Below are 57,671 nucleotides of genomic sequence, written 5' to 3' on the forward strand. Positions count from 1 at the left end.
TTTTTTCATCAGCCAGTTGTCGCTCAAGTCTTTTTATGATTTGGGCTGGGGTTTCTTTGTGTGGCATTCTTAGGCTCTTTGGCGGTGTATTCCAGTCTAATGTACCATGTTTCCTAAGCCAAGTTAGGACGGTACTACGTCCTTGTATGCCATAGTGCTTTTGGGCTTGTTTGTAGGTCATGTCGCCTTTTTCTACTTGCCCTACCACAGCTAATTTAAAGCCGAGTGTGTAATCTTTCTGTGTTCGTTTAATCCTTGATCTTTCTGCTTTGTCCATTTATAAGCTTCCTTTTCGTAAACTTATTTTAGGACGGGACAATATGTAATAAAAAGCACCTGATTAAATCAGGTGCTTTTTATTAAGCTCAATTTAGATGAGCGCCTGTAAAAATCATTCGTAGTCAATAAACCGAATATAAAGGGCTTATTGTCCTGCTAAATTTTGATATTAACACCTAAAACTCATATCCAATAAAGAGCTTAGGGAAGATTAATAAGTAAGATTATGGCATAATATGGACACATGATAATTACATTGCGGTGTTATACAAGGCGGTATAGATATGAGTCGAATGGTCAAACAGAACGGTTATGTAAAGCTTTATTTTCTTGGTGCGCTACTTGCCAGCTCATTGTTAGGCTGTCAGATATTGCCAAACTCTAATGCCAAACCTGCCGATCAGCAGCCGCTTACGCAAACCAAGATGGACAAGAAGGCCGCGACTAAGATTGCCGGTCTGTATATCAACCCAAGCCATCAGGTCATGAATAATGAATATCAGGGCGTGGTGATTGAGGTATCGACTCATGGCTTGTTGGTACCAGCCAAAGACATTACCATTACTATCGGCACTCAAGGTAACACCACCCCCAATTGCCAATATCAAGCCACTGCCAGTTTAATGGGTCATGATGCCTTACACGGTGTTGTTTATACTACGCCGGTCACTGCGCCGGTCAACAAGAACGCTACTTCACAAAGCGAAGAAGATGGTTTGGTATTCTTCCGCTTTAAAGACCACCTTCTATCTATAGACAGTAATAACCCACAGGCATTAACTCAGTATTGCACGCAAGATGCCTCATTAAAAGGCGATTATCGTCGACTTAAATAGCCAATTTAAACCATCGAACCACTGTCTTGTTTCTGCCTTTGGCATGGAGGGTGTTTATGGGATATAGATTTAGAAAGAGCGTCAATAAGACTAATAGCTAGGACAAACGACTTTCTTGGCAGACTTGTTGATACATACCGTCTTATCATTTATCGTCGCCACCTCAGCAATCCCATCATTAAATACAAAGTAATTAGCACCCATATAGTTCACACTATAACGCTCTACATTCTTATCAGAATACTGGAAAGGAATGATGGTTTTATTTGCACCATTAATAAAGCCCCATTTGCCATTTTTTAGCGCGCCAGCAAGACCTTCACTAAAAGATCTGATTTCATCGTATACAAACGGAACAGCTACTTTACCTGTCTTAGTAATAAAGCCCCATTTCTTACCGTCATACACGCCTGCTAGGCCTTGTCTAAACCCATATACACCACCAAAATCTCCGTCAATACCTTCGTACTTAGGCGGTATTACTTCTTTACCGTCCTTGTTTAAGAAGCCCCATTTGCCAGACTTAGACATAATAGGCGCCATACCCTCAGTCATGCCTTCAATGCTGCTATATTTGCTAGTAAATGGTAGCACTATCCTATTTGAGGTATTAATAATGCCATATTTACCATTTTTAGCCACCACAATACGACCTTCTGACACGTCATTGGCCCAAGATTCATCGTATTTGTCATTAGGATCAATTAAGTTGTCATAGATGGTGGGTACGACCAATTTACCTTGTGTATTCATATAGCCGACTTTACCGTTTTTCTCTACCGCAAAGACGCCCTCACTAATCGTCCAACTGACGTAATCATATCCTTTTAGGTTTGCGACCGCCTTACCCTGTTTATTTAATAAAGCTTGGCGATTATAGTTTTTATCAGAACCAATAAAGTAGTTTTTGTCAGACGTACAGTCTATTTGTGCATACTTGGCTTTGGGTGGTTTACACTCTTCATAAGCCTGAGCAGGCAATGCGATAAACATACCGCTTAATATAGCAGCTAAAGGGATGAGCTTAATAAAGGAAGAGGACGTTGCTGGCATGGGACAAACTCCTTTTGGAGGTGAGAGCATGAGGGAAATATGATTAGATTTATTAATATTATAATAAAAAGTTTATTAACCGTGGTTTAATTAAACAAAGTTTTTTGATAATCGTCAATAATAAAACCACCAAAGGGCAATTCATCTTCTAATTGGTATATAGATACTCTAAAAGCTATAGAACCGGCCCCATGGTTGCCACAATGTTGTTCCAAATTCGGTAATATAACGGCCAGTCTCTGACCTGTGCACTGCTGACCTCGTCAGAGTCTTCAATATATTGATATTGACGTTTGACGATTTCAGCGGTTAGGCCTTGATCATAAAAAAGCATGTTATTTTCATAATTCAAATCAAAACTGCGTAAGTCTAAATTGGTCGAGCCGATGAGACTAATCTGACCGTCAACTGTAAGTGTCTTAGCGTGTAATAGTCCAGGCTTATATTCATAGACTTTTACGCCAGCTTCTAGCAACTGATAGTAATAACTGTGACTGGTGGCGGCGACAATAAAGGAGTCATTCTTTTTGGGGAATATCATCGTCACCTCTACCCCACGATAGGCAGCAGCGCATATCATGTTAATCAGGGTATGGTCAGGCACAAAATAAGGGGTTGAGATAATGAGACTGTGCTGAGCTTGACTCATCAAGGTACTTAAAAACTGCGGCGTTGTGCCTTGACGCTGACTGGGACCATCGGCGAATACTTGTGCCGGATAGCCATATTGCTTCGGATTAATGATATAAGGGAAGCTATCAAGAGGTGTCTCTGGATTCTCCATTAGCCAATCTCTGGCAAATAACATCTGATTTTGAGCAACCACTGGGCCTTCTACCCTTAGCATAATATCGACCCAAGGCGCGTAATTTGGCTTAACCCGAAACTCAGGGTCGGCGCTATTACGGCTACCCACATAACCAATCTTGCCATCGATAACAGTAATCTTGCGGTGATTACGCAAATCAATACGGCTAAATAAGATAACCTTTATGATATTACTAATCGGTAGAGCAACACTCATCTCAACCCCAGCATCTTTCATACGCTGCCAAAGATTAGAGCGTATTAAGTGGCGTGACCCCATTCCATCTGCCATCGCTCGGCATTTGACTCCACGCGTTGCAGCACGAATCAAGGCTTCGGCAACCGCTGTACCCATACCATCCTCTAACCAGATGTAGTACATTACATGGATATGATCGGTAGCGGCATCAAAGTCGGCAATCATTCGTTCTTGCGTTGCCTTTGCATCTGCCATTAACTCTGCCTTGTTACCTAAGGTGGTCTTAAATCCTGTCACTGCAGAGGCATAGGCCAAGGCAGGTTGATGTTCTCGTTTCACTACCTCTTTTAGAGTACTGTCGTTGCCAAAAATATCCGGAAAATTGTCATATAGCTGCTGTTTAATATGATCGTTGCGATAATTAAAGTTAAGCCCTAAATGCACCTCACCGAACATCCAATATACAATCACGCCTGCATAGGGCAAGATAAACAGAACCACCATCCAAGCAAGGCGCGCCGGTGATGATAAGTCATGACGGGCCAGTACCCGTAATGAGATAACTAGCCAAAGCAGAAAATGTAAGGTTAATAGGAGGTTTAGTAACATAAATAACGCCTAAGTAAAAGTAAACAAAGTTTTTTATACCTATTATAGGATATTCATAGGCTTAAGAAGCCTCTTATTATTAACCTATGCCTACTTTGTATATGTATATGTCAGATATGAATTTATAAAAGACCTGAAGCATAGGTACTATAAGGCCATGATTTTTATTTATCTAAAGGCATATTAATTATGTACAAATACACTCATGCGGACCAAGCCATGGTTGACGAGCGAGTTGAGCAATTTCGCGATCAAACTCGTCGTTTCCTAGCGGGAGAATTACCCGAAGAGCAATATTTGCCACTGCGCCTGCAAAATGGCCTATATATCCAGCGTCATGCGCCCATGTTACGTATCGCCGTACCTTATGGCCTTATGGCAAGCTACCAAATTCGTAAGCTTGCAGAGATTACTCGTAAATATGACCGTGGTTATGGACACTTTACCACACGTACTAACTTACAATTAAACTGGCCGAAGCTTGAAGAAGTGCCTGATATCCTAGCTGAATTGGCTTCGGTACAGATGCATGCGATTCAAACATCTGGTAACTGTATCCGAAATACGACTACTGATCCTTATGCAGGCGTTAATGCCAACGAGATTGAAGACCCCCGTCCTTATTGCGAAATTATCCGTCAGTGGTCAACTTTCCATCCTGAATTTGCCTTCCTACCGCGTAAGTTCAAAATTGCGGTGATTGGTACTTATGAGGACCGTGCAGCCACTCAGGTCCATGATATCGGTTTACACGTGATAAAAAATGAAGAAGGTGAGATCGGCTTTGAGGTGATTGTTGGTGGTGGTCTAGGTCGTACCCCCATTATCGGTAAAACCATCCGTGAATTTTTGCCGCGTCAGCATCTATTAAGCTATTTAGATGCCATCTTACGTGTGTATAACTTACATGGACGTCGTGATAATAAATATAAAGCCCGTATCAAAATCCTAGTAGACAGTATGGGCGCTAGGGAATTTGGCAAATTAGTCGAAAAAGAGTGGGAAACCTTCACCAAAGATGGGCCTTTGACGCTGACCGAAGACAACTTTGACACTGCCAAAAGCTACTTCCCAGAATTTGATTATGACAATATTGATGAGCTAGCGAGCAAAACTGAGCTTAACAAGCATTTGCAAGAAAAGGCCTTTGCTGACTGGTATTCTCGTAATACGGTCGCTCATAAAGTGGCAGGCTATCGGGCAGTCATAGTGTCCTTAAAGGCAGGACTGGTAGACGGTAAATATGTACCGGCAGGTGATGTCACGGAGTATCAACTTGATCGCATTGCCGATCTTGCTGATAGCTATAGCTTCGGTGAAATTAGAGCAACCCATCAACAAAACTTAGTTTTTGCTGATGTAAAAGAGACCGATCTATATGCACTATGGGAGGCATTAACTGAAATCAATCTTGCGCGTCCAAATATTGGTACTTTAACCGATATGATTGTTTGTCCAGGTTTTGATTTGTGCTCGCTGGCGAACGCCACCACTTACAACATCGCTGAGCAAATCGAGAAGCACTTTGATAACTTAGATTATCTGTATGACTTAGGTGATATTCAGCTCAATATGTCTGGCTGTATGAATGCCTGCGCTCATCACCATGTTGGCGATATCGGTATCTTGGGTGTCGATAAAAAAGGCGAACATTGGTATCAAATCAGCCTAGGTGGTAGCTCGAAGAAGGACACCCGTCTTGGCAACATCCTTGGTCGCTCAGTTGCGACAGAAGAGGTCGCGCCAACACTTGAGAAAATCTTAAACGTCTATACCGATCAGCGTCATGTCGAGGGCGATAGCACCGAGCCTTTTGCTGACTTCGTACAACGTGTGGGTATCAAACCCTTCAAGGAGGCAGTATATGGGTAATTATCATGTCTTAAATAATGACGCTGTCAACATAACCTCTGACGACAGCTGGTATGCCATCGAGACGCCTGAGTTTCCAGAGTCTGTGGCGATCAAAAGCATCCATCTCAGTGAGCTACTTCATAAAGAAGAGCGCTTAGATGTGATACTGCCTTTTAATGAAGTGGTTGGGTCACGAGAAAATGCTAAATCAGCTAGCTCAAGTATGCCGACAGGCTTATTAAGTGAGCTATTAGCTTTAATTGCAACGCGCTCAAGTCGTATAGGTTTATGGGCGGATACTGATGTCAGTACTGAGCAGCTTGATGATTTACTACAAGCTTGCAAAGACGCGGACCGCACACTGCTTAATAATCTTGACTTAATTGTCTTATATCAACCCTCTTTTGTTGATGGACGAAGCTTTAGTCAGGCCCGCCATTTACGTCAGCAAGGTTTTACAGGTGAAATTCGTATCACTGGCGACTTTGGCCTTGATCAAATCGCCTATTTAAAGCGTGCTGGCGTGGATACTTTTGTCATTGCTGATGATAAGCTGACAGAGAATATTGAGTTCCTATTTAGCGCTCTCCCCTCCTCATACGACGGTAGCGTAGCCAGTCAATTACCCATGTTTAGATAAGCGTTTGGTTTGAATAAGCGCTTGTCTTTTACCATACAGCACTAAACATTTAAATTTGTCCATATTAAGGGACTACTATGTCACAGCCTACATTGACTCAAAGCTTGGATATTGATGATTATAATCATCAGTTGCAAGGCAAAACACCCACTCAGATTGTAGAGTGGGTAGCAGAGCATGCAGAGAATCCAATATTGACGACTAACTTTCGTCCCCATACCGCTGCTATTTTGCATTTGGTTACTCAAGTTATTCCCGATATTCCTGTGCTATGGGTAGATACGGGATATAACGTAGACCCTACTTTGGAATATGCACAAAGAGTTACAGATTTATTAAAGCTGAATCTGCATGTGCGTCATCCAGAAGAAACTGAGCGATTACAGCAGTTTCGCCGTGAAGGTATTCCGACACCTAACGATGATAATCATGAGCTATTTACTAAGCTGGTAAAAATTGATCCTTTCCAAAAAGCATTGGATGAGTTCAAACCAGATACTTGGATAACCGGTATTCGAGGTGATCAAACCGATTTTCGTAAATCGCTTGATATCTTAAGTCGCAGTTCTCAAGGTATCCTAAAGGTGGCGCCTATCTATCATTGGTCAAAACAAGATCAGTTGGATTATATTGCCAAACATGGTTTGCCGGATGAAAAGCGTTATTTTGATCCGACCAAAGTAGAAGAGAACCGTGAGTGTGGTCTACATACTCAGCTGTAATTTCTTTTACTGTGCTATAACCTCTCTTACTGTATTGTATAAAAAGCTGCTTAACCCAAGTTAAGCGGCTTTTTTGATCTATAAATTCATAAAATAGCTTAGTTAATAGCCTGTTATGACAATCTTGAATTAAGTAATATCAAATCCTTCCATACTTGTTGGCGGCTAATACGCCATAATGAGGGCATCTTATAATAAACAGTATACCGATTATGAATACCTTTCCTTTGTTTTTCAAACTAACAGATCAGCCCGTATTAATTGTGGGTGGCGGCGAAGTCGCTCAACGTAAAGCAGACCTGCTGTCACGTGCCGGCGCGCATATAACTATTGTTGCGCCAGAGATTAGCCATGAGATTCGTGAGCTACTTAATGATGACAAGCACCAGCTCATTACTGCCGAATACGATAAGCAGTATCTAACCGGCAAGCGTATTGTCATAGCGGGTACAGACGATGAGGCCTTAAATCACCAAGTACATGCCGATTGTAAGGCGCTAAACATACCTGTTAACGTGGTCGATACACCGCCACTATGTGACTTTATCTTCCCAGCCATTGTTGATAGAAGTCCAATTGTGATTGGGATATCGTCTAACGGTAAAGCGCCAGTACTTGCTCGCCTAACCCGCGCCCGCTTAGAGACCTTAATTCCACAAGGCTATGGAAAGCTGGCTAAACTCGCTGGTGATATGCGCGATGAGGTAAAGTCTAAGATTCCGACGCTTACTGGTCGTCGTCAGTTTTGGGAAAAAGCATTTGAAGGTAAAGTCAGCGAGCTTATGTTTGCCGGTCGTACTTCGGATGCAGAGCAAGCACTAAAGCAACAGCTAGAGCAAACCCATCAGCAGTTATCAAATAAGCAAGACGATGACAAGCAGACTAAAGCGCAGCCTGTGGGTGAAGTGTACATCGTTGGTGCAGGTCCTGGTGATCCTGAGCTTTTGACCTTCAAAGCTTTACGCTTAATGCAACAAGCCGATATCGTTTATTATGATGCGTTGGTATCCGCTGAGGTGCTTGATTTATGCCGACGTGATGCTGATAAAGTCTTTGTTGGTAAAAAACGCAGCAATCATGCGGTGGCTCAACAAGGCATTAATCAACTCATGATCAATGCAGCGCAATCTGGTAAGCGTGTGGTGCGCCTAAAAGGAGGCGACCCTTTTGTATTTGGACGTGGCGGTGAAGAAATACAAGCGCTACGTGCAGCAAATATTCCCTATCAAGTCGTACCTGGTATTACCGCAGCCGGCGCCGCCGCTTGCTATACTGGTATACCGCTTACCCACCGTGATCACTCACAATCGGTGCGTTTTGTCACAGGTTTCTTAAAATCTGGCGAGCCTAATAATGGCTTTGACTCATTGACTAATCCCAATGAGACAATAGTGTTTTATATGGGGCTACATTCAATCGAGCGCTTAACAAAAGGATTAATGGATGCAGGACGAGATGCTGATACCCCTATCGCCATCATATCCCAAGCCAGCCTTCCGACACAGCAAGTCGTGACGGGCACACTTCAAGACATCGTTGCCAAACATGACGCCAATCCCCTACCTACCCCTGCTCTGCTAATCGTCGGTGAAGTGGCAAAACTGCATGATGAGTTGGCGTGGTATGGTGAGCACATTGCGGATACGGATCAGCAGGCACATGCGCTTAATATGGTTTAAAGTCTTAGCTATACTGCTAAAACAAGAAACGCCTTTTAATTTAAATTAGAAGGCGTTCCATAATATGTTTTTCTTAATTTCAAAATTAAGTTTTATCTGTATTTTCAATCAAAAGTTTAGACATATTTTTAAGGCATTAAATTAATGAATTGATAATGCACCTTCTACTTATTAACGCAATACGACTGTCTTGGAAACACAAAACCACCAATTATAAAACTACTAATACCACCTATACCAGCCATCGCCAATGCAATAAAGATTAGATCTGAAAAACCTTCCAGTAAAGGAATCGCATTCAAATAGCTTGATACAATTATTAAAATCACTGAATACAGAGCGCAAACTACAGCACCAATGATAAAGAGTTCAATCCATTTAGAAGGATGATTAAGAATGGTTTTGCGCTTAAGCAGTATCATCGCAGTGATAAGTGAAGGAATAAAGCCAATCACTGATCCACCAATGAATGCAAACGGTAGCACTGCAAACCAAGGGTACATGGCTATTAATGAAATAACTAAGCATAGCACCAGCCCACCTACTCCACCACCTAATAGCGCATAACAACTAATAATGCGCGAGCTTTCACTGATTGTATTATAATTAAATATTTCAACTGATCTTATGTTAGAGGGTGTTTTATCCACACTGGTTTTAAGTAGGTTAATAGTTCTTGCTGACCCATCGATAGAATTTCTATTTTCGACAGATTTATCCTTAAGCGTTGATTTCTTGGTTGTAGCGGATGACATCGTTATTCCTCAGTATTAAATGATTGCTTCTATCATTAGATGATGTTTTTATACTAACTGTCTAATTTGAATTAATCATGGAAATACGAAGAAAATATACTACAATTAGGTTTAAACAAATTAAAATTAAACCAAACACCATAACGAAGTAACTTCTTTATTGCGTGCTACATATAGCGGATCATTTTCATCTTGGCTTTTACTATGCGTCGGCTGAGTATCTAGTCGATATTTTACTGTCAATCCAGCCTCTTCAAACCAACCTAATAACTCTTCACGCGTTCGTAATTTAAGGTGCTCTGCTAAATCAGACAGAACCAACCAAATCTCGCCATTCTCAGCCAAATGTTGCTTCACCCCTTTTAAGAATCCTCGTAGCATGGTACTGTTCGCATCATAAATAGCATACTCTAATGGTGAGCTTGGCTTAGCCGGTATCCAAGGTGGGTTACAGACGATTAAGTCGGCAGCAGGCGCATCTGTTGGGAATAAGTCCGCCTGTTGCAATTGCACGTTCGTTAACTCTAAACGATTCAAATTATCCTGAGCGCAGTCCAACGCTCGAGGGCTTAAGTCCGTCGCTATGATCTGATTAAAGCCACGTTTGGCAAGTACAATAGCCAGTAAGCCTGTGCCAGTACCAATGTCATAAGCAATATTACGACTGTCAGGTAGCGGTGCATTAAGCAGCAATTGCACATATTCTTGGCGAGTCGGCGCAAATACACCGTAATGTGGGTAAATTGATAATCCTAATGCCTTAATCGGGACCCCTTTTTCACGCCACTGAGCCGCCCCTAATGCCCCTTGTAACTCACGTAGAGACAATACGCACGATTCATTCAGTTCACCAAAAGCAGCAGTACATGCCGCACTCACATCAGGCGCGCGGCGTAATTGACTAATATATCCAGCATCCAACTGCAAAAGCAGACGGCTTAATATTCGAGAGCGTTGACTTTGAGCCAAACGATTTTTATGAAATAGATTCGATAAAGCCTTTGAATCTGAAGTTTGATTTGAACCACTTTCATTTTGAGCCGCTTTTTTGGCTGCTTTCTCACTTTTGCGCAGCTCATTACGCTCAATACGTCTTTGTAGCGCTTGAATAAGCTGTTTAGCGTTTTGAAAATCACCTCTCCATAGCATAGACGTGCCAGCATTCGCTAAGCGATAAGCCTCACCTGCTGTTGTCGTATCATCAATAATTACCATACATTTTGGTGCATCATAGCCGCTTTGCGATAGCCAGCGTGCTTGATGCTCTGATCCGTTCTCTTGCCACTTTACATACTGCTTTGTTGGTTCTAACACTTATTATGCCTTTCACTTATTAATTTGATGGGCATATCATACACTATTGACGAGCCAACTTCGCAACACCAGAAGGTAAGTATTCAAAATTGTTAGCAACCTTCTTATAAAGATGTTAAGAAATAGCATATCAACTTCTTAAAGCTGCTTATAAGCCTGCTTAAAACTATTTATGGTATGATTATTTCATCCTAAATCTTTTGTTGATTAAGTCATCCTCTAAACTAGTTAAGCGTTGTAATATCTTATATGTCAAAGTCCACCGAACCATCTACCCCTTCAAAACCTTTAACCATACTGCATACCTCGGACTGGCATCTAGGTCGTCGATTATACGGTCAAATGCGATATGAAGAATTTGAGGCTTTTTTAGCATGGTTACAAGCCGCCATTAACCGCTATCAAGTCGATGTTCTTATTGTCGCAGGTGATATTTTCGATACTATGACGCCTAGCAATAGAGCGCAGGCGTTATATTATGAATTTTTGGGACGGGTTGCGCATTCAATCTGTCAGCATATCGTCATCGTTGCCGGCAATCACGATTCCCCTACCTTTCTTGATGCGCCCAGCAATATTTTAAAGTTCTTAAATGTGCATGTAATCGGAACAGCTTGTGAGGATTTAGAAGCCGAGGTGTTGACCCTCAAAGATAGCGAAGGCACTCCTTGTTGTATCATAACTGCTGTCCCTTATTTGCGTGATCGTGATGTTCGCAGTAGTCGAGCGGGCGAGTCTGATAGTGATAAAGACAGCAAAGTCATAGAAGGTATCAAAGCACATTACGATGGTGTGGCAGAAATTGCCAAATCCCAACAAGATAAGCTTACTGAACAATACCAACGTCATATTCCGATTATTGCTACCGGTCATTTATTTGCGTCGGGTGGACGTACCACAGATGATGATGGGGTACGCAATTTATACGTTGGCTCATTGGGTAAAATATCGGCTGATATGTTTGCAGACTGTTTTGATTATGTGGCGCTTGGTCATTTGCATGTACCACAACGTGTCGGTGCACGTGAGCACATTCGATATAGTGGTTCGCCGATTCCGATGGGTTTTGGGGAGGCTCGCCAGCAAAAGCAAGTTTTGTTGATTCGGTTTGGCGACTCGATAGATGAGCGTTTAGATCATAGCCAACAGTTAACACCTAATTCAAATGAAACCTTTATAACCCCAACCTTACAAACATCTACGTCAGAAACGTCTACTTCTGAAACACCCTCAAAACCATCGGTTAAGCCTAAACTTAAAAATAAAGACAGTCTATTTATAGATGATCTGTTTGCGGGTATCGATGATGCGACTAGTGAAGATAATAGCGAGGAAGATAAAATAGATAAATCGTCTGAAGAACTCCCGAGTAATACTATTTCAACTGATCCAGCTAATGTAGATAGTTTTTATATAGATAGCTTTGATACAAATGGCATCGACTCGCCTATTCCTGTTTATCACGATCACGATAAGCAGATGCTGATTACCTCTATACCCATCCCTACCTTTCAAAAGTTAATGCAGATTAAAGGAGATATGACACATATTGAGCAGTTCATAAATACACTTCCTAAAGATGAGGTTATTTGGTTGGAAGTTATCTATGAAGGTAATGAAATCGTGAGTAATCTCAATGAGGAAATACAGACGTTACTTGAAGATACCCCATTTAAAGCGTTAAAGATAAAGAACACGAATAATTATAATAAGGTATTAACGTCTGAGAATAGTACTGAGACGCTACAGGACCTGAATGTGATGGAAGTTTTTGAGCGCTGTATGACGGTGCATGATATCTCTGAGTCACAAAAGGATGAGCTTCGGGATGCTTATCAGCAGATATTGCATGAAGCGACTCATGAGGATGTTAATTCGGGTGAGGTTTGAATTGAGTATGACGTATTTTAACAGTCAAATCTTCAAGAAAACTAATTAACGCTTATCAACACCGCATCTAGTCGTCTTAAATACTCTTAACTCGTAAATAACACCCTGATGGTTTATCCTATAAAGCCCCAACCAATATAAACATACATACAGGTTGTAAAATTTGGATATGCTATGAAACCGCCCTTTACCCTCACCAATACCATGCTAAATCAAATCGTGCTAATCTCACAACAGATAGGACGATTAGAAGTAGCCTATGAAAGGCAACTGCACCTAAGAAAAGACAATCGTCTGCGTTCTATTCAGTCGTCATTAGCCATAGAAAATAACTCATTAACACTAACGCAAATGACTGATATTATCAACGGTAAATGGGTGCTTGGCAACCCTAAAGAAATTCAAGAGGTTAAAAACGCCTATGATGCATATGAGCAAATCTTAAACTTTGACCCTTATAGCATTAATGATTTTTTAACCGCACATGGGATGATGACAAAGGGCTTGGCAGATTATTCAGGGGAATGGCGACAAAGCGATATTGGCATCTATGACAGTTCAGGCAACCTTATCCATATGGGAGCACGCCCACAGTTTGTCCCTAAGCTCATGACGGATTTATTTAACTGGGCAAAAACCGAGGACACGCCTATTTTGATAAAAAGTGCGGTGATGCACTATGAAATTGAAGTCATACATCCCTTTAGTGATGGAAATGGACGCATGGGTAGGTTGTGGCAAACCGTATTATTAAGTCTTCAAAACCCTGTGTTTGCATGGTTGCCAGTAGAGACGATTGTCTATGAAAACCAAGCACAATATTATAGAGTACTAGGGCTCGCAGATAAAGCCAATAACTGCACTGTGTTTATTGAGTTTATGCTTGATGCTATTTTGAATATGGTCAATGCCTACACTAATGAGGGTACTGATAAAGACGTTAGCTATAATCCTGATAACGCCAAAACCACTGATGTGAGCGATAAATCGGTAGAAATGAGCGATAAGAATGATGATTTGAGCGATAAAGATAGCGAAATGGGCGATAAAGTTGATATAGTGAGCGATAAATACAGTAAACTGACTGACAACGAAAAACAAGCTTATTTGTTGATTAGCGAATTCTTACAGACAAATTCGAGTATTAGTAATAGTGACGCTCAAATCTTGATACGCAAATCCGCCTCTACCGTCAGACGCTACCTAAACGCTTTAGTCCAACAAGATTTATTAATCGCCAGTGGCGAGCGCAAAGCCAGAAAATATCGTTTGCCCCATCAGATTTAATGTACCCAGTACCCAGCACATAGTATGAAGAAGTGTTTTAGCGATGCATGTATCGCTGAATCACAGAAGGACGAGCTACAGGATGCTTATCAGCAGATATTGCATGAGGCAACTCATGAAGATGTTAATTCGGGTGAGGTTTGAATTAAGTAAGATTAGAAGTTTGCGTAGTGTTGTTCACTCTATATAAATCTAAGCATTAAAAAAATCGAATACTCATACATAATTATCAGAAGTATGAACTCTAAATAAATTTAGTACATCCTATCACTTTTATATCAGTACTGATATAATACAATAAGTAATTAAAAGGATTCTATGAAAGATATTGAGTTTTTGGGGACTTCATTAGATGAAGTTCGTTCATTTCCTGAGAACATAAAGCAAGATACAGGATATCAACTTCATAAAGTCCAAATAGGCGATATGCCAGATGATTTTAAACCCATGCAAAGTATAGGCAGTGGTGTTATCGAAATTCGACTTAAAGATGCTAATGGTATTTATCGAGTCATTTACACTGCTAAATTCGCTGATGTTATCTATGTTTTACACGCCTTTACTAAAAAGACTCAAAAAACACCTCAATCAGATATTACGCTTGCTAAATCAAGGCTAAATAAACTTATAAAGGAGTTACAGGATGACTAGATATACGTCTGTATTCGATGCCATATGTGATACGCCCGTTCAAAGTGCTAACTTAAAAATGCGTGCTGAGTTAATGCACTATATTATCGATATGATTAAGCACATGTCAGGCACTCAAAGTGAAATTGCTAAACGTTGTGGAATTACTCAACCTCGGCTAAATGATTTGTTGCACGGAAAAATTAGCAAATTCAGCTTAGATGCTCTCGTCAATATTAATGCAAATTTGGGTGTCGATATTAGTTTAGATTTTACTCAAAGAAAGTCAGAAAGTGATTTAGTAGATGTTGATTAAGATTGATTAATTTCCAGTAGGCAATAGTAATTTTATGGGATTAAAGCTCTGCCTAAGTTTGCTATATTTTATTTCTACCTAACCAAGACATATCCGCCTTGAGATTGAATATTCCTTCAATTTTATTAGTGACAATATCAATAGTACTAATTAGTCTTGCATCTATATCACTACATTTAATACCTCCACTTAGAATTTCTATAGCCTCTACCCGAGTAAAATTTATTGGCATCTTTCTTAATTGTTTACTATCTAGAAAATAATGGGTTAAAAAATTTCGAAGTTGTCCTTGGCTTAGGAGCCACTTAACATCATTGCAAGCAAATATAGATTTGAAAAAGATTTTTTCTGTAGGAGTTGGATCATTTTGCATAATCAAAGATTGTATTTTTCTTAAAGAGCTTAAAGTATGATATACATTTACAAACCTTAATCTTAATAGACATAGACTTCCTTCTTGGAAAAACTGCGAAGTAATGTATCTTGTATAATTAAGCCGTACCAATAATAATGATAAAGCAGGTGCGAAATTTTTATTACTATTCTGAAAATTAATACGTGAATATAGTTTTTTACTTTTTATATCCTTTGTCTCATATTGACGAATATTTGATTTATATTTTGTTAACTCGATATCTTCATTAACATCAACATCAAATTCATTTATAACAGTCTGAAGATAAACACCAATACTTTGCCCTAATTCAAATGCATACTTTTCATCAAATTTAAAATTTGGTCCAAAGTCATAAATGGTTGAATGAGTAGTTGTAATAAATCTACCATTAAATTGGGTAATACCCATATCATCAATTAGGAAAGGAAGTATAGAACCTATATTATTAGAATTAAGCTCTTTATACCTTTTGATTTCGTTTTCATCAATAGTTTTTAGGATAGACAAGACTTCATAGAAGTCTTTTTTTGAGTCAAATAACTTAGCTCGATGACGACTGAGTCTTAGTTTATCTATTGCATCATTATCGAACAATTGTTTCATTTCGGGATTTATTCTTGTAATTACATCATAGCTTTCAATTGTAAACATTGCTATTTCAGTCATAAAACCATTAAGCAGTAGACCTACTTCAGGTAAGCTATGAATTTGCATGTACATATTTTTAAAAGCTATAGTATCGTCGATACAGGCTTTTAAAGCTTGTTTTTCATTCAATGACTCAATGCTCATATTGCCATCAAAACCCCAAATTTTGAAAGATTCTACTAAAAGCTATAATGTAAAAGTTAAATTGATACAATTAGTTCGAACGTTGCGTTAAATTATGATACTAAATAATTATTTAAAATTAGTTTTACTACTCTACGTCAACCTACCAGTTTACCTACTTTTTTAAATTGAAATCTATACAATTTTTTTATTTGATACACTAACCTTGCATCAGAGGAGCGGTTTAGCCTCGATTTTAGTGGATATCCTTGTCATCTTACAGGGTGCGAGCACTTAGCTAGAAGCGTTATCGCTGAGTCAGGAACGACTCTGGATTTAGTGCTCGCCCCTGTAAGATGACAAGATAGTAGCGAGATTAGCTATCAATCCTGATTAACTTCAAAGTACCCTTTTAACTTCTAATTTCCAATATTAACTCTAAGATGACATCATGCGCTTAATCGAACTACGACTCAAAAACTTAAACTCACTTAAAGGCGAATGGCATGTCGACTTTAGCGATTCGGCGTTTGTAAATGAAGGGATTTTTGCCATTACCGGGCAGACGGGTGCGGGTAAGACCACGATTTTGGATGCCATTTGTTTAGCGCTGTATGGGGCGACCCCTCGCCTTGGTGAGATTACCTCAACCAATGATGTGATGACACGGCAAACGGGTGAATGTTATGCCGAAGTAGTGATTGAGCTGAACGGGTCACAGTACCGATGTCGTTGGGGTCAACGCCGAGCGTATGGCAAGTCTGATGGGAATTTGCAGAGTGCGACCCATGAGATCGCCGAAGTAAATATCGATAATCCGAGTGCGGGCGATAAAGTATTAGAGGAAAAATCGTCGCTGACTAAGAAGAAAATTATTGAACTGACGTCGATGGATTTTTCGCAGTTTACCCGCTCTATTTTGCTGGCGCAGGGCAGTTTTTCGGCATTTTTAAAAGCAAAAGCAGATGAACGCGCCGATATTTTGGAGAAGATTACCGGTACACAGATTTATGCCGATATCTCTAAGAACGTGCATGAGAAGTTCCGTATCGAGAAGGAAGAGCTTGAGCAAATGCAAGCGGTGGCAGATAGTTTGTCGCTTTTGGATGCTGATACCGAAGCAGAATATCAACAGATGATTGGCACTTTGAGTAGTGAGCTTGATACTAAGAAAGCCACGCAGGCAGGATTTGAGGCGCAGATTAAGTGGCTAGATGCGGTTGCCGATTTGCAAGGTAAGCAAAATCAGTATCAGCAAGATGTACAGGATGCTGAGCAGGCGAAGTTAGAATTTACTGCGGATGCCGAGCGTTTGGATAAGGCAAATAAGGCGCTTGAAATTAGCAATGACTTTAATCAACTGGTGATCTATCGCCAACAATTGGATAGCGTAAAATCAGATCAGAATCAATGTAAGCAGGATCTGACAGAGGCTGAAGGTCAGTTTACCCAAAATAAGGTTGATTTAGACCATGCCCTATCAGCTGAGCAAAAGGCGTCTGATCAGTATGAAAAAGCGCAACCCCTTATAGGTGATATAAGGGAGCTCAATGGTCAAATCTTGCAGTTTCAACAGCGTTTGGATGACCAACAGACTCGTTATAACTCGCTGACCACCAATATTGATGGGTTAAACACTTCTTTAAAGACGTCTAAAATTGATCAAGCGCAATTGCAGACTCAGCTGGATCAAGCAACCGATTATCTTGCTACTCACTCGCATCATGAGCAACTTGTCAGCCATATTGAGTCATTTCATCAGCTTGGGAAGCAGATTAAAAGCTTGTTAAGCAATAATGCGGATAAGGCGTTACATAGAAGTCAGGCGTTGAGTAAATTGGCGCAGTTAACCCAGAAACTTGAAACGCTCAAGAGTAGCCAGCAACAAGCGGATGCTCAAATTGAAAGTAAAAAACAAGAGGTTGAATCTTTAAAGTCACAGCATCGTAACTTACTGCAAGGGCAAACTCTACAATCGCTACGTCATCAACTAAACCATATCGACCAAAGTAGCAAACAGCTTAGTGATATGCGGGCGCAATTTTGTCAGATAGGTGAGCTTACCTCACAAGTACAGGCGTCTCTTTCTTTACTACCCAGTAGTCAAGTTAACATTGATAAGTTTCAGCACCGTATTGAGGAGAATGAACAGACGCTAGATAGAGTGAATACCGAGTATGAAGATAAAAAGACCAATTTAGAGCTATTGCAACAGGTCGCTAAGCTTGAGGATTTTGTACATCTGTTGCAAGACGATGAGCCTTGCCCGCTGTGTGGGTCGCTTGAGCATCCTTATGCAGGCAATCATCCGTCGTTAGAGAACATGTCACAAGATGGTTTAGATAAGCCCTCACCCACAGCTGAACTTAAAAACCGTTTAGGTGAATTGTCGATTGAAATTAAAAATATCGAGAGGCTTATTGCTGAAGATAAAATTAATTTGGCAACTTCGAAAAATGAGCTGAACGGTTATCAAAAGCAGTTAAGTGAGCAGTTAGCTCAAGCATCAAAATTAGTCGTTGATAATCACTCACAGATAGCGACCTTTAAACAACTATTAAATAACGTTAGCCCTAAGCTTGTAGAGAGTTTTGATAAATATTCATTAGTGACGAAACTCAATGATTCTCAAATGACTTTGGAAGCTCATTTAAATAAGCCTGATTTTGATAAACCTGCTAGTGATATCTCTAACGAAGCGCTAATAAATGCAAAAGCGACAGCCGATGATTTAATATCACTATTGCAAAACGTTATACAGGATTTAGCATCGCAAAAGGACGCGCTTAACACGGTGCTTGATGATCACGATCAGTTAATGCACGATATTAACCAAAGCGAAACGGCACTTAAAGCTCTGCAAGATAATGCCCACTCTGCTTTGCAAGCAATATATGATATCGAAACAGAGATTAAACTGAGTCAACAACAAGTTGCCAGTGATGACGCTTATATTGAGAGTAATTTTACAGAGATTGAGCGCTTGGTTCAGTCTATCCGTCATCTAGCCAGTCCCTATAAGGATGATGATCAGGATAAGCGGACAATCCTTGCTACTAAATTGAATGAATTAAGTGACTCTATAACCAATAAACAGGTTCTAACCATACCTGAGTCTGAAACGTATATTGAAACTCTGCGCACCTATTGTAGAGAAATGCAACAACTGCAAAAGGACTATAACCAACAGCGAGAACTTAGCCAATCGCTTATTAATGAAATCAGTAATTTAACTACCAAAATTGTGGGTTTAAAGGGTCAGCTAGAACAATTGCAAAGTGAACGAGATTCTTTATCTACTGCAATTAATGATTTGCAAGCTAAGCTAACAACACTACAAGGCAACAGACAAACGCACTATCAGAAGATGGTTAGTGAGCTTAATATTAAGGTGCCCAGTGTTGAGAATGTTGATATTGATGTTGAGGATAAAGCCAGCAACGAAGAAGCTCCTGCTTATGAAGTTGCAGATATAGACGCCATTGATAAACGCCTGCGTTTGGCGATGGATAGTGCCAGATTAACGTTATCTAAGGTGAGAGAATCATTTAATAATAACCAACAGCGCATCGAACAACTTAAGCAACAAGGGTTAAAACTGGATAAAGTAATAGCAGAAACCAGTGAAAAGTTAGACCAGCAACAAACTGTGTTCGCTGGCTTGTTAAAAGATAATAACTTTGATGATGAAAGTGAGTTTAAAGAGGCCATGTTGGAGCGTGAGACTCGTGAGGCATTAGCCAGACAACAACAGCAGATAGACAGTGATTTAAAAATTGCGCAACATAGACTTGAGGATAGTAAACAACAACTAGAAGAAAAACTGGCTAATCCGTTGGTTGAGGACGATGCTACTGATAATACTACGCTCACAACCAAACTGTCAGCAATAGAAGGTGAGATATCAGAGCTTAATAAACAAATCGGTGCACTTGAACAAAAACTTAAAGACAATGAAGCCAATAAAGCCAATCAACAGGCACAGCTTGAGGCAATTAAAGCGCAACAACAATCATTTGCAGTTTGGCGTAATTTACGCGAGCTCATTGGGTCGGCTGATGGCAAAAAATATCGCACCTTTGCGCAAGGTTTGACCTTCCAAATCATGGTCAGCAATGCCAATACCCAGCTTAAAAAGATGAGTGACCGTTACCTGCTGACCCGTGATGAGGAAAATCCACTAGAGCTAAACGTCATTGATGACTATCAAGGTGGCGAGATTCGTAGCACCAAGAATTTGTCGGGCGGTGAAGGGTTTATTATTAGTTTAGCGTTGGCGCTTGGGTTGTCCAAAATGGCAAGTCAAAATATCAGCGTTGATTCTCTATTTTTGGATGAAGGATTTGGCACACTTGATGAGGATTCGCTCGATATTGCCCTTGATACTTTGACTAACCTGCAAGCTGAGGGGAAATTAATTGGGGTCATCTCACATGTTCAGAGCTTAAAAGAGCGAATACTCACTCAAATTAAGGTAGAAAAGATATCGGGTGGGCACAGTCAGATTAGCGGTGCAGGGTGCTCTATGATTAAAGATTAATTCTCTTTAGAGATAATCCTAAAGAAATTGGGGCAGGTGAATACTTTGATTGTTATAACAAACAAAAGCCACGCTATTAGCGTGGCTTTTGCATATATGAGTTTGCATCTTAAAGGGTTATTCACCAGAGTGGTATTAAACCCTAATCTACTGACTGCTACTAACAGTGACCATTTGGCTATTATTAGTCGATTGATTAGTCATTGCTTGGTTTGGTTTGGTTGAGTTAAACGACTTTGGTCAATCTGATCAGAGCGCAGTTCATTAGCAACAACGTAGTCCGTATCCATGTTTTCGACTTTATCACCAACATCGCTATCATTGTAAACTAGGCCAAAACCAAGAATACCCAACATACCGAAGGCAAAAATAACCGCAAATTTTTCTTTAGCTTTCAATTTTTGCATTATGAATCCTTTAACTGACGTGAATTATTCAGAAATCAGCTTGTTAATCTCGCTAATCATCACTGATAACGCTGATAAACCAACTTCTGTACCATTGAGCTTAGACATCTGATTGGCCATATCTTGAATAGATTGCTGATGCGCTTGTTGCCATTGCTCAAGTGCAGCAGCTGGCTTTTCTTGCGACAACAGTTTATTCATCATCTGACGCAGGCTACGTGTCAGCTCATTTAGCAGCGCATAGCGAGCACGTCTGTCCCAGTGGTCTTGCTGCGGTAGATGCTCAACTTGCAGCATTAACCAGTCAATATGCAAGTTCTGATACACCTCAAAATACAGCTCCGCAATCTCATCCACCGGACGATCATACTGCTCAGCTAATAAAGCTGTATCAAGGGCATCGATAGCGTATGGCAGTATAGCAAAGCTTTGTGCTTGCGTCTTCTCTAGACCTAAATCGGTTAGCTCTGATACATCTTCTTTTAAATGCGCTTCAAACTGCTGCGCAATAATACCTTGCGACTGGGTTAATTCAGAGACGCCATTTTTGAAGCGATCAATAGTTGATGCCACTTGCAAGTCACTACCAAAGGCATTGACTAGCCATACGATACCTTGCTCTAACACCGCCCGGATGCGCATCTCTAACTGTAGTAAAGTGACCGCATCAACTTCATTATCCAGCGATTCAAGCGTCTTCCAACTGTCGGTTACTTGAAAAATATCGCGTACAATCGCATAAGCGCGGATTAAAGTGGCTACACCTTGATTGGTCTCTTCAAACAGACGGAAGATAGCTTCAATACCAAGGCGATTAACCACACTGTTGGTCAAATAAGTACTGATAATTTCACGGTGTAAACGGTGACGAGTCATCTCATCAAAGAAGCGACTTGCCAGCTCATCTGGGAAATACTTGCGCAGCTCATTCACAAAGTACGAATCGTCAGGTAAGTCTGACTCTAATAGCTGCTCATACACCCACATTTTGCCATAAGCCAAGATAACCGCAAGCTCAGGACGGCTCATGCCTGTACCCGCTTTCATGCGCTGCTCAATAACCTCATCGCTAGGCAGGAACTCAATCGCTCTATCAAGACGACCTTGCGCCTCTAGATAATCAATAATACGCTTATGATCGGTTAGATTATCTGCACCATCTATATGGCTAAGCTCTAGCGCTTGTGGCTGCAAGTAGTTTTGACGTAGTACCAGTTGCGCCACTTCATCGGTCATACTCTTTAACAAGTCGTTGCGCTGTTTAGTGGTCATATCACCCTGCTCGACCACTTTGCCAAGTAAGATTTTGATATTAACTTCATGGTCCGAACAGTTTACGCCGCCTGAGTTATCGATAGCATCAGTATATAAATGACCACCCTTACCATCAGGGCCACCGTGTAAAGCATATTCAATACGGCCTTGCTGCGTGCAGCCTAAGTTACCCCCCTCACCAAATACTTTAGAGCGCACATCTTCACCGTTAACGCGCACCGCATCATTAGCACGGTCGCCCACATCGGCATGACTCTCTTCACGGCTCTTCACATAAGTACCGATACCACCATTCCAAATCAAATCAACCGGTGCAGTTAATAGACGGCTAATCAGCTCGTTCGGTGTTAGGCTGTCTTCCTCGATATCAAACGCTTCTTTCATCTCATCGGTAATGCTAATGGACTTATCCGAGCGAGAGAATACGCCGCCACCTTGGCTAATCAATGACTTGTTATAATCATCCCACGTTGAGCGCGGTAGATTAAACAGACGCTCACGTTCTTCGTATGACGCCTGAGTGTCGGGATTCGGATCAATAAAGATATGCAGATGGTTAAAGGCGGCTTGTAGTTTGATATGCTTTGATAACAGCATGCCGTTACCGAACACGTCACCACTCATATCGCCGATACCGACCACGGTAAAGTCATCTTTATTTTGGATATCAAGGCCAAGCATTCTAAAGTGACGTTTGACCGACTCCCAAGCACCGCGGGCAGTGATACCCATCGCTTTGTGGTCATAACCGACCGAACCGCCTGAGGCAAACGCATCATCAAGCCAGAAGCCATATTCTGCCGCCACGCCGTTAGCAATGTCTGAGAAGCTAGCGGTGCCTTTATCGGCTGCCACAACTAGATATGGATCATCTTCATCGTGACGCACAGTGTTGTCTGGGTGTACGACCTCACCATCGACTAAGTTATCAGTCACATCAAGCATACCGCGTAAGAAGGTTTGATAACATTCAATACCCTCTTTTTGGAACCCTTCTCGGCCATCAGCAGGACTTTTTTGCTTAACAATAAAGCCACCTTTTGAACCTACTGGCACAATGACCGCATTTTTGACCATTTGTGCTTTCACTAGACCCAATACTTCGGTGCGGAAGTCTTCCATACGATCTGACCAACGCAGGCCGCCACGTGCCACTTTACCGCCGCGTAAATGAATGGCTTCAACACGTGGTGAGTAGACAAAGATTTCAAACATAGGTTTCGGCTTAGGAAGGTTTGGTATCTTATCGGCTGCAAACTTAAAGGACAGTCTATCTTTACGATTGCCCTCATTATCACGTTGATAAAAGTTGGTACGCAACATGGCGTTAATTAAATCTAAGTACCATCGCAAAATTCTATCTTCATCTAAGCTCTCTACCTTGGCCAGCGCCGATTTTAATTGCTCTTGGCAGGCTTGCGACTTGTCGGCTCGCACGTCCTCTGAGTACTCAGGGTTCATACGTGCATCAAATAAGTCCGCAATCATCACTGCGATGTCGCCATTTTTCACCAAAGTCTGCTGAATATATTGACTTGAGAATGGTGCTTTGGCTTGTCGTATATAGCGCATTAATGCACGCAGTACCACCACTTCAAAAGTCCCCAAACGAGTCGCTAACACAAGCTCATTTAGTGAGTCACTCTCTACTCGCCCTGCCCAAATTTGCGCCAAGCTATCTTCAAATTGCTCACGCACTACAGCTAAATCAATGGTTTTTGCATTGTGCAGTGTCAGCTCATACTCTTGTAGCCACATTGGCTGCTCAGGAACATCAAACTCGTAGGTTTGCGCAGAAACCACCAGCACACCGAAGTTCTCTAAAATTGGCAGGATATTAGACAAGATTGTCGGCTGATTAAGACCATATAGTTTAAGATGCAGCTGATTACTGTCATCGCCGGTTGACTGATACAGCTTCCAAATCATTGGATTGCTGTCACTTAATGAGGCCAGACGCTTGGTATCTGCCACACCAGTGCGCACATCAAAGCGCTCTTTATAAGCAGCAGGAATGGTATTCAAATAACGTTTTAGTAGGCTATTGGCTTTTTGCTCACCTAAGGCTGCTACCATCACTTGTTGATACTGATCGCTCCAATCTTCCATTAAGCCATTGAGCTCATCTTCTAACTGTTCTAAATCGACCTCATTGACTTGACCTGGCTCAGTACGCACATGCACGTGCACGCGGGCATGGTACGATTCATCAAATTCCGTAGTAAATCCAGAAGAGGTCCCATTAAAGGCATCCACCAATGCTTGCTGTACCTTCAAGCGCATGTTGGTGTTGAATTTATCACGTGGAATATAAACGAGACAGGATACAAAGCGCTGATAATGATCGACACGACTAAACAGACGTAAACGCTTTTTGTCTTTTAACTGGGCAATGCCTGAAACAATCGGATACAGCTCATCAATACTTGCCTGGAATAAGTCATCACGTGGCAAGGTATTAATGATGTGCATGTACTTGTGATAGTTATAGCCATTTTTAGGGAAATCAGCCTGCTCCATGATTTTGTTGGCTTTTTCGCGCAGTAATGGGATTTGCTGTACGCTAAGCTGATACGCTTGTGAGGTTAATAGACCAATAAAGCGGTATTCGCCAATCAGACGGCCTGATTCATCATATTTATGAATCCCTAGAAAATCCATATACACCGGACGATGAATCGGTGATTGTTGGCTAGATTTAGACAGCAGAACCACGCGCGGCATGATGATTAAGGCTTTTAAGCTATCTGGCAGCTGTGCAAAGCTTCTTGACGGGGTGTCTTTGGTCACGCCATTTAATAATCCCAAACCGCTATTAGCTACCGAAATCAAATCAATAGTCGCTGCGGCATCGGCAGATAATCCTGTTGACGCATCGATATCTTTAGGCTGTAAGTTTTCACCCCCTTCAATACGGTACTCTCTAAAGCCTAAGAAGATAAAGTTGTCATTGGCAATCCACTCTAAAAACGCTTTAATCTCTTGCGCGCTATGATAGACCTCTGGCACAGGTACCATATCAAGCTCATCAGTAATCTGCTTAAGTTTACTGCGCATGGCTTGCCAATCGCCAACCACGGTATCTAAGGTAGATATCCTATATTTAATAGTATTACCCAAATCCTCCATGGTCTGATCATCGGTACGCTCAATCTCGCAGTGCACTAATGAAAAATAGCGGGTATCGCTATCTTGTACATCGTCAATACCGGTGATTTCGCCCGCATCATTTCGCTCGATATCAACAATGGTATTGTGAATACGGTGCACTTCTAGACCTTCCGCTTCAATACACATGGTGAGTGTATCCACTAAGAACGGCCTATTGTAAGCAACCAATTGCAGCACAGTACGGCTACTGTGGAAATGCTGCTCCTCCACGCTTGGGTTAAATAATCTTAGTGCGGGCTGATTGTCTTGATAGGATTTTAATAACACAAAATGGTGAAGCGCCATGCCGGCTAAGTCGACATCAGACTCGCGCTCGGCAGCACGTGCGGCTAGGCTTCGATAATAGACAGAAATAAAGTCTTGTAGCAGCTCTTTGTCTTTTCTGACATAGCCGCAGGCAATATTGCATATATTTTCAAGACGTTCAGCGCTTAAAGAAAGCGTGTTTTTCATTAGAGATCCCTTTGTTGATTGTTTATTGTTTGGTTTTTTGATTATTAGTTATAAAAACAAATTATTATAGAGCCATAATTACATGAGCTTTAGGTCTAGATTCTACTCCGTGTTCGGTTGATACTAAAGCGTTTAACAATGTTTCATCAATACCCCGCCCAATCATAATTATTAGTAGGGGGTTAGCAAACAAACTGTTCTTGAAATTGTCGAATTACTCAGATAGTGCCAAATTACTGCTTACCTTTGTAAATCTTTATAGCTGATTATACAACTGCTTATTATGTTAAAATGGTTAGTTAATAAACGATTCGTCTAAACTCTACTATCTTGAAAATTCTTATTTACCCCATAAATTAACAACTATCACTCTATTGCATAAACACCTTTATCAATAAAAGTGTTTAATTTAAGGACACGATTATGAGCTCCAATAACTCGGATTTTTTACACGCCCCTGTAGGAGATACAAAATCCCACTTATTGGCAACTGGCTACCAATTGCTTGCCAATAAAGGCTTTACTGCGGTCGGTATTAAGCAAATTTTAGACACCGCTGGCGTGCCTAAGGGCTCGTTCTATCATTATTTTGCCTCTAAAGAGGCGTTTGGTGAAGCCATTATCAAAGGCTACTTTGAGTATTATAAAAGCCGTCTTGAGTCTATATCTGGCGAAGACATCAGCGCTCAGCAAAAGCTATATAACTATTTTCAATACTGGTATAACACTCAGCAAAATGGCTGCGACCATGAGAAGTGCTTAGTCGTTAAGCTAAGTGGTGAAGTATCTGATATCTCAGACCCGATGCGTGAGGCATTGGCCGGCGGATATATGCAAACTATCAACTGGATTAGCGAGCAAATCAAAGATGGCTGGGAAGATGGCTCAATACCCAAAACCGAAGATATTGCGGCAGAGAGTATTGCTAAACGTTGGTATTATGCATGGCTTGGCGCCAGTCTGATTGCCAAGACCAGTCGCTCTAATGACTCACTGACTGAAGTATGGCAGATGACTACCTCTGAGCTTGGCCATTAATCTCATATTCTGGGATTAACTTGCCAGCCGAATAACGTATTCCTTGTCTTTATCTGTTAACTTTTCTCGCTTAACCTATCAGCTTAACCCCTCACACTTAGCCTAATTGACTCAGCAGGCTAATTAGACTTAATGTCACATTATCATCTGCTCTATCAATCTATACTGACTTCTGTTCTACCTGATTGACGCTCAACAATAGAACGTTAATTATGTCGTTTTGTAAAGTTACTAGCCGACCGGTCTAGTAATAATGTATTATACCGACAATATGATAAGCAGCTATGTTATAGATAGCTATCTCTTCATAGCATTGTCAGTTGATGACTAGCAAAGCCGTCTACTACATACCGCAACTGGTTTTAGTGACAGACAAAGCTATCAAGCCCCTTTAATAAAAGCTTATTTTAGAATCAACCCAAATCTTAAGGATTTTTTATGAACAATTTTCAATACTACAACCCAGTTCGCATTGTCTTCGGTGAAGGTCAAATCAAAGAATTATCAAACCTAGTGCCTAACGATGCCCGTGTTTTAATCACTTACGGCGGTGGCTCAGCCAAACGTACTGGTACTTTAGATGAAGTAAAAGACGCCCTTAATACTGGTGAGAACGCTCGTGAAGTGTTTGAGTTTGGTGGTATTGAGCCAAATCCTGAGTTCACCACACTAATGAAAGCAGCAGATAGGGTTAATGAAAACAACATCGACTTTATCTTAGCAGTCGGTGGTGGTTCAGTAATTGATGGCAGTAAATTTGTGGCGTTGGTTTCTCATCTAAAAGAAGAAGATGGCACTGTCTCTCGTGATCAAGCATGGGATGCCCTAACCAGCTATACCAAAGATATTGATTCAGCGGTTGATTTGGGTGCGGTTTTGACCATTCCTGCAACCGGTTCTGAAATGAACTCAGGCGGCGTAATCAACTATAGCGAACGTCAAGCAAAACTTCCGTTTGGCAACCCACTCGCCTATCCTAAGTTCTCAATTTTAGATCCTACCAAAACCTTAACGCTTCCTGAGCGTCAAGTGATGAATGGCGTGGCTGATGCCTTTGTACATGTGATGGAACAGTATTTAACATACCCAGTGAATGCTAAAGTACAAGACGCCTTTGCAGAGAGCTTACTAAAAATTCTTATCAGTGAAGGTAGAGCCGTTAAAGCAAACCCAGATGATTTAGAAGTACGTAAAAACATCATGTGGACTGCAACTATGGCATTAAACAGCCTAATCGGTACTGGCGTGCCTCAAGATTGGACCACACACATGATTGGCCACGAGCTAACCTCATTACACAGTATTGACCATGCCCGTACGTTGACTATCGTACTTCCTTCATTAATGCGTGAATTAAAAGACAGCAAAAAAGACAAGCTACTTCAATATGCACGTCAAGTTTGGAACATCAATGCTGATGATAGTAAAGACGACGCTGCTGTGATTGAAGAAGCGATTGTACGTACTGAAAGCTTCTTTAAAGAGTTAGGATTGCCTATCAATCTTCTGGATGCTGATTTAGATGATACTGCGATTGAACCTATCGTTAACCAGCTAAAAGCACATGGTATGACTGAGCTTGGTGAACATAAATCCAATGATTTAGAAGTATCACGCCGTATCTTACAACGTGCTGCAAAAGCTTAATAGAAATACGTTAGGCACTGTTACTAGACTTGTGCATAGTCCAACAAAAGCACGACAGACCTGCTAATTGGCTGACCTACAATGACCACTGAGCCAATTAGCAGGGTGCTGGTTACTCCGTACAATTCATATAAGAAATACTATAAATAATAAGGATAAAAACCATGAGTTTTGACAAAATTCAATCAAATAACACCAACCGTCAAGTTAAACTTGCCAGCCGTCCACAGGGTAAGCCAGTTGATGATAACTTTGAACTAACAACCTCAGAGATTCCTAGCGCCGGCGATAATGAGATGCTACTGCGCACCTTATATCTATCGCTTGACCCTTATATGCGTGGCCGTATGAGCGATGCCAAAAGCTACGCTGACCCGCTAGCCGTGGGTGATGTGATGTTAGGCGCGACCGTCTCTCAAGTGGTCGAATCTAATGTAGATGGCTTTAGCAAAGGCGATATCGTCATTGCTTATTCAGGCTGGCAAGACTACTGCGTCAGCAATGGCGAGGGCGTTTATAAATTAACCAACGACATGACCAATCCATCATATGGCTTGGGCGTACTTGGTATGCCAGGATTCACAGGCTATATGGGTCTCACTGATATCGGTAAACCAAAAGCAGGCGAAACCTTAGTGGTAGCGGCAGCAACAGGCCCTGTGGGTGCAACGGTCGGTCAAGTAGGTAAACTACATGACCTAAGAGTTGTCGGTGTTGCCGGTAGTGCAGATAAATGCAAATACGCGGTTGAAGAATTAGGCTTCGATGCTTGTATTAATCACCGCGCTGACGATTTTGAAGCGCAGTTAGCCGCAGCATGTCCTGACGGCATTGACATCTATTATGAAAACGTCGGTGGCCGTGTGTTTGATGCGGTATTACCGTTATTAAACGCGCATGCACGTATTCCAGTATGTGGCCTTGCCGCACACTACAATCAAACTGAGCTGCCAGATGGTAAAGACCGTTTAAGCTTACTGATGAGCACTATCTTAAGACAGCGCTTAACCGTTAAAGGCTTTATTATCTTTGAAGAATATGGTGATCACTTCCCAGAGTTTTTGCAAACCATGGGTAAATGGGTCTCTGAGGGCAAAATAAAAACCAAAGAACACGTCGTTGATGGTCTAGGCAATGCGCCACAAGGCTTTGTGGATATGCTAGAGGGTAATAACTTCGGTAAGACCGTAGTTAAAGTTGCTGATCCAGAATAACCCGAGTAGCAACAAGGCGCTTACCACACAGCACTAGATATAAGCAGTTACATAAGAAGAGATGAGAAGGATAATTATGAAAATCTTAATGGTATTAACCTCACACGAACGTCTTGCCGATACGGGTAAGAAAACAGGCTTTTGGTTAGAAGAATTTGCTGCTCCATACTATGCATTTAAAGATGCCGGTGCAGATATTACTTTGACCTCACCTGCCGGCGGTCAACCACCCCTTGATCCAAACAGTGATACGCCAGACGCTCAGACTGAATTTACCGAGCGCTTTAAGCAAGACACTGCGGCAAAAGAGCAATTAGCGACCACTCATAAACTGGCTGATATCAATGCTGCCGATTATGACGCGGTATTCTACCCAGGTGGCCATGGCCCAATGTGGGACTTAGCGATTGATAAAAAATCAATCTCATTAATTGAAGACTTTGTAAATACCGATAAGCCAGTAGCCTTCGTTTGCCATGCGCCTGCGGCGCTTAAAAATGTAAAAGTCAGTGGTGAGTATTTAGTAAAGGATAAGAAAGTAACCGGCTTTAGTAATACCGAAGAACAGGCCGTTGGTCTAGCTGACGTGGTGCCGTTTTTATTAGAAGATGCACTGCAAGACAATGGCGGTAAGTATGAGAAAGGCGCGGATTGGCAGTCATATGTGGTAGAAGATGGCCTACTAATAACTGGTCAAAACCCTGCTTCATCTGAGGACGTTGCCAAACGCTTAATCAAAAAACTACAAGCTTAATTAATACCTCTACTCGGAATTATTTTATGATTACCTTACATCATTTAAATCAATCACGCTCGCTACGTATCTTATGGCTACTTGAAGAATTGGGTCAGCCTTATGACGTAGTCAGCTACCAGCGTAATGCGGAGACTCACTTAGCGCCTGAAAGCTTAAAAGAGATTCATCCACTGGGTAAGTCGCCTGTTATTGAGCTCGATGGTCAAGTGATTGCTGAATCAGGCGCCATTACCCAAGTATTGATTGAGCGATTTGATGCTGATCGTCTGCGCCCTGCTATCGATAGCAAAGATTATGCTAGCTACTTGCAATGGATGGACTTTTCAGAAAGCTCGCTGATGGTTCCTTTATTGCTTGAGCTATTTACTCAATCAGCTGGTGTGACTGATAATGACTTCTTGAACGGTTATATCGCTAAAGAGAAGCATAATTTGCTTAGTTACTTAAACGATGAGTTAGAGGGTAAAACCTACATCGTTGGCGATAAACTAACCGGTGCTGATTCTATGCTGTCCTTTGATTTAATTATGCTAGATCAGCGCGGCTTGTTGGATGAGTATCCAAATATCAAAGCCTATGCACAAAACTTGGCCAAGCTTGAGAGCCACCAACGTGCTTTAGAGCTTGAGGCGAAGTACGATATGTCAAAATAATGGGCATTTGATATCACTTATATAGCGTCAAAAAAAGCAGACTCATTAAAATGGGTCTGCTTTTTTACGCAAGCTCGTTTTCTTTAGTATCGGCAAACAGGCGTTCTACTGGCAGCTGACATATCTACCCTCTAGGTTAATACACATCTGCGCTCCATTTGCAGCATTACCCACCCAAGCCTTGCCACCAGTGAAGACGAACGGCTGAGCGCCTTTATACGTCGCGTCTCTACTGCGGCTAACGGCTGACTCATTATAATCAAAAGGAATGACCAGCTCGCCTGCCAAATTCACAAAGCCCCATTTATCATCCATACGCACGCCGGCAAGACCCTCAGAGAAAGGCATGACCTGATTAAAAGAGAAGGTAATCATAGGTACGCTGTTTCTATTCACAAAACCCCATTTACCATCACGCTTCTCCGGTTGCCACACTTCTACTTCTCTGCCCATCAAGCTTGGCATCGGTCGCTCAATAACCGCAGTAGATGCCGGCTCTGAGCGAACGACAGCAGCCGGCGTACGAGTCACAGGCTTCAAGTCATGGCTCACTGTCGGCGCGGGCGTAGGTGCAGGTCGACTGGCAACAACAATGGGCCTATTCGGTCCCGCAGTTGGCTTACCCTGATTATCAAACCACTGAACGCCATTGCGAGTACTCACTCTGGCAAGGTTATTGGTATAGTCGCTGATGCTTTGGTAATTGGACGAAAACGGCACAATAACACGGTTATTGGTGTCAATGACCCCAAATTTGCCGCCCTTTTTGACCACAATACGGTTATTACTCACCGCTCGTGACCAACCCTTGGTCTGATTGTCACCTCTAATCATATCGTAAATCGCAGGAATCACTTCGCGGCCAGACATATTGACATAGCCCACACGCCCCATTCTTTGTACTGGCAACAGGCCACTATTAATTTTGCTGACATCCACAGCATTATAGCGTGATAAATCCGCCACCCTACGCCCTTGCTTATTAATCAAGGCGACTGGCTGACCAGAGTCCTTTAGTGCCAAATAATAGCTGTCACTGGCAGTACAAAACACATTGGAGTAATAGCTTTTGGGAATCTGACAGGCATAAGCAGGCGTGCTAAGCGCGCCAAGACTGGCACTGATGGCCAGTACTTTGAGAGCGACTGCATAAGCAGGGCCCTTGTTGAATTTAAAAGTCATGCGTCGGTTACTGACAGATTTTGGCATCATAATATATTGAGTGTTACGGGGGTTTTTGAGAATGGATAAAGCAATCGAAACTAAATACTGTTTAGCGAACAGAAATTTTGCTAAAAAAAAGACGAAGCACATACTCAGCGTACGCCTGCTTCGCCTATCATAATAAAAATAACAGAAATAGAGTGTGTAAACCACCCTCTTATTAATTTATTTCAATTAAGCAATACTAGGGCGTGTGGAACATTCGCAAATTAGCACTGCTGATAGCTAAAATTGTTTCAGACTAGGCGTAAACCGTCGTTAATGTCTAGACCTTGACTAGGTTTGCAACAACGTCTGGGGCGATTTTAGCATCAGCCTCACTCGAGCACAGCTCTCGCCTTGCGAACGGGCAAAGCAGTGCTTTGCTTAATCCGTTCTCAGGGGCGGGACTCTTTTTTGCCAATAGTTTGCGAAATTGTCTAACTTAGAATGACTAAGCGTCAAAAATTTCACTGCATATTGACTAAAAAATAGTCGCCGCCAGTGCCATGGTCGAATGTTCCACACGCCCTAAAGAAGGCCCTGATAGATAAATCAGGCTTTCTAATATAACGGCTTATTCCTTTAGCTAATTGGCTATCAGAGCGCTATGTTTTGTTAAAAAACTTCTGTTCAAACCAAGTGTTCATAAACACATTGTTAGGGTCGTACTCGCTACGAATTTGCAAGAAGCGGTTTAAATTAGGATATAAGGCGTGCAACTCATCAGTGGTTAGCTTATTAACCTTACCCCAATGTGGCCTGCCCTGCCATTTTTTCATATATTCATAGACCCAGTTAAACAGCGGCTCACTGTCGATGCCTTTATAGACGTGGAAGGACAATACCGCACAGTCCTCGCCTTGAGTCGGGCTTAGCATACCAGTCTCGCCTTTGTGGGTGCGCACCTCAATTGGGAAATGCGAGTTTTTATTATCAGCGAGCAAAATATCATTGACCTCGGTGATACAGGCATCAAAGTCTGATAGCTTAATAAAGTACTCAGACTCGTTAAACTTTACCCCACGCGGCGTCGGGAAAACCTCATAGCTATAGCCTTCACGGTACGTGTTCGGGATAGAGTTTGCAGATATCTGGCTAACCTTTTTGGTCAATTTAGGATTCATGCGTGCTATTTCTGATAACAAGTAAAAGGCACCGTTTAAAGTCACTATGCTGTCAAAGCCATCTTTAATTTTTTGACTGCGCTTCATCGGCTGCGGTGGTATCACAGACAAGGTTTTTTGCTGTAGCTTGTTGGTACCAGGGAATAAAAACCACTCCATGTGTCTATGACTTCGTGCGGCATCATGAAACCCTCCCAGCCCTTCTTTAAACTCTAAACGCTCATTTGATTCGCGTAGGCCATACAAATCAACCACCTTAATGGTCAACTTGGTAAATACACCAAGCATACCCAGACTTGCATGCAGCGCATTGCCCAGTTCATCGGTTTTTGGGTCACCACGTCTATGCGTATGCACTTCACCGCGCCCATCTACCCACTCCCACGCCACGACCTGATTGGCAATAGAACCTAGAGTAATACCGGTGCCATGCGTCGCCGTACTGGCAGCGCCAGCAATAGTCTGTGCTTGCACGTCACCCATATTCTCAAGCGCAAAGCCATGCTCTCGTAGTGCCTCACCAATCTCATATAAATAAGTGCCGGCATGCAAGGTCGCAAGCTTATTCTCTTTATCAACAGAGATTAGACCACGCATGTTATGCAAACTAACTGCTATCTCTTCAGGCTTAGCGCAGCCACTAAACGAATGCGCCGCACCAGTAACTCGTACTCGCTTATTCTCTGCGCGCGCTGTTTTAATAATCTGTTGTAGCTCTTCGACCGACGATGGTGTCAGCTTTTGTTCTGGCTCGGCAGTGACGTAACTGACCCAATTCTCCCAATGATTACTGCTTTGCCACTGTTTTAATGAAAACATTTTCCCTCTCCTCGATACGTTGTCATAGTACGGGCAGATCCTTCTGCCATTACAGTTTGTGAATTGCGGTAGCAAACCAGCTCATTAAAGTGCTCACACAGCTCGCCTGCCTTCGCATGACGACACCAGACATATGAGCCGATTGCCGGCACTTGCCCATTTGGCCTCTGCTTTATATCTACAGCAAAGGGTGTCTGCACCTCGCCATACCCTTCATCGGATAAGATAGATAGTCCTTTGGGGTGCTGCACCACAGGCGCTTTGTCTATACCGGTTGCGCCTGATGCGATAAAGCCGCCACCGTGACAAGTTATGACCTTCTTCTCAGGCTGGCGGGTTACTGGCAATACAAAACCTGCCGCAGGCTGATACTCATTCATACTGTCCATATAATCAAAGTAAGCCGGCTTATAATAAGCAGAGCCCACGGTAATCTCTGTCACTTCTGGCTGACTAGACGTGAAATCCATACTGCCACTACCGCCGCCATTGACAATCTTTAAGTCATAGCCTTGCTTAACAATCCATTTGACCAGTGACCCACGGCGCTGACTGACTTGTTTTTTAGAGCGCTGTTTGAGCATTTTGATAGCAGGGCTGAGCATGGTTTTGCCCGGTAGATGCTCTGGAAGACCAGCAATTTGAGCCTCATAGCCCATGAGTGCTGCTACTTTGATGTGACGATGATTATTGATATATTTGAGTAAATTCTTAACATCTTTTTTGTTCATGAGCGCCGAGCGCTTGGTGCCAAAATACAGCTTAGGCAGCGGCATGGACATATTAATATCCAAACATACCTCAATGGTTGTATTGTGCTCTTTGGCTACTTGGCTTAACAGGTCTACTTGCTCAGGGCGATCTACCATCCATACCATGGTCGCGCCTTGCTGCGTATATTCAAAAGTTTGAGCCACGCTTTGGACATCTATCGTAGGATACGCGCAGAGAATATTGTCGAATCCATTTTGCAATAGATACAGCGATTCGTCGGCAGCATAAGACATCAACCCTATAAAATGCGGCGATTTATCACGGATATAGTTAAGAACGTCAAGAGAGCGAATTGACTTGGTAGCTAGGCGCAGATAAACGGCTTTGGTTTGTCGATTGACCTGCTTAATATTGTGGTCAAGTGCGTCCATATCGAGCCACGCACTGGGGGCATTAGGTGGGATTATTTTCGTAAAATCCATTTTACGGTCCTTTTATGATTCTAAAACACAGACTAGTGTTTATATTGTTGCTTAAGCATGATACTAAAAAATTAATGTTTTTCCTACATAAGCTTTAGGGCTTTTTCCATTAAATATGATTGACATCATAAAAATACCCTTATAAAGCGCTTCTTGTTGTCAATATTTATTAGTACAGCAATTACACAAACAAGCGCTAACTGTCGTTATATCACTTAAGTAAAGCCTCAATCTTATCTCTCTACCACTGAGTCTTGAATTTTTATGCACAATGTGGATAACTGTCTTCGGCTTTCAATATTCTTCTAAACATAGACTAAAGCGGTGCTGTCGCTTATCATAGGTAAACCCTGTTATTTATTCTATAAGCTGCCTGATAAACCGCTTGATAAATGATGACCCAATACCTGTTTAATAACTACTTAATTGGACCATGCAATGAAAAAGGGATGTTTGTTTTTATTCAGCCTATTTACCTGCCATACTGCGATTGCTGAATCGGATGTCGATCAAACGTTAAAATCTATCGGTCTGGTTGACGAGAACTATGTATATATAGATGACGAGGCTTTGGTGACAGAGTTTTTTAGATACACCACGAATCAATATGCACAATCCTTGCCAACAAATCTGAATAGCTTTATCCAAATGTATAGCGCAATGATGACGCCTTATTTGGGTAACTTTGAGGCAATCTATACTATCCCTTTTAATGATGAAGATAAAGCAGCCATTGCACAGGAGCTGTCTTCAAAAGAGGTACTTCAAAACGCTTGTATTGATTATTATATTCCTCATGAGTTCATGCTTGCGAACAATTACACCCTTATTTATTCTTATTCAGATCAGAATTTCCGCCCTATTGCCAAAGTGACCATGAAGCTCGAAGATATTTGTTTGATTAATCCAAAAAAACCAGATGAACCTAAAGATGGTAAAGTTTCATTTATTCCTATGGATGCATTATCTGAAGATGCAAAACTTATAAAACAAGATATTAAAGACTACAAAGACGTATCAAAAGGATTTACTTCATTTGCAGACAATGATGTATTGATTGCGAAAATTACACCTTGTTTTGAGAATGGGAAAGGTGCTTTTGTTGAAGGGTTAATGAATAGAATTGGCTTTGGATCAACTGAATTTCACGTACTTAGAGCTAATAAATACACCTGTTCCAAGTTTATATATTACTTAAGTTTAACAGACATATTTAGAGGTCGGGGTAAGTTAAATATGCAAGGGTCAGCGGGTCATAGACGTGTTACTACTGACTATATTAAAGCCTATAAACTAACTGTACCACCCTCACTCGAAGAACAACAAAAAATCGCTGCGGTATTAACCAATGCCGATAAAGAAATCGAATTGCTTGAGCAACAGCTTGCTGATTTAAAGCAGGAGAAAAAGGCGTTGATGCAAGTGTTGTTGACGGGTAAAAAGCGGGTTAAGGTGGTATCTACCGTTTAAAATTATAGGAGTTTGCACACAGTGATGAGTATGAAATCCAGAAAATTATTCACCAAAGTCTATACTGCATTTCAAAAATGGTAACAGGGCACTATGACGCCCCATAAAAATAATCCGAATTTGACTGTAATATTTATAGGCTGTAATTATGAATTAGGTTGGACTGCCAAATAGGTTGGATGTGTAATCAAATGGTATTTAAAACATTGGAAATTGCTATTTATTTCTACAGAGATAATTCATAATATCAAAGTGTATAGGTGAGTCTGGCTCTGGTGTTTGAAGAGATCTAAACTGGTCAACAGTGTCACTACCTATTTTAAAGTCCTGATACATATTGATATCAAAAAACGATATTGACTCAATCTCGCTTACAGGAATCAGCATTGAAGCCTTATCAGCACGTTCTGGATTGTAACAGATGCCTTTAGATGTTTTCTTAACAATGCCATGTTTTAGATAGACCTCTAAATAATTACAGTCTAAGTGCATATGTAGGTTTTCTTTGGCACGGTATCCACTTAACATAGGTAATATAATCAAGGTTTCATCAGGTCCACTCTTAAAGTCTTCTTTGAGCAAGACACCGACATACACCTTGCCTGAACTAAGAGATATTTTGAGATAGGAAGAGTTTTCAAGCGCTGTTATGATAATGCTCATCATGCCATCTAACTTTTTTAAAGCACTTAAATCTGGTGCGGCATCTAGTAGGTTCAAACGTATTTCATTAACGATCAAAGACGCTATCAAGACTATAAGACCGAAAATTAGTTTTACGTAACTGTTATTAATAAGCGTTGTTATATGAGGTTCAAACACGTTTAAATTAAGTATATCCCACGATAGTAGGCTACCTATAAATAAAAGAATAATATATATCATTACTAACACTGAACTAGCTATGGCAACTGAAATTGCACCATCAGCACCTAGCATGACATATGAAACCCAACCAGAACTTCGCTTGAGTTTGTAGTTCTTTTCATCTACCTTTGCGTTTATTCTATACCCAAGCAAGAGAATTAAAAGAACAACGAGAACAGCCATAGTTTAACTGTCTTCATAAGCAGGCGACAGTGATGACATTTTTGCTTGTATTGATATTTGGCTTTCTAATTTAGCTCTCACTTCTGGATTATTGTAGTTAGATCTAACATTTCCATATTCATCAATTAAGAGCTTACCGTTACGACTTAACTTAACCTTCGGTTTATTAATTCCAAATGCTTTTTCTATGAAGTTACGTTCTCTTGAATTTTTCATATCCATCTCCTTTATAAATATATTCTACGATGGTATTCATATATCTTAGCTATTACACTACTTTTTGGGGCAACAAGCAATATTAATTTTGTGTGTCATTGCAGAATAATTAAAGTAAATTTTAAAAAAACTACTTGTTGAACCTTTTGAATTTATAGCTGCAAACTTTGCCTTAGGTGCGGTTTAGCCCCGATTGCAGCGGTATACTGCTTGAATAGGCGATTTGCGGTGGCAAGTGCTGGCGTGGCTACGCGAAGCAAGAGACATGCCAGCACTTAGCCAACGCCGAGTATAAGCAAGCAGATATAGCGGAAAGCGGGATTGGCTACTTAGGCAGTGCTGTACGCTCTGCATAGTGACTTATAGACATCATGCTTTTGGCTGTATCGTCACATAAATATTATGATAAGGTACGCTTGCTTATCTTAAATAAATCTAGGCATTAAACAAACCAAGGATGACCTAACTTGCCCACCAAAAAGAACCGTCTCAAAACTGTCGTTAATACTGTTAATAAATTCTTTATACCGCCTTTGGTGGGTGCGCTCGTGCTCGCTATCGCTTATGTCATTAGTCTGCAGTTTGATAGCCTGATACAGAGCCTTGAGTTGCCCTTTAGCGCAGAGCTTATCAGCTTTGTCAAAACCCTATATGTATTTTATTTCTTCTATATATTGGTTTATATTCCATTTTTTATTTACCTGACGTTGCTAAAAGTATTTGGCAAGCTTAGTCTGGTGACTGTGCTGGTTAGCGGCTTTGTCTATGGGCTGTCGCCGCTGTTGTTTAGCAGACGTGGCAGCAGCGTATCGGTTGATGACATTATACTGCTGACGGTTATTGTCGTAAGTGGTGTAATATGTGCCGGTTGTTATTATTGGCTGGATAGACGGCTGTCGAGATAAGCCATTGATGCGCACGATAAAAGCGTCACTTGGGGACACCTTGTATAAGGACACATTGTTTAAAGCGGTTCATTTAGAGATAATAAGAATAACACACCTAAGCACACCGACCCAGCCCTACCAGCGTTGAGCGCAGTGCTAGTAATTGATGATAATTTATTCGGGACTTGATATTGATATGCACACCAACCCAAGCATTAACTTTAAAGAGGAGTTTAGCGCCAAGATTCCTGCGTTAACCCTATTAATGACTTTGGGTTATCGCTACCTATCGCCTGAGCAGTGCTTGATGCTGCGCCAGTCCAAACTAAATGCTCAAGCGACAAGCACCAATACTGGCAGCACGACAATTAGCACCAACCAAGTAATGCTATTGCCTGTGCTGCGTGAGTTTTTACGTCAGCAAACTTTTATGTTTGAGGGTAAGCGTCATCACTTATCAAATAAAAGCATTGATAAAATCATTAGCGAGCTTAATCCACAGATGAACTTAGGATTGCTACAAGCGAATGAAAAGATATACGATGCGCTGCTATATGGCGTGAGTGTGACTGAGTTTATTGAGGGTAAGCGCACATCTCCTACTATACAGTTGATTGATTGGCATGATATTAATAACAATGCGTACCATGTGACCGAAGAGATGGTGGTACAAAACGCTGACGCTACCGGTAATGTGATACCTGATATTGTCTGCTTTGTGAATGGTCTGCCACTGGTGGTGATAGAAGCCAAACGCCCTGACTCTAATCACCCCAATCAATCTACCAATGCACAGGCTATCTCACAGCATCTGCGCAATCAAGGTCAAAAGTACATTCCGCATCTGTTTGCTTATAGCCAATTGCTATTGGTAGTTAATGGCTATGAGGGTTTGTATGCGACCTGTCATACCCCTGAGAAATTTTGGTCGAAATGGATTGAAGAGGAGATTAGTGAAACTGAGTTTCAACGTCTTAAAAATGAGTGTATAGACGAGGATGGGTTACAAACCCTGTTTGCTCATCGTCGAGCCAGCGATAGGCATGAGTACGATTCACTGATTGACGCGGGTGAGTTGACAGTGACCGATCAAGACCGGTTAATTATTAGCCTACTTCGTCCTGATAGGCTGCTGGATATGACCCGCTTTTATACCTTATTTGATAATAAATCTGGCAAGATTGTGGCGCGCTATCAGCAGGTATTTGGCATTAAAGCACTGATTAAGCGAGTCAGTCATATCGACAGCAAAGGCAGCCGTGAAGGTGGCGTTATCTGGCATACCACAGGCAGTGGTAAGTCATTTACCATGGTGTTCCTATCTAAAGCGTTGATCTGGATGCCAGAGCTGGCTAAATGCCGAGTGTTTGTGGTGACTGACCGTATTGATCTAGAGAACCAAATTGCGCGTACCTTTATCTCAGCTGGGGCGCTAAGCGACAAAGACCGCCGCCTTGCTAAAGCGCTGTCCGGTCGTGACTTGGCAAAAAAAGTCGGTAAGAGTAACGAGCGTATTGTGTTCTCCATTATCAATAAATTTGGTGCTGCGGCCAAATATGATGAGTTTTATAACCCTAGTGAAAATATTATTGTACTTGTCGATGAAGGTCACCGTAGTCAAAACGGTGAAAACAACATCCGTATGCAGCAAGCGTTGCCTAATGCCGCTTTTGTTGCCTTTACCGGTACGCCGCTACTCAAAGACGATAAAACCGAAAACAAATTTGGTAAGATTATCCACTCCTATACTATGCAGCAAGCGGTAGCCGACAAGACGGTGACGCCCCTACTCTATGAAGAGCGCATACCTGAGCTGAATACCAATGATGCGGCGATTGACAAGTGGTTTGACCGCATTACCCAAAAGCTAACCATAGATCAAAAAGCGGACTTAAAACGTAAGTTTTCTCGCAAAGGTCAAGTCTATCAAGTTGAAGGTCGTATTGAACTGATTGCGCATGACATATCCGACCATTTTCAAAACTTTAAGCAGCAGGGTTTAAAAGGTCAGCTGGCATGTGATTCTAAAGCTTCGGCTATCCGCTACAAGCAAGCATTCGATGCGATTGGCAAGGTTACCTCTGTGGTCGCTATGTCACCCCCTGACACCCGTGAAGGTCACGAAGTGGTCGATGCAGAAAGCAAAGATATTGTCCAAAACTGGTGGCAGCAGAATGTCGCGCCCAAATACGGCATGGATGACACCACCTATACCAAAGATATTATCGACGCCTTTGGCAAAAACGATGGTCCCGATATTATGATAGTAGTCGATAAGCTATTAACTGGCTTTGATGAGCCCAAAAATACCGTGCTGTATATCGATAAACCGTTAAAAAGTCATAACTTGATTCAAGCCATTGCGCGCGTTAACCGATTGCATAAAAATAAGCAGTTTGGGTATTTGATTGATTATCGCGGTATCTTAAAAGAGCTGGATACCACTATTGAGAAGTATCAAGACTTGGCAGAGCGCACCCAAGGCGGCTTTGATATTGATGATTTGGCAGGCATGTATCGTACTATGGATACCGAATACAAGAAACTGCCCCTGCTACACAAAAAGGTCTGGGGCATCTTCTCTGATGTCTGCAACAAGCAAGACGGACAAGCACTGCGTCAGTCGTTATCGCCAAAAATGCAAGAAAGAGAGGGTATGGTTGTCGATGCCAATCTTAAAAAGCGTGATGACTTTTATTCTGCTTTGACTGAGTTTTCTAATGCCATGAAAGTGGCTCTGCAATCTGCCTCTTACTTTGAAGATCCCGCTTTTGATGGTAAGCGAGATAAATATAAACAAGACTTAAAAGCCTTTGTCGAGCTACGTAGGCAAGTACGTGAAGATGCCAATGAGACCATTAACTTTGATGAGTATGAAGAGGATATCCGAAACCTACTTAACAAACATATCGCAGGTCTTGAAGTCAAAGAACCAAAAGGTGCTTATCTGGTGAATAACTTAGGTAAAGACATCAAACCTGAGCAGATGAGCGACGCTGAAGCACGCAACCAGACCGATAAGATTACCAGTCGTGTAACCAAAATGATTGAGCAAGACTTGGCTGATGACCCTTATGCTCAGGAGCACTTCTCAAAGCTGTTAAAACAGGCTATCGAAGAAGCCAAAGCTATGTTTGATGCCCCTGTCAAACAATACATGATGTTTGCGGACTTTGAGCAAGACGTAAAAGAGCGCAATATACCTGATGTGCCTAATAGGTTTGTTGATGAATCGGGTAAACACAACAAACATGCGCAGGCGTACTTTGGTTTATTTAAACATCTGTTTGATGCCGAGTATCTGTCTGATAACGGACTTGATGAAGAAACCATGGTCAAATACGCTTTTGACATCGACGAAGCGGTGAATACAGCGGTTAACGAGAACTCATTAAATCCTGCTCAGATGGAAAAAGACATTCGCTTAAAGCTCATTCCGATGTTGTTTAAAGCAATCGGAATGGACAATGCGAAACAGCTGGCAGATGAAGTGATTAATATCGCGCGTCTGGGTCTATCGAGAAGCTAATGATGACGATTGATAACTCATGAATAACGATAAAAATCATCAAGCTCAGATATTATATTACGGTGAGCATCAGATTGCCTATACCTTGGTACATAAAGACAATGCCCGTAAGCTGCGTATCAAGGTACACCCTGATGAGCGCGTAGAAGTCATTGTGCCGCCGCATACAACGGATGACTATATTGAATCGTCTGTTCAAAAGCGTGCTCGGTGGATCTGGCAGCATCTACAAGACTTCAAAAGTCAGACTAATGACGTACTACCAAGACGTTATGTAAGCGGTGAGACTCAATTTTATTTGGGTCGCCGTTATATGCTTAAAGTGGTTGTTAATCCTGATGAGGCACCTAACGTTAAGCTGATACGTGGTAAGCTTACAGTGACCCTTAATGAAGCTATCGATGATGCAGATGAACGTGCCAAACAAGCAAAGTCACTGCTTAATGACTGGTATCAACAAAAGGCGAAGGTCGTATTTGATGAACGTCTAAATACTGTATTACCCAACGCAAGCTGGGTAAGCTCACCCCCACCCTTTAAGCTGTTACCCATGAAGAAACAATGGGGCAGCTGCTCGGCTCAAGGTAACTTGGTGCTGAATCCGCATTTGGTCAAAGCGCCAAAAGAATGTATTGATTACGTCATATTGCATGAACTGTGTCACATTGCAGAGCATAACCACAGTGAGCGATTTTGGCGATTACTTACCCAAGTCATGCCTAACTGGAGACAAATAAAAACTCAGCTCGACGGTATGGCTGAGTTTTATTTGAATGAGTAGTAGAGCAGCTATTACCAATAGATTTTTCGGTGGATAAGCTAAAACACTCAGTGATGCTGTCATTAACCCTCACTTATTATCTGTCTGACTTGTTCTTTGCATCCAACAAAGTAAGAATGATTAGTCCGTTAAAATCAGCAGCCTAGATGAAAGAGCACTGTCATTTTGTATCCTAAACAGTGCTCCATATATCAAAAGTTATCTAAACAACTTATTCAAATGGCGTACCTTGATACATAAAGAACTTGTATTGGTCGCCCTGTTTTTTCCAAACAGAAACAGTGCGGTTTTTTAGAGTACGCGGCTGTCCATCGACCAATACTTTGGCAAAAAAGTCGCCCGTTGCCATCACATATTCCTGCATATCGATGACATTGCCTATCTGATAATCCAGCTCTTGATACTCATAAAAGCCCGACTTTAGCTGCTTTATATAAGAACCTAGGTCATCAATTGCACCATTACTATGCACATAACGTAGCTCTTCGTCACACATGGCCGCAAATTCATCATACTGTTTGTTTAATAAATAATTAAAACGCTGCTGCTCAAGTTCGTTAATTTTATCGTGTAATGCCGTATTCATATGTGTCTCCCCTTACCTATTATTTAGTATTAATTCTCAGATTGGTAGCCTTCTTATATACAGCTGCCCTTTTTTAATTCTAATTAACAGCACAGTCATAATGCACTGTTAATATCATATTTCGTCAATATTGATGAAGCCAATTCTTTAACTCATAACTCCCATCCTACCATTTCTATAATTAGATAAACCCATCTCATAAGCATAAAAGCATTCATAACGTTTTTAGAACCTGTATTCATAAGCTACAGTTAGGTTATTTTTAGAATAAAATGAGACAATACGAGGCAAAATTGGGTTGAATAGTCATTCTATTCGAGCCGAATTTTAACAAAGTAGTGGCTTGTTTTAGGCAAAAAGAGCCAATTATAGCTTGTGAATACAGGTTCTTAGTATCTAAATGATAAACCTTCAAAGATTAAGTGACGACAATGAGCAATACTAAAGACATCGCTTACACCAAATATCCCACTTCGATGATTTGGTTGCATCATATTGTCGCAGTCTTGATAATTGGTTGCTATTTTTTGGCAGATTATAAGGATTTACATGTCTCGCTTGGTGCGTTGCTGTTGATTTTTGGCTGTATCCGAGTGTTTGTGCGACTCTTAAATACCAGCAAGACACCGCCTTCGATTAATTCACCAAAATTATGGCAGTATATTATCGAAAAAGCAGTTCACATCTTATTATTTATCTTAATCTTTTTACAATCCATTTTGGGATGGATTATTAGTAACGCTAAAGGCAATCCGGTTACACTATTTGGAATGGTAGATTTCCCACTACTGCTCGGCCCTAATAAAGCGGTGTTTGATAGCCTTTATGATATTCATGAAGCACTGGGAAAAGTTTTTTTGCGTTATTAATTATTCATGTATTGGGTGGTGTCTTTCATTATCTAAAAGACAAAGTGAACGTATTTAAAAGAATGTGGATATAGCCACTGCCATAGCTCATATTAATATAAACAAAAGCCCCGTATTAAGTATATTAATACGGGACTTTTTATTGAATAATCAGATATTTATTGACTGATTAGGTTGATTCTAGCCAGCCAAAAAACAACAATTTAATTATCCATATCAACTGTATCGCTATCATTCTCTTCATCAACATCATAATCAGATGCGTCAGATAATGAGGTTAAAGCATCGAAGAAACCTTGGAACAATAACTTTCCGATAGCAGTGCCCTCGCCCTGCTTGTAGCGAGCGACTAAATCACGCTGATATTCTCTGACGTCAACGGTGTTGCTCTCATTAGGCTGTTGTCTGTCTTTAGGTAGATTTGGGAAGTCTATATTGCTCGATGACAACGGCTCATATCGCTGCATAAAATCAAAGGTCACACCGTCATTAGACTGTACATTGGCCGTTTGATTGTGTGTATGCTTCCATTTTATCTGACCGCGGTTATCCAGCCCGTATAGCTCTTGAATTGAGCCGGTTAATTGGGTGGTCTCATCTTCGATACTGTCTTCCCCGATCATGGCACCGTAAACGCGTCTATCGGCTTCCATATCAATCAAGGCTTTCATTTGCATGAGTAACTTCTCAACCAAAGCCTTACTGGTAAACCTTTGATCATCAATTGCTGAATAATCAGATTGTGCTTCGTCAGTATCGACAACCAATTGCGGATATCGCGCAGCAATAATATCGTACAGTGTCGTCAGATAATCCTGATGATACTGCTTAAACTCTTGCGGCGTCTGCACGCGGCGAACGATTTGGCGAGAGGATGCCATTGGCTTAAATCGCTGTTCATCGAGATTAGGCAGTACCGATGTTAATTGTGATGAAGGCACCATATCAAACTGCGCAGTCGGTGCTGAATCATAAATGCGATCCATCGCTTCAAAGTGCGCTTTAATTAAGGAATGGCCAAACCCGCTCGGTAATGTGCCGTCATTTAGGGTGAGCTTAAGCCATTTATTTTGCCAAGATGTGCCTAGTTTTTCGTCTAAGTATTCTGATGTTATAAACGCAAAAGTATCTGCCCATAGATACAAGCTACCCGTACTGGCATCAAAGTATATCGGCTGATTGATAGTCATACGATTATTACGGGCGAAGTACTGCGCACTGGTTAGCATCGTAAACTTGCCTGCTGCCGGCTGATAACTACCTTGTGCATTGATAGACAATGGCTTTAGCAGATATTCATTGAGTAGCTTTGATTTTTTGGCATCCAAAACTTTTGGCTTGTCATCAAAGTTATCAAATATGTCTTGATAATAAGGCGAGACAGGCTGTTGCTCACTTTCAACGTCATCAATATCATCAGCATTATCCGCATTTATTACATAGCCATCCTCACTGTCAAACTCAGCACTTAACTCAGAGTCCGTCTCGAACTCTGTGTCAGTATCAAATTCCGTATCATCTTGGTCATCATACTCATAGTATTCGTAATCATTATATTCAGATGCTTTGTTGGCCACCCAAGCTTCATACGCTTCACTACATGCCAAGTACTCACTCTTAATCGTATTACGCTGTGTGGCGAATTCGGCAGAGTCGATATCCTTGCCTTGTTCATCCGCCTGCTCGAGTAGTTCAACATAAGACGCGTCGTGAGTGTCTTCACAATACGTATCCAAATACTTTGAGGTAATTGGCGCATCACCTGCATTGTTAACCGGCTTACTGTGTTTAATTTTTACATCACTGTGATAGCTAAATGCGCTCATACGCTGCTTTTGTAGTGCTTTTTGCAGCGTACTTTTAGCCATCGCTGGCGTGTTATTAGAGGTTTGACTGACTGCGGTTGTCTGACAACCTGCCAGTATTAAACAGCCTGCCAACATAGTCATTGATAAAGGCAGAGTTTTGGTAGCCCATACTTTGGTATTTGAAGTTGTATGGCTAAAAGCTTTGGTTCGTGTTTTTGAATGATTATTAGAAGTCATTAGATGTCCTTGATAGCACTTTTGGTTTTGTAGTTGTTTTATTTGAGTCGTCAATAATGTTATGGCTTATTGCCTACTCAATACTCAAGGCTTATATCGTCATTATTGCTGCTTTGGAGGTCGTCGCTTTCAAGGTCATACTCCTCAATATCATAGCTCGCAAAGCTCTCGTTCTCATCATTAAAGTATTCAAAGCGGGCTTCACGGGCTATATCAATTTTATCTTGCTTCTGTTTTTTATTTTTGAGCCATGCATTGCCATCGATTGGCTTGGGTGCTGCATCACCAAAGAACTGTTCAAGTAGTGGCTTTAAGCTATGTGACTGATAGCTCTTATGGTCGTAACGTATCTGGTTCAGCGTGGTCACTTGCATATCGGCCAAGTTGCTTCCCATATTGATACGTTGCTGCTTGCCCAGTAATTGCCCTGCACTGTCTAAATAGTAATAGTTCACTTGGTTAAATGAGATGGGCATAATGGCTTCAATTAGTTGCAATAGACTGCCAACATCATCGCTCTGATATCCCTTGTTATACAGCTGAACTTTACGTATGGCACTCTTGAGCAATGCACCATCAGGATATTGAGTGGGATTGGCATCAACATGCTGCTCTAGGCTTTGGCTGACATGCTTGAATATTTTGCCAACCACCTCGCCTGTTTGGTGACTGCCAAAATACACTTTGATGCCTTGAGCTGCGCCAACTTGCTTGGCAAAATCATCACCGCTTATGTCTATTAGGCTGAACAGCTTAGGGTCTAGCTCAGCGAGACTGGCTTGCACCGCACTGATAGTCGCATCATAGATAACCGCTGACGGTATCTGTTCTGTGACCACCTCTGGCAATCCAATATCGACTGTATGCGATACCATCTCATTTGGTAGCGGTGTGTTTTCGGGACTAACCCAAGCCATCAACGGCATAAATGCTGAGGCGTCAATGGTTAATCGGCTTGTATCAAAATCCAATGCTACTGGCAACTGAAACGAGGCACTCACGGTTGGCGCTGCATAGTCATAACTATAGACGCTTTTGAATTGTCGCTGATTTGGTTGATATTGGCTGACGCTATTAAGGGTTAAATAGCGCATTTGATAGGCATTGCGAGCGTCAAGTTGCTCTGGTGTCTTTTGCATCATACCCAGCATCAAATTTAAAATGCCTGAGCCTGCCATGTTGTCACTGTCTCCAGCACTTTCATTGTTTTGCTTGGCCAATTGAACCGCTTCATACGCTTCAAAGATGCTCGATGGTTTGACACTTTTGATTGAACCTAACGCTTTATCATAATCTGACTCGTCGTCATATTCCTCTAAATCTTCATAAGCATATTCTTCTTCATAGTTATACTCTTCCTCTGCATAAACCTCTTCATAGGCATCAAAGGATTCATAGTCGTCATCACAGATATTACATTCATCCTGAGCCAGCTCTATATCATCGTCAGTCTCTGCAAGTTCTAAAACATCTACTATGCACACTTCATTATTGCAATCATAAGCATTTTCATCGTATTCATACTCCTCTGTGTCTTCATAATCCTCAAAGTCTTCATCGTCATAGCTGTCGTAATCGTCCTCTTTCATAGATTCTTGATAAGCAATCACCTCAATGGCAGTCTGAAACAAGCTACTTGAGCCTGCATCAATGCTATCGGGATTAACCAGCGGTGACAGATGATACTTGGCTTTTGCAACTGCCACATGCTCAGTGGCCAAATGCTGACGTATGGCCGACACCAGCTTTTGCTTGGCGAGATTATCTCCATTAGGATACTGCGCTTGGTCAAACAAACGCTCGTAATTTGCATTATTCGCGTCGATTCCAGTATTGAAGAGATGACTTTGTGCTCGATTGGCTTGAGTATCTGCAACACTAAAGTCGATGATTGGTGATGTTTGCGATGCTGTGGTCATATTCGGAGTTGATTGACATGCACTCAAAGCCAGCGCCGCACTACCGATAACTGCACTATGCAGAGCTAAAGATAACAGTCTATTTGATTGACTCATTTTAAATAACGATGGTATGATGGGTTTAGATACTTTGTCTTGATGAGTCATAACACAGTGCTTCCTATTAATATGGGGATATACGATTGCTTGAATATGAGTTAATTGACTGTTTAGAGAATTGTGATTATCTAATGATGTTTTGCAAATAGATAACTGATGATAGATAGTACCTTATTTAGTAAAAATACAGAAGATTACATTGTAGAAAAATTTGGGTTACCTAGTTTTAAAGGACTTCTCCCCTTTTTTCAAACCTGTCCTCACTCCTCGTTATTTGAAATAAATCCTAATACCCTGCTAGCACAAAGGTTTATAAAAGTTAATTAAAAAAAGTAACTTATTGGTGCTAAAAATCACTCATTGTTGAGTCAAAAGCTGTCGATTTAATTAAAAGATTCATTTAATATACATCTTAAAAATTCATTTTAAATGAATGTTATAAGAACCAATGACGTGTTCATGTATCGGAGGAATATATGCGACTTTTCAAATCTAACCGTGCTGTTACTGCCCCGCCCCCTCGTTACTCTAAGCTTGCTATCGCATGTATTCTGACCGGTTAAACGGCGTTTAATAGCAGGAATAATACCAAAGGTTGCACCCTCAGCACCTTGCACAAATACCGAACAAAGGATGGTAAATACTACGGCAATGAATAACGGCCAGCTCTCATTGAGCAGTCCCATTAACACAAAGCCGATACCAATACCAAACATATAAATCAGCATAACCAAACGGCGGTTGCCGATTTTATCTTAAATATGCTCACCTACAATCATATGAATAATATAGAAATAATAGTTATTATAATGTTTTGATGAGTATCAAAAGAATTTTTCATTATGTGAACAGATTTTTTGCTTAGGCTATTTTAAGACAATAATAATTTTGATGTGCGGTATTCTGGGTGAATGGCTTTATACTAGCCAATCTATATCGCTGATGTATCTAATATTAAATTAAGAATAAAAGGAGTATTTAATGGCTTATATTATCGAACCGGCAGAACCCGCAGCTCTAGCTGTTAAAGGGAGCGAAGACACCTTCCCTGTTCGCCGCGTCTATTGTGTCGGGCGTAATTATGCAGAGCATGCCCGCGAAATGGGGTCTGACCCTGATCGTGAGCCGCCTTTTTTCTTCTGTAAACCAGGAGATGCCGACTCTGTTGTTGCTGCTGCAAAAGATGGCGTTATACACATCCCCTATCCGTCACTCACTAAAAACTACCATTATGAAGCTGAGCTTGTTGTGGCAATAGGCCAAAGTGCTAAAAATATCTCTGTAGAAGAGGCAAAGAAGGCTATCTATGGCTATGCCATTGGGCTAGATATGACTCGTCGTGATTTGCAGGCAAATATGCGGGAAAAAGGTCGCCCATGGGAGATTGGTAAGGCTTTCGATTATGCTGCCCCCATTGGCGAGTTGACACCGATTATAGATTCTGGCGAGTTAACATCAGGTCATATTCAGTTAAAGGTCAACAATGAGATTCGTCAGGATAGTGATTTAAAACATCTTATTTGGAGTGTGTCGGAAGTAATATCTCGCTTATCTGAGCTTTTTGAATTAAAGCCGGGAGATTTGATTATGACGGGTACGCCGGCAGGTGTTGGTCCGGTTAATGTCGGCGATACCATGACGGCAGATATTGATGGGCTTAGCAGTATTACGGTTAATATTACATAGTCAGTATTTATTAATTATATTATGCAATAAACGTGAGTAAATAACACACCGATTCCCAATAATAACGATACCAGATACGGTTTGTGTCTGGTGTTTTTTATCTCTGTATTTCACTCAAATAAGTATCAAAAAACCCCTTTAATTATTAGCAACGACTTGTTATCTTGAGCCACTTATTATTGCGTTTTTGTATGGGGCGTTATGACATATCACAATGAGGCGGAGGTGCCACTCTCCCGCCGAACTCAGTATATTCAGGTGATATTAATGGGCGTGAGTGCCTTTGTTATGAATACCACCGAATTTGTGCCAGTGGCATTACTCAGTGATATTGCACAAGATTTTGCGATTACGCCGGCCGAAACCGGCTGGATGCTGACCTTATACGCATGGATTGTGGCGGCCATGTCCTTGCCGCTGATGCTCATGACTAAAAACTTCGAGCGTAAGCGGTTGCTGCTTGGTATCTTTGCTTTATTCATTGCCAGCCACGTGCTCTCTGTCATGGCATGGAGCTTTAATATTTTACTCATCAGCCGTGTGGGCATCGCTTTTGCGCATGCGATATTTTGGTCAATTACTGCGGCGATTGCACTGCGGGTAGCACCTGAGGGCAAGAAGGCCTTTGCGCTTAGTGTTGTGGCGACAGGAACGTCGCTTGCAATGGTATTAGGCGTACCGATTGGACGTTTAATAGGCCAATGGTTTGGCTGGCGCGCGACGTTTGGTGCTATTGGGGTTATAGCGTCCGTCGTATTTTTACTACAAGCCAGACTGCTGCCTAATTTGCCCAGCTTATTTCAAGGTTCATTTAGAAAAGTACCAGAGCTACTTAAAAATCCGCTTTTGGTGTGCTTATACTTGTTTATATTTTTGGTCTTCACCGCGCATTACACCGCCTACTCGTATATCGAGCCGTTTATGCGTCAAGTGGGCGAAATCAGTGAAAACTTTGCAACCTTTGTGCTGCTGCTATTCGGGGGTGCCGGTATCTTAGGCAGTGTCATCTTTAGCCGTTGGGGGGATCGCCACAGTACGCTGTTAATGATAATCTCCGCCATTGTTATGCTGATTTCTACGCTCGCATTACTGCCAGTGATAGCCTCTCCTTGGGCTTTAAGTTTAAATGCTGTCATCTGGGGTACGGCATTGATGCTGTTGATTATTGCCGCGCAGGCAAAAGTACTGATGGTCGATGTGCATGCTCAAGATATGCTGATGTCGATGTTCTCCGGTATCATTAATCTAGGTATTGGTGCAGGTGCACTTATCGGTGGTTATGCCGTGGTTCATATTTCTCTTTCTAGCGTTGGCTTTGTGGGCGCAGCAGTAAGCTTTTTAGCACTGTTGCTGATTTTATTTATGTCAAAGCGGTATTTTATGCCAAATAAACTCTGAGCTAACTTTTAACTCAAAATAAAATCAGGATAGGTATGACCAATTATTAAAATAATCCTGTGCGTTCCATTCAGCACATCTCTCTTCTACAATTAGATGCCAGCCCTTATTAGGACTGGCTTTTTTATTGTTAGATTTTCAGCTCTAGCTCTGATTTAGTTAACTTCCGTATCAAAAAATTAAAAATTAATATTGCGTTTCATTTTTATTGTTATATTATAACATAACATCTTATAACAGTAACTTACGCTTTGTCACTAATCTGACATTGTTGTTCATCCGTACTGTGGTTTTTGTCTATCGTCATTCTTAGTTTCTGTGGTCACACGGCTCGGGCTAAAGAATGGCATTTTATTTGTATTACTTGTCTACTAATTGGTCAATTATGAAGAAACATCCGTTATCCCTTGCTATCTCGTTAACGCTACTTTCTCTTACCGCTCACGCCCAACAGGCTCAGAGCAATACCATAGGTAGCGATTATGTCCCGCCCTCTGATTCAAACCCTTCATCTGGTGCTAATTTAAATACAGATGAGCAAGCGCCTATCACGCAGCTAGATACCATAAACGTTATAGCCGATACTCATAGCCGGCCAAGCGCATTGGCCTTCGGTAACACTCAAAAAGCCAGTGATGTGGTGGTCAATCGTGAGCAGTTAAATAAGCGCTCAGCTACTTTAGGTAATGCATTGTCTGAAGAGCTTGGCATTCATAGCAATCCCTTTGGTGGCGGCTCATCAGCGCCTGTGATTCGAGGGCAAGACGGCGTGCGAGTCAAAGTTTTACAAAATGGTACAGACGTGATAGACGTGTCTAATATATCGCCGGATCACGTGATTGCCACCGATACCTTACTTGCCGAGCGCGTCGAGCTAGTGCGGGGCCCGTCTACATTACGGTACGGTACCGCCTCATCAGCAGGCGTAGTCAACGTGGTGGATAAGCGTATTCCAGATAAGATGCCCAATGGCAATTTCAGCGACAAGGTCGAAGGAGAAGCTCTACTCCGTTATAACACCAACAGTAACGAGAAATTGGCCACAGCAGGGGCAACCTTTGCACTCAGTGATCATATTGCCATGCGAGTTGAAGGATTAAGCCGAGATGCAAATAATTACGAAGTGCCTGAATTCAATTCAGATAAGAAATTAGATTATTTACCGGACGCTTATAATCGATCAAAAGTTGGTACCGTCGGTCTGTCATGGATAGGAGATCAAGGTTATCTTGGCACCTCTTATAGTCGCCGAGAAGACGTCTATGGTATTCCCGGTCACAATCATAATTATGACAGCTGTTATGGTCATTTTATCAATTGGCTAGGTTCAACAGAGACTGGGTTTCATGGCAGATATTATCTAAATGCTTATCCGCATTTAATGGATGACGATGACATCATCGACTTCCCTCATTTTGACGGCTGTCACGTGGGTGGCCATGCAGATGACCATGGCCATGAACACAATACTGATAATCCATTTGGCTTTGAGCATAATCATAACCACAAAGGCCCTTGGGTAGATATGACTTCAGATCGCTACGATGTACGTGGTGAGCTAAGAGACCCCATCAAAGGCATTGATAAAGTTAAATTAAGCCTAACTCATGCCGATTATTATCATGATGAAAAAGACCCTGGCAACCCCGAACGTACCACAGGTATTTCAGAAGGATTTGATCCAACCCTTGATAGAGGATATGCGTCTGCTATTTTCAAAAACAAAGGTTTTAATAGTCGATTAGAAGCCTACCATACGCCTATCAATGGGCTACAAGGTATGCTCGGCCTCCAATATCAAAAGCAAGATATGAGCGCCGAAGTGCCTTATCTACCCAGCTGGGGTGATACATCTAAGGCCGATCCTCGATATTTACTTGTGCCACATACCAACAAAAACTTGAGTGTATTTGGGTTGGAGCAATATCAAATTGGCGACTTCACCTTTGAGGGCGCAGTGCGCTGGGAAAGACAAAAAACACCCGTTAAATATGACAAAGAATTATTACAACGTAAACTAGAATGGCTTAAAAACGGATTCCCAGCCCTTGACTCTACCAAGGCTGAACACCCTGATTTAAGCCCCTATGAAGAAAATGCGGTATCTTATGCTGGTGGTGTATTATGGGATTTAAATTCAAATTACCGCTTGTCTTTCACCGCATCTCATAATGAGCGTATTCCCTCACCAATGGAGCTTTACTATAACGGTAAGCATTTGGCGACCAACTCATTTGAATACGGTAACAAAAACCTTGAGAAAGAACGATCAAATAACTTTGAGCTAGGATTGTCATATTTTGGTGATAACTGGGATTATAATATCAGTGGTTATTACAATGATTTTGATAACTATATCTATAATGAGAATATCACCAAATTTGGCGACTTATATATGCGCCGTTACAATCAAACAACTGCTGATTTTTACGGACTTGAAGGCGATTTGACCTATCGCATTAGCCCAAGTCAAGAGGTGACTTTCTTTGGTGATTTTGTGCGCGGTAAAATCGGTGCATTAGACCCTATTATTGGGAAAAATATATTCTCTGATACCCCTGAGATATATGGATTAGCTGATAGCTGTCAGGGCTTGAGCGGTCAGGAGATAAAAGAAAGTGGTCGAATATCTGAATGTATCTTGATGTCTGAAGTTGAGAATCCACCTGAAATCAACTTCTATGAATGGTGCGATGCTGATCTTATGTCGGACCCTGAAGAGATGCCTTGGTGTGTTGATTTTATTTACAAGAAACTTGGTACAGATATTTTAAAACGTCCTGCTACCAATGCACCGCGTGTACCACCTGCTAGATTAGGCTTTCGCTACAATAACCACCTAACTGACAAATGGTCAGTTAATATGGATTATAGTCACGTCTTTGAACAAAACAAAGTATCTACGTCAACCATTGCTATCAAGCCTTTGGAGTATGATGAGGACGGTAACAAGCTTCAGTATGAGAATAATTCGTTATTGATGAAACCGAGATTTGTTACAGAGAACAAAACAGAAGGCTATAATTTATTAAATCTTGGTGCCGATTATGAGAGTAATTACCGTAATATTGACTATACCTTATCAATACGTGCTAATAACGTGTTGGATGAGAAAGTATATATCCATAATTCGTTCCTACCGTATGTTCCGCAAATGGGACGTAACTTCACGTTAGGATTAAATGTTAAGTTTTAGAATAATTTCATACTTATAGCGTCAATCAGTCATAAGAGTGGCATGGACTTTATATATGATAAATATATAAAATCAGTGCTGCTCTTTTTATTTATCGATAAAACCTGCGGTATAATGTGAACCGGTAATCATAACCAACTTTACTTAATTAATTCAAAGACTGTCGGCTAATAATAACCATTTTTTATACCCTATGTACCTCAAATAATTTCGTGATAATCGTTATCAAAAGATAAAAATTCAAGAGTAATATTTATCAAAGCCTGAACAATATTTAAGGGCCCCTGACTTCCTAGACTATAAGGAATTTATTGATGATTAAAATGATTTCACCTGTTGTTTTATGCGTTATGATTGCAAGCATAACGGGTTGTTCGACCATGACATTAGAAGACATAGAGCAAGACTATAAAAGGAAGCAGGCGTTATGCTCTGATGACTATATGGGAAAATTTCACTCTATTCCTCCTAAATTCACCGTTGATAGTGAAGGCAAGTTGATAACTGATAGTCAGATTATGCAGAATTTAGGGCCTTGCTCATCATTCATTAGGTAGGCTCGGTCATCGCTTATAACTTTAAGCTACGTAACCTCAGTGCATTACCAATCACTGACACAGACGACAGACTCATAGCCGCAGCCGCAATCATTGGACTCAATAGCAGACCAAAGATAGGATAAAGCAGACCCGCAGCAACAGGGATGCCTAAAACGTTATAAATAAAGGCAAAAAATAGATTTTGTCTGATGTTTTTCATGGTCGCTTCGCTTAGCTTATGCGCTTTAGCAATACCCATTAAGTCGCCTTTAACCAAGGTAATACCGGCGCTTTCCATCGCTACATCCGTTCCTGTACCCATTGCAATCCCCACCGTGGCTTGTGCTAAGGCTGGGGCATCATTAATGCCATCGCCAGCCATTGCGACAGTGAGTCCGTTGCTTTGAAGCTGCTTCACAATGCGGTTTTTATCTTCAGGCGACACATCTGCATGCACCTCGTCAATCCCCAGTTTTTTAGCCACAGCATGCGCGGTCACCTCATTATCACCGGTGAGCATAATGACTTTTAGATTCTCGCCATGCAGCAAATCAATGGCATCTTTGGTGCTGGCTTTGATAGGATCAGAGACAGCAATTAGGCCGGCAGGTGTCTTATCAATTGCCACAAACATCACCGTTTCACCATCGCATCGGCGTTTATCAGCTTGCTCGGATAACACTGAATCATAGCTATCTAAACGCTTCATCAGTTTGTCATTACCAATAGCGACGTCGTGATTGTTGACGCTCGCTTTGACCCCTTCCCCAGTAATAGAGTCAAAATTTGTCGCCGTAGATAGAGTCAGTTCACGCTCTTTGGCGGCTTTAACAATCGCAGCAGCAAGCGGATGCTCACTCGATGCCTCAACAGCTGCAACCAAGGCCAGAACCTCATCTTCTTGCCAGCCTGAGCTGACATCAATGGCGGTTAGCTTGGGCTTACCGTCGGTCAATGTGCCTGTTTTATCCACAACGATGGTATCGACCTTTTCCATACGCTCTAATACTTCGGCGTTTTTAATCAGCACCCCATGTTGAGCACCTTTGCCAGTGCCGACCATGATAGACATGGGCGTGGCTAAGCCTAAGGCACAAGGACAGGCAATGATAAGCACCGCTATCGCATTAACAAGCGCATAAGCCAGCGCTGGATCTGGGCCAAATATTGCCCATACAATAAAGGTAATCATCGCAGAGACAATCACTGTCGGCACAAACCAGCTCGATACCTTATCGACTTGCTTTTGAATCGGTGCTTGACTGCGCTGCGCCTCACTCACCATCTGCACAATTTTGGATAGTACAGTATCTTGACCAACATTGACCGCTTCAATCAGCAATGTGCCTGTACCATTTACCGTGCCGCCCGTCACGCTGTCACCGACTGACTTTGAGACAGGCATCGGCTCACCAGTGACCATGGATTCATCCACGCGGCTGTCACCATCAATGACTCGGCCATCAACAGGTACTTTCTCACCGGGTCTAATGCGAAGTTTGTCCCCTGTTTTGACCTCTTCAAGCGACACTTCAACTTCTTGACCTTGATCATCGACACGTCTGGCAGTCGGAGGCGCAAGCTCTAACAGTGAACGTATGGCGCCGGAGGTTTGACTGCGTGCTCGTAATTCCAATACCTGCCCTAGCAAAACTAAGGTCGTAATCACTGCTGCCGCTTCAAAATAAACACCGACTTGACCTGAATGATTTTGGAAGCTTGGCGGAAATATATCAGGAAAGAAAGTTGCGACAATACTAAACAGATAGGCCGCTCCTGTGCCAATGGCAATGAGGGTGAACATATTGAGTTTTATGGTCTTAATCGACTGCCAACCTCTGATAAAGAAAGGTTTGGCGCCCC

Annotated in this window: 41 protein-coding genes (1 of these 41 running past the window's edge); 23 read left to right on the forward strand and 18 right to left on the reverse strand. The window is 41.6% G+C overall.

The genetic code is table 11. The features are described 5' to 3' along the window. On the reverse strand, nucleotides 1-277 hold a 277-nt coding region (locus tag AC2SLM_RS06765; RefSeq protein WP_486552477.1), incomplete at its 3' end, for a helix-turn-helix domain-containing protein. A gap of 286 nt (nucleotides 278-563) precedes the next feature. On the opposite strand from AC2SLM_RS06765, the gene AC2SLM_RS06770 reads away from it, so the two are divergent. Continuing rightward, nucleotides 564-1,115, forward strand: a complete 552-nt coding sequence (locus AC2SLM_RS06770) for a hypothetical protein (RefSeq protein WP_486552791.1) — start codon at nucleotides 564-566, stop codon at nucleotides 1,113-1,115. Between the two features lie 90 nt (nucleotides 1,116-1,205). On the opposite strand, the gene AC2SLM_RS06775 is transcribed toward AC2SLM_RS06770, so the two are convergent. Both AC2SLM_RS06775 and cls read right to left on the reverse strand, forming a co-directional pair. Continuing rightward, nucleotides 1,206-2,168: a WG repeat-containing protein gene (locus AC2SLM_RS06775; protein WP_486552793.1), complete on the reverse strand. Its 963-nt coding sequence runs from the start codon at nucleotides 2,166-2,168 to the stop codon at nucleotides 1,206-1,208. 175 nt (nucleotides 2,169-2,343) lie between these two features. Continuing rightward, nucleotides 2,344-3,783, reverse strand: coding sequence for a cardiolipin synthase (gene cls, locus AC2SLM_RS06780; RefSeq protein WP_486552795.1), 1,440 nt, complete (start codon nucleotides 3,781-3,783; stop codon nucleotides 2,344-2,346). A gap of 189 nt (nucleotides 3,784-3,972) precedes the next feature. Between cls and AC2SLM_RS06785 the strand changes: the two genes are divergently transcribed. The 4 genes from AC2SLM_RS06785 (at nucleotide 3,973) to cysG (ending at nucleotide 8,678) form a co-directional block, all read left to right on the forward strand. After that, complete coding sequence (locus tag AC2SLM_RS06785) at nucleotides 3,973-5,655, forward strand: nitrite/sulfite reductase (RefSeq protein WP_486552797.1); 1,683 nt, start codon at nucleotides 3,973-3,975, stop codon at nucleotides 5,653-5,655. Further along, entirely contained in the window at nucleotides 5,648-6,277 is a 630-nt protein-coding gene (locus AC2SLM_RS06790) for a DUF934 domain-containing protein (RefSeq protein ID WP_486552799.1), read from the forward strand. Before AC2SLM_RS06785 ends, AC2SLM_RS06790 begins: the two co-directional genes overlap by 8 nt. Before the next feature lie 77 nt (nucleotides 6,278-6,354). Continuing rightward, on the forward strand, nucleotides 6,355-6,999 hold the full coding sequence (locus AC2SLM_RS06795; RefSeq protein ID WP_486552801.1) for a phosphoadenosine phosphosulfate reductase domain-containing protein: 645 nt from the start codon (nucleotides 6,355-6,357) through the stop codon (nucleotides 6,997-6,999). A 212-nt stretch (nucleotides 7,000-7,211) separates the two neighbouring features. Continuing rightward, entirely contained in the window at nucleotides 7,212-8,678 is a 1,467-nt protein-coding gene (cysG, locus tag AC2SLM_RS06800) for a siroheme synthase CysG (RefSeq protein ID WP_486552803.1), read from the forward strand. Between the two features lie 164 nt (nucleotides 8,679-8,842). Here cysG and AC2SLM_RS06805 read toward each other — a convergent pair whose 3' ends face one another. Together AC2SLM_RS06805 and AC2SLM_RS06810 are read right to left on the reverse strand one after the other, a co-directional pair. Then, a complete protein-coding gene (locus AC2SLM_RS06805) occupies nucleotides 8,843-9,433 on the reverse strand; it encodes a hypothetical protein (protein WP_486552805.1) in 591 nt (196 codons plus the stop codon). 126 nt (nucleotides 9,434-9,559) lie between these two features. Then, a complete protein-coding gene (locus tag AC2SLM_RS06810; protein WP_486552807.1) occupies nucleotides 9,560-10,747 on the reverse strand; it encodes a methyltransferase in 1,188 nt (395 codons plus the stop codon). A 249-nt stretch (nucleotides 10,748-10,996) separates the two neighbouring features. Between AC2SLM_RS06810 and AC2SLM_RS06815 the strand changes: the two genes are divergently transcribed. From AC2SLM_RS06815 to AC2SLM_RS06830, 4 genes are all read left to right on the forward strand, one after another. Further along, nucleotides 10,997-12,637, forward strand: coding sequence for an exonuclease SbcCD subunit D C-terminal domain-containing protein (locus AC2SLM_RS06815; protein ID WP_486552809.1), 1,641 nt, complete (start codon nucleotides 10,997-10,999; stop codon nucleotides 12,635-12,637). Between the two features lie 174 nt (nucleotides 12,638-12,811). Next, nucleotides 12,812-13,924: a Fic family protein gene (locus tag AC2SLM_RS06820; protein ID WP_486552810.1), complete on the forward strand. Its 1,113-nt coding sequence runs from the start codon at nucleotides 12,812-12,814 to the stop codon at nucleotides 13,922-13,924. 318 nt (nucleotides 13,925-14,242) lie between these two features. Beyond that, on the forward strand, nucleotides 14,243-14,575 hold the full coding sequence (locus AC2SLM_RS06825) for a type II toxin-antitoxin system RelE/ParE family toxin (protein WP_486552812.1): 333 nt from the start codon (nucleotides 14,243-14,245) through the stop codon (nucleotides 14,573-14,575). Next, nucleotides 14,568-14,870 (forward strand): helix-turn-helix domain-containing protein, encoded by a 303-nt coding sequence (locus AC2SLM_RS06830; RefSeq protein WP_486552813.1) that lies wholly within the window; start codon nucleotides 14,568-14,570, stop codon nucleotides 14,868-14,870. The genes AC2SLM_RS06825 and AC2SLM_RS06830 overlap by 8 nt, the downstream gene beginning before the upstream one ends. Before the next feature lie 61 nt (nucleotides 14,871-14,931). On the opposite strand, the gene AC2SLM_RS06835 is transcribed toward AC2SLM_RS06830, so the two are convergent. Continuing rightward, entirely contained in the window at nucleotides 14,932-16,059 is a 1,128-nt protein-coding gene (locus AC2SLM_RS06835; protein ID WP_486552815.1) for a hypothetical protein, read from the reverse strand. 430 nt (nucleotides 16,060-16,489) lie between these two features. Between AC2SLM_RS06835 and AC2SLM_RS06840 the strand changes: the two genes are divergently transcribed. Then, nucleotides 16,490-20,578 (forward strand): AAA family ATPase, encoded by a 4,089-nt coding sequence (locus AC2SLM_RS06840; protein ID WP_486552817.1) that lies wholly within the window; start codon nucleotides 16,490-16,492, stop codon nucleotides 20,576-20,578. Between the two features lie 200 nt (nucleotides 20,579-20,778). On the opposite strand, the gene AC2SLM_RS06845 is transcribed toward AC2SLM_RS06840, so the two are convergent. Continuing rightward, nucleotides 20,779-20,985: a hypothetical protein gene (locus AC2SLM_RS06845; protein ID WP_486552818.1), complete on the reverse strand. Its 207-nt coding sequence runs from the start codon at nucleotides 20,983-20,985 to the stop codon at nucleotides 20,779-20,781. A 24-nt stretch (nucleotides 20,986-21,009) separates the two neighbouring features. Further along, nucleotides 21,010-25,884 (reverse strand): NAD-glutamate dehydrogenase, encoded by a 4,875-nt coding sequence (locus AC2SLM_RS06850; RefSeq protein ID WP_486552819.1) that lies wholly within the window; start codon nucleotides 25,882-25,884, stop codon nucleotides 21,010-21,012. A gap of 423 nt (nucleotides 25,885-26,307) precedes the next feature. On the opposite strand from AC2SLM_RS06850, the gene AC2SLM_RS06855 reads away from it, so the two are divergent. The 5 genes from AC2SLM_RS06855 to AC2SLM_RS06875 all read left to right on the forward strand — a co-directional run bounded on the left by AC2SLM_RS06855 (nucleotide 26,308) and on the right by AC2SLM_RS06875 (nucleotide 31,193). Next, entirely contained in the window at nucleotides 26,308-26,922 is a 615-nt protein-coding gene (locus tag AC2SLM_RS06855; RefSeq protein ID WP_486543004.1) for a TetR/AcrR family transcriptional regulator, read from the forward strand. A 438-nt stretch (nucleotides 26,923-27,360) separates the two neighbouring features. Continuing rightward, nucleotides 27,361-28,569, forward strand: a complete 1,209-nt coding sequence (locus AC2SLM_RS06860; protein WP_486552820.1) for an iron-containing alcohol dehydrogenase — start codon at nucleotides 27,361-27,363, stop codon at nucleotides 28,567-28,569. 164 nt (nucleotides 28,570-28,733) lie between these two features. Next, entirely contained in the window at nucleotides 28,734-29,783 is a 1,050-nt protein-coding gene (locus AC2SLM_RS06865; RefSeq protein WP_486552821.1) for an NADP-dependent oxidoreductase, read from the forward strand. Between the two features lie 76 nt (nucleotides 29,784-29,859). Further along, a complete protein-coding gene (locus AC2SLM_RS06870; RefSeq protein ID WP_486552822.1) occupies nucleotides 29,860-30,537 on the forward strand; it encodes a type 1 glutamine amidotransferase domain-containing protein in 678 nt (225 codons plus the stop codon). Nucleotides 30,538-30,563: 26 nt separating this feature from the next. Continuing rightward, entirely contained in the window at nucleotides 30,564-31,193 is a 630-nt protein-coding gene (locus AC2SLM_RS06875) for a glutathione S-transferase family protein (protein WP_486552824.1), read from the forward strand. Nucleotides 31,194-31,298: 105 nt separating this feature from the next. Here the strand turns inward: AC2SLM_RS06875 and AC2SLM_RS06880 are convergent, their stop codons facing one another. The 3 genes from AC2SLM_RS06880 to AC2SLM_RS06890 all read right to left on the reverse strand — a co-directional run bounded on the left by AC2SLM_RS06880 (nucleotide 31,299) and on the right by AC2SLM_RS06890 (nucleotide 35,538). Continuing rightward, nucleotides 31,299-32,405: a WG repeat-containing protein gene (locus AC2SLM_RS06880; RefSeq protein WP_486552825.1), complete on the reverse strand. Its 1,107-nt coding sequence runs from the start codon at nucleotides 32,403-32,405 to the stop codon at nucleotides 31,299-31,301. A gap of 599 nt (nucleotides 32,406-33,004) precedes the next feature. Further along, nucleotides 33,005-34,342, reverse strand: a complete 1,338-nt coding sequence (locus AC2SLM_RS06885; protein WP_486552827.1) for a D-arabinono-1,4-lactone oxidase — start codon at nucleotides 34,340-34,342, stop codon at nucleotides 33,005-33,007. Further along, nucleotides 34,330-35,538 carry an alanine racemase gene (locus AC2SLM_RS06890; RefSeq protein WP_486552829.1) on the reverse strand — a complete coding sequence of 403 codons (1,209 nt, stop codon included), beginning with the start codon at nucleotides 35,536-35,538 and terminating at the stop codon, nucleotides 34,330-34,332. The genes AC2SLM_RS06885 and AC2SLM_RS06890 overlap by 13 nt, the downstream gene beginning before the upstream one ends. A 438-nt stretch (nucleotides 35,539-35,976) precedes the next feature. Between AC2SLM_RS06890 and AC2SLM_RS06895 the strand changes: the two genes are divergently transcribed. Next, nucleotides 35,977-37,008, forward strand: a complete 1,032-nt coding sequence (locus AC2SLM_RS06895) for a restriction endonuclease subunit S (RefSeq protein WP_486552831.1) — start codon at nucleotides 35,977-35,979, stop codon at nucleotides 37,006-37,008. A gap of 216 nt (nucleotides 37,009-37,224) precedes the next feature. On the opposite strand, the gene AC2SLM_RS06900 is transcribed toward AC2SLM_RS06895, so the two are convergent. Both AC2SLM_RS06900 and AC2SLM_RS06905 read right to left on the reverse strand, forming a co-directional pair. Further along, nucleotides 37,225-38,058 (reverse strand): hypothetical protein, encoded by an 834-nt coding sequence (locus AC2SLM_RS06900; RefSeq protein ID WP_486552833.1) that lies wholly within the window; start codon nucleotides 38,056-38,058, stop codon nucleotides 37,225-37,227. A gap of 3 nt (nucleotides 38,059-38,061) precedes the next feature. Beyond that, entirely contained in the window at nucleotides 38,062-38,274 is a 213-nt protein-coding gene (locus AC2SLM_RS06905; protein ID WP_486543028.1) for a hypothetical protein, read from the reverse strand. Between the two features lie 467 nt (nucleotides 38,275-38,741). On the opposite strand from AC2SLM_RS06905, the gene AC2SLM_RS06910 reads away from it, so the two are divergent. The 3 genes from AC2SLM_RS06910 to AC2SLM_RS06920 all read left to right on the forward strand — a co-directional run bounded on the left by AC2SLM_RS06910 (nucleotide 38,742) and on the right by AC2SLM_RS06920 (nucleotide 43,471). Beyond that, a complete protein-coding gene (locus tag AC2SLM_RS06910) occupies nucleotides 38,742-39,179 on the forward strand; it encodes a hypothetical protein (protein ID WP_486552834.1) in 438 nt (145 codons plus the stop codon). 178 nt (nucleotides 39,180-39,357) lie between these two features. Next, nucleotides 39,358-42,690 carry a type I restriction endonuclease subunit R gene (locus tag AC2SLM_RS06915; protein WP_486552836.1) on the forward strand — a complete coding sequence of 1,111 codons (3,333 nt, stop codon included), beginning with the start codon at nucleotides 39,358-39,360 and terminating at the stop codon, nucleotides 42,688-42,690. A 19-nt stretch (nucleotides 42,691-42,709) separates the two neighbouring features. Continuing rightward, nucleotides 42,710-43,471 carry a M48 family metallopeptidase gene (locus AC2SLM_RS06920; RefSeq protein ID WP_486552837.1) on the forward strand — a complete coding sequence of 254 codons (762 nt, stop codon included), beginning with the start codon at nucleotides 42,710-42,712 and terminating at the stop codon, nucleotides 43,469-43,471. A 211-nt stretch (nucleotides 43,472-43,682) separates the two neighbouring features. Here the strand turns inward: AC2SLM_RS06920 and AC2SLM_RS06925 are convergent, their stop codons facing one another. Further along, complete coding sequence (locus tag AC2SLM_RS06925) at nucleotides 43,683-44,057, reverse strand: nuclear transport factor 2 family protein (protein ID WP_486543036.1); 375 nt, start codon at nucleotides 44,055-44,057, stop codon at nucleotides 43,683-43,685. A gap of 431 nt (nucleotides 44,058-44,488) precedes the next feature. Here AC2SLM_RS06925 and AC2SLM_RS06930 point away from each other — a divergent pair, with 431 nt between their 5' ends. Continuing rightward, the gene (locus tag AC2SLM_RS06930) at nucleotides 44,489-44,926 is read left to right on the forward strand and encodes a cytochrome b (RefSeq protein WP_486552838.1); all 438 of its coding nucleotides are present in this window, start codon (nucleotides 44,489-44,491) and stop codon (nucleotides 44,924-44,926) included. Between the two features lie 203 nt (nucleotides 44,927-45,129). Here the strand turns inward: AC2SLM_RS06930 and AC2SLM_RS06935 are convergent, their stop codons facing one another. The 3 genes from AC2SLM_RS06935 to AC2SLM_RS06945 form a co-directional block, all read right to left on the reverse strand. Continuing rightward, nucleotides 45,130-46,971: a hypothetical protein gene (locus AC2SLM_RS06935; RefSeq protein ID WP_486552840.1), complete on the reverse strand. Its 1,842-nt coding sequence runs from the start codon at nucleotides 46,969-46,971 to the stop codon at nucleotides 45,130-45,132. A gap of 77 nt (nucleotides 46,972-47,048) precedes the next feature. Further along, on the reverse strand, nucleotides 47,049-49,037 hold the full coding sequence (locus AC2SLM_RS06940; RefSeq protein ID WP_486552841.1) for a hypothetical protein: 1,989 nt from the start codon (nucleotides 49,035-49,037) through the stop codon (nucleotides 47,049-47,051). A 377-nt stretch (nucleotides 49,038-49,414) separates the two neighbouring features. Then, entirely contained in the window at nucleotides 49,415-49,717 is a 303-nt protein-coding gene (locus AC2SLM_RS06945) for a hypothetical protein (RefSeq protein ID WP_486552843.1), read from the reverse strand. Nucleotides 49,718-49,970: 253 nt separating this feature from the next. Between AC2SLM_RS06945 and AC2SLM_RS06950 the strand changes: the two genes are divergently transcribed. The 3 genes from AC2SLM_RS06950 to AC2SLM_RS06960 all read left to right on the forward strand — a co-directional run bounded on the left by AC2SLM_RS06950 (nucleotide 49,971) and on the right by AC2SLM_RS06960 (nucleotide 55,269). Further along, nucleotides 49,971-50,675, forward strand: coding sequence for a fumarylacetoacetate hydrolase family protein (locus AC2SLM_RS06950; protein WP_486552845.1), 705 nt, complete (start codon nucleotides 49,971-49,973; stop codon nucleotides 50,673-50,675). Between the two features lie 201 nt (nucleotides 50,676-50,876). Then, a complete protein-coding gene (locus AC2SLM_RS06955) occupies nucleotides 50,877-52,073 on the forward strand; it encodes a sugar transporter (RefSeq protein ID WP_486552846.1) in 1,197 nt (398 codons plus the stop codon). A gap of 385 nt (nucleotides 52,074-52,458) precedes the next feature. After that, nucleotides 52,459-55,269: a TonB-dependent receptor domain-containing protein gene (locus AC2SLM_RS06960; RefSeq protein WP_486552847.1), complete on the forward strand. Its 2,811-nt coding sequence runs from the start codon at nucleotides 52,459-52,461 to the stop codon at nucleotides 55,267-55,269. Nucleotides 55,270-55,839: 570 nt separating this feature from the next. Here the strand turns inward: AC2SLM_RS06960 and AC2SLM_RS06965 are convergent. Continuing rightward, nucleotides 55,840-57,671 carry the 3' portion of a copper-transporting P-type ATPase gene (locus AC2SLM_RS06965; RefSeq protein ID WP_486552849.1) on the reverse strand. 679 nt of this gene lie beyond the right edge of the window, so the window shows 1,832 of its 2,511 coding nt (coding positions 680-2,511); the start codon falls outside the window, past its right edge; its stop codon occupies nucleotides 55,840-55,842.

The sequence above is a fragment of the Psychrobacter sp. CX16 genome (genome assembly GCF_057396245.1).

Coding starts and splice junctions, on each gene's coding strand:
- AC2SLM_RS06955 (WP_486552846.1), top strand. CDS start 50,877: ATGACATATCACAATGAGGCGGAGGTGCCACTCTCCCGCCGAACTCAG.
- cls (WP_486552795.1), bottom strand. CDS start 3,783: ATGTTACTAAACCTCCTATTAACCTTACATTTTCTGCTTTGGCTAGTT.
- AC2SLM_RS06950 (WP_486552845.1), top strand. CDS start 49,971: ATGGCTTATATTATCGAACCGGCAGAACCCGCAGCTCTAGCTGTTAAA.
- AC2SLM_RS06890 (WP_486552829.1), bottom strand. CDS start 35,538: ATGGATTTTACGAAAATAATCCCACCTAATGCCCCCAGTGCGTGGCTC.
- AC2SLM_RS06875 (WP_486552824.1), top strand. CDS start 30,564: ATGATTACCTTACATCATTTAAATCAATCACGCTCGCTACGTATCTTA.
- AC2SLM_RS06775 (WP_486552793.1), bottom strand. CDS start 2,168: ATGCCAGCAACGTCCTCTTCCTTTATTAAGCTCATCCCTTTAGCTGCT.
- AC2SLM_RS06860 (WP_486552820.1), top strand. CDS start 27,361: ATGAACAATTTTCAATACTACAACCCAGTTCGCATTGTCTTCGGTGAA.
- AC2SLM_RS06915 (WP_486552836.1), top strand. CDS start 39,358: ATGCACACCAACCCAAGCATTAACTTTAAAGAGGAGTTTAGCGCCAAG.
- AC2SLM_RS06885 (WP_486552827.1), bottom strand. CDS start 34,342: ATGTTTTCATTAAAACAGTGGCAAAGCAGTAATCATTGGGAGAATTGG.
- AC2SLM_RS06770 (WP_486552791.1), top strand. CDS start 564: ATGAGTCGAATGGTCAAACAGAACGGTTATGTAAAGCTTTATTTTCTT.
- AC2SLM_RS06905 (WP_486543028.1), bottom strand. CDS start 38,274: ATGAAAAATTCAAGAGAACGTAACTTCATAGAAAAAGCATTTGGAATT.
- AC2SLM_RS06830 (WP_486552813.1), top strand. CDS start 14,568: ATGACTAGATATACGTCTGTATTCGATGCCATATGTGATACGCCCGTT.
- AC2SLM_RS06870 (WP_486552822.1), top strand. CDS start 29,860: ATGAAAATCTTAATGGTATTAACCTCACACGAACGTCTTGCCGATACG.
- AC2SLM_RS06850 (WP_486552819.1), bottom strand. CDS start 25,884: ATGAAAAACACGCTTTCTTTAAGCGCTGAACGTCTTGAAAATATATGC.
- AC2SLM_RS06900 (WP_486552833.1), bottom strand. CDS start 38,058: ATGGCTGTTCTCGTTGTTCTTTTAATTCTCTTGCTTGGGTATAGAATA.
- AC2SLM_RS06930 (WP_486552838.1), top strand. CDS start 44,489: ATGAGCAATACTAAAGACATCGCTTACACCAAATATCCCACTTCGATG.
- cysG (WP_486552803.1), top strand. CDS start 7,212: ATGAATACCTTTCCTTTGTTTTTCAAACTAACAGATCAGCCCGTATTA.
- AC2SLM_RS06940 (WP_486552841.1), bottom strand. CDS start 49,037: ATGACTCATCAAGACAAAGTATCTAAACCCATCATACCATCGTTATTT.
- AC2SLM_RS06880 (WP_486552825.1), bottom strand. CDS start 32,405: ATGATGCCAAAATCTGTCAGTAACCGACGCATGACTTTTAAATTCAAC.
- AC2SLM_RS06865 (WP_486552821.1), top strand. CDS start 28,734: ATGAGTTTTGACAAAATTCAATCAAATAACACCAACCGTCAAGTTAAA.
- AC2SLM_RS06805 (WP_486552805.1), bottom strand. CDS start 9,433: ATGTCATCCGCTACAACCAAGAAATCAACGCTTAAGGATAAATCTGTC.
- AC2SLM_RS06935 (WP_486552840.1), bottom strand. CDS start 46,971: ATGACTTCTAATAATCATTCAAAAACACGAACCAAAGCTTTTAGCCAT.
- AC2SLM_RS06815 (WP_486552809.1), top strand. CDS start 10,997: ATGTCAAAGTCCACCGAACCATCTACCCCTTCAAAACCTTTAACCATA.
- AC2SLM_RS06845 (WP_486552818.1), bottom strand. CDS start 20,985: ATGCAAAAATTGAAAGCTAAAGAAAAATTTGCGGTTATTTTTGCCTTC.
- AC2SLM_RS06790 (WP_486552799.1), top strand. CDS start 5,648: ATGGGTAATTATCATGTCTTAAATAATGACGCTGTCAACATAACCTCT.
- AC2SLM_RS06835 (WP_486552815.1), bottom strand. CDS start 16,059: ATGAGCATTGAGTCATTGAATGAAAAACAAGCTTTAAAAGCCTGTATC.
- AC2SLM_RS06820 (WP_486552810.1), top strand. CDS start 12,812: ATGAAACCGCCCTTTACCCTCACCAATACCATGCTAAATCAAATCGTG.
- AC2SLM_RS06855 (WP_486543004.1), top strand. CDS start 26,308: ATGAGCTCCAATAACTCGGATTTTTTACACGCCCCTGTAGGAGATACA.
- AC2SLM_RS06960 (WP_486552847.1), top strand. CDS start 52,459: ATGAAGAAACATCCGTTATCCCTTGCTATCTCGTTAACGCTACTTTCT.
- AC2SLM_RS06925 (WP_486543036.1), bottom strand. CDS start 44,057: ATGAATACGGCATTACACGATAAAATTAACGAACTTGAGCAGCAGCGT.
- AC2SLM_RS06840 (WP_486552817.1), top strand. CDS start 16,490: ATGCGCTTAATCGAACTACGACTCAAAAACTTAAACTCACTTAAAGGC.
- AC2SLM_RS06945 (WP_486552843.1), bottom strand. CDS start 49,717: ATGCTGATTTATATGTTTGGTATTGGTATCGGCTTTGTGTTAATGGGA.
- AC2SLM_RS06920 (WP_486552837.1), top strand. CDS start 42,710: ATGAATAACGATAAAAATCATCAAGCTCAGATATTATATTACGGTGAG.
- AC2SLM_RS06825 (WP_486552812.1), top strand. CDS start 14,243: ATGAAAGATATTGAGTTTTTGGGGACTTCATTAGATGAAGTTCGTTCA.
- AC2SLM_RS06895 (WP_486552831.1), top strand. CDS start 35,977: ATGAAAAAGGGATGTTTGTTTTTATTCAGCCTATTTACCTGCCATACT.
- AC2SLM_RS06795 (WP_486552801.1), top strand. CDS start 6,355: ATGTCACAGCCTACATTGACTCAAAGCTTGGATATTGATGATTATAAT.
- AC2SLM_RS06785 (WP_486552797.1), top strand. CDS start 3,973: ATGTACAAATACACTCATGCGGACCAAGCCATGGTTGACGAGCGAGTT.